Here is a 57,671-nt window from a genome sequence, read left to right on the forward strand (position 1 = left end):
CTGCACCGTCGACCTCGACGGTGCCGAGTGCGTGGACAACAACCCCGGCACCAACAACGTCGGCTCTCAGCCGGTCGAGCAGGGCAAGGCCAAGGAGGAGCTGGCCGAGACCGGCGCCGCCGAGACCTCGTTCCTGCTGATCGGGGCCGCGACCATGATCGCGGGTGGCATCGGCTTCCGGATGCTGCCGCGTCTCGTCGGTGGCGGTCGCACCGCCGCGTAATCGCGCGTAATCGCCTGTAAGCGAGCGATCGCGTCATAGCGTGACAGAAGGGCCCGGGGTGCATCCGCACCCCGGGCCCTTCCGCAGTCGGTCTACGCCGTGCGGTACGCCGCCAGTAGCGCCATCGCCGCGATCAGTACCACCAGAAGCGTGAGCAGCGCCGTGGGGGACAGGCCGCCCAGCGGTCCCTGCTGCTGAAGACGTTCACGGTTCGCCCGGCACACGGGGCAGCGGCCCTCGGAGACCGGGGCCGCGCAGTTCGCGCACACCAGTCGGTCGTAGGTCATGCGCTTTTCCTCCTCCCGCGTGGCGGTTCTCTCCGCACAACGCTCTGGGAAACGCAACCGTTCCCCCTCCCACTGTGCCAGCTCTTCGGGCTTTCGGCTCGCGCCGTCGGATTCCGCCCGTTCCGCCCCGGGGGACATAAAGGATAAAGGACGTAAGACCTGACCGCGACTGCACGGGTCATCCCCGTTCGCGTATGGTCACGCACACCTACTCCCTGCCGACCGTGGTGCACCCGTGATCCGATTCGACAGTGTCTCCAAGTCCTACCCGAAGCAGAACCGCCCCGCCCTCAGGGATGTCTCCCTGGAGATCGAGAAGGGTGAGTTCGTCTTCCTGGTGGGATCCTCCGGCTCCGGAAAGTCCACCTTTCTCCGGCTGATCCTGCGGGAGGAGCGCGCCAGCCACGGGCAGGTGCACGTCCTCGGCAAGGATCTGGCGCGGCTGTCGAACTGGAAGGTGCCGCACATGCGCCGCCAGCTCGGCACCGTCTTCCAGGACTTCCGGCTGCTCCCCAACAAAACCGTCGCCGAGAACGTGGCGTTCGCCCAGGAGGTCATCGGAAAGCCGCGCGGTGAGATCCGCAAGGCGGTGCCGCAGGTCCTCGACCTCGTCGGTCTCGGCGGCAAGGAGGACCGCCGGCCCGGTGAGCTCTCCGGTGGTGAGCAGCAGCGCGTCGCCATCGCCCGGGCGTTCGTCAACCGGCCCGCTCTCCTCATCGCCGACGAGCCCACCGGAAACCTCGACCCGCAGACCTCGGTCGGCATCATGAAGCTGCTCGACCGGATCAACCGGACCGGCACCACCGTCCTCATGGCGACCCACGACCAGAACATCGTCGACCAGATGCGCAAGCGAGTCATCGAGCTCGAACAGGGCCGTCTCGTACGTGACCAGGCGCGCGGCGTCTACGGCTACCAGCACTGAGCAAGTGACCGGTAGCAGCAGCTAGAAGGAAAGGCTGAAAGAGTCGCATGCGCGCTCAGTTCGTACTGTCCGAGATCGGCGTCGGTCTCCGGCGCAATCTCACGATGACCTTCGCCGTCATCGTCTCCGTAGCCCTCTCGCTCGCCCTCTTCGGCGGCGCCCTGCTCATGCGCGAGCAGGTCAGCACGATGAAGGACTACTGGTACGACAAGGTCAACGTCTCCATCTTCCTCTGCAACAAGAGCGATGCGGGCACCTCGCCCAAGTGCGCCAAGGGCGCGGTCACCGCGCAGCAGAAGGAGCAGATCGAGGGCGATCTGAAGAAGATGGACATCGTCGACACCGTCCATCACGAGACCGCCGACGAGGCGTACAAGCACTACCGGGAGCAGTACGGCGACACCCCGATCGCCTCCACCATCACCCCGGACCAGATGCAGGAGTCCTTCCGGGTCAAGCTCCACGATCCGGAGAAGTACAAGGTGGTGGCAACGGCCTTTGCCGGCCGGGACGGTGTGCAGTCCGTCCAGGACCAGCGCAACATCCTGCAGAACCTCTTCGACCTGATGAACGGCATGAACGTCGTCGCGCTGTACGTGATGGCGCTGATGCTCGTCATCGCGTTGATCCTGATCGTCAACACCGTGCGGGTGTCGGCCTTCAGCCGACGGCGTGAGACGGGCATCATGCGGCTGGTCGGCGCGTCCAGCTTCTACATCCAGATGCCGTTCATCATGGAGGCCGCCTTCGCCGGACTGCTCGGTGGCGCCGTCGCCTCCGTGATGCTGCTGGTCGGCCGCTACTTCCTCATCGACCACGGCCTGGCGCTCGCCGACAAGATGCAACTGGTCAACTTCATCGGCTGGGACGCGGTCCTCACCAAGCTGCCGCTGGTTCTCGCCATCGGGTTGCTGATGCCGGCGCTGGCCGCTTTCATCGCGCTCCGCAAGTACCTCAAGGTGTGACATGCGCCCCGGGCGCCGTACGGGCAACAACCGTACGGCGCCCTTCGCTTGTCCTAGAGTGGGCGGCATGCCGGGCCCGTCCTTCTGTCTCAGGCCCCGCCGCTTCGGCCGCGGGGCGGCCCTGACATTGGTCTTCGCGAGCGTCCTCGCCACCGCCGTGGTCACCGACTCCCTTCCCCGCGCGGAGCGGACGGAGCCCGGACCGCGCGTGGCCGCGGCGCCGGCGGACCGGACGACCATCGACCGCGACGAGCTCGCCCGTACGACCGCCGACGCCATCGCGGACGGCAAGTCCGGTACGCAGGCCGCCGAGGAGTTCGTCAGCCGCAGCGGCGACCGCTGGGGCGCGGTGTACGACCCGGGCGAGTACGAGGAGTTCACCCAGGCGCTCGGCGGCGCGTACACCGGCGTCGGCCTCTCCGCCCGCAAGGCCGGCGACGGGCACATCGAGGTGGCCCGGATCCGCGACGGCGGGCCCGCCGCGCGGGCCGGGATCAGGCCCGGCGACCGGCTCCGTACGATCGACGGCCGCCCGGTGGACGGGCTGCCGGTCTCCGAGGCCGTCGCCCTGCTGCGAGGCGACCGGGGCGACCGGGACGGCGGGAGCGCGGCCCCTGGGACCACGGTCGTCCTCGGGATCGAGCGCGGCGGCCGCGCCTGGACCCTGACCCTGCGCAGGGCCACTCTGGTCACCGACCCCGTCACTGTCCGCAGGCTCGACGGCGGCGCCGTGCTGATCAAGGTGACGGCGTTCACCAAGGGCGCGGGGGAGCGGGTGCGCAAGGCGGTACGGGCCGCCCCGGCCGGCGCAGGGGTCCTCCTGGACCTGCGGGGCAACGCGGGCGGGCTGGTCTCGGAGGCCGCCGAGGCCGCCTCCGCCTTCCTCGACGGCGGTCTGGTCGCCACGTACGACGTCGACGGCGAGCAGCGGGCGCTGTACGCGGACGCGGGCGGGGACACCGACCGGCCGGTCGTCGCCCTGGTCGACGGCGGCACGATGAGCGCCGCCGAGCTGCTCACCGGCGCCCTGCAGGACCGTGGCCGGGCCGTCACCGTGGGTGCGCGCACCTTCGGCAAGGGGGCGGTGCAGATGCCGAGCGCGCTACCCGACGGGTCGGTCGCCGAGCTGACCGTCGGCCACTACCGCACCCCCGCGGGCCACAGTGTGGACGGCCGGGGCATCACGCCGGACCTGGTGGTGGGCGACGCGTCGGGCGGACGGGCCGAGCAGCGGGCCCGCACAGTATTGAGTGGCCTCGGAGGGGCCTCGTAGTGCGAAAATGACTGCACTATGGCAAAGGGACTCGTCAACGTGCAGGGCAAGCCTGCGAAGAAGCAGAGCCAGGACAAGGGGCCGGAGCGCAAGCTCATCGCGCAGAACAAGAAGGCGCGGCACGACTACCACATCCTCGACACCTACGAGTGCGGTGTGGTGCTCATGGGTACCGAGGTGAAGTCGCTGCGGATGGGCCGCGCGTCGCTCGTGGACGGCTTCGTCCAGATCGACGGCCACGAGGCCTGGCTGCACAACATCCACGTCCCGGAGTACTCCCAGGGCAGCTGGACCAACCACTCGGCGAAGCGGAAGCGCAAGCTGCTGCTGCACCGCGCCGAGATCGACAAGCTGGAGCAGAAGGCGTCGGAGACGGGTCACACGATCGTGCCCCTCTCGCTGTACTTCCTGGGCAGCCGGGTGAAGTGCGAGATCGCGCTCGCCAAGGGCAAGAAGGAGTACGACAAGCGTCAGACCCTCCGCGAGAAGCAGGACACGCGTGAGGCGAGCCGGGCGATCTCTGCGGCCCGCCGCCGTCAGCGGGAGGCCCAGCGCGGCTGACCCGGCGGCCCGGGCGGGCCGACTCGGCCGGCCGCCGGGAATACGCTGGCGACCGCCCGCGTTGGTCACGTACGATGGGCCACGCACCTCACAGCGGGTGCGCTTTTTGAAAAAACAACATGGGGATGATCGGTTTCGACAGCGGATGTCGAAGCAGGGGAAGCGTGTCGAGGAAGCGGCAATGATCTCGTAAACCACGCGCCGAAACCAATAATCGCCAACACCAAGCGCGATTCCTTCGCCCTCGCTGCCTAAGTAGCGACTTGCGAAGTGTCAGCCCGGGGCTGTTCCCGACCCGGATCCTGGCATCAGCTAGGGGACTAAACCTTGATCCCGGTCACGGGGTGAAGAGGGAAATCAAACAGTGACTGAGCCCGTTCCGGACTTGTCTGGGTGATCCGGAGGGCTGAGAAACTCGTACCAGACTGCACACGGAGAAGCCCTGGTTCCGCACCGTTGGACGCGGGTTCGATTCCCGCCATCTCCACTCATCCCATGTGGGCGAAGGCCCGGCGGCCGTCACGGCTGCCGGGCCTTCGTCATGCCCGGGCGGTCTTCCCGGCCGCTTTCTCCGGCCAGGGCCCCGCGGGGACCAGGACCGAGAGGGCCAGCGCCAGGGCCGCCGCGGCGGCCGGCAGGACGTAGCCGTACGCCGGGCCCCACCGCTCCACCGTCCAGCCGCCTGTCGCCGAGCCCACCGCGATACCGCCGAGGATCGCGGTGACCGCGAGGGTCATGCCCTCGTTCAGCTGGCCGCGCGGGGTGATCCGCTGGACCGTCGCCATCGCCGTCACCATCGTCGGGGCCGTCGCCATCCCCGCCACGAGCAGCCCGCAGGCCACCGCGAGCAGTGAGCCGGTCCCCGCGCCGAGCAGCGGCATCGGCATCAGCAGGGCCATCGCGGCGAGGCAGGTCCGCAGGCCCGCCGTGCGGCGCGCCCGGCCGAAGACCAGGCCCGCCGCGCACGACCCGGCCGCCTGGAGTGCGAGGACCGGGCCGGCCACCGGACCGTCCGCGTAGGCGATCGTCACGACCTCCATCGCGCCGAACACCGCGCCCGTCGCCCCGAACACCGCGAGCAGCGCCGGCATGCCGGGGGCGCGCAGCGGGGAGCCCTTGGTGGTACGCGGAGCGACCGGCGGCTCGGTGGAGCGCTGCGCCGCGAAGAGCACGACGCCGGTGAACAGCAGGATGGCACCGACCAGGGTGCCCGCCTCGGGGAAGAGCGCGGAGCACAGGAAGGCCGCGAGCACCGGGCCGAGCATGAAGCACAGCTCGTCGACGGCCTGCTCGAAGGCGTTCGCCGCGTGCAGGGCCGCCGGGTCGCCCCGGTGCATATGGGCCCAGCGGGCCCGCGACATCCCGCCCGTGTTCGGCGTGGTGGCCGTCGCGGCGTACGCGGCGAACAGCGTCCAGGCCGGGGCGTGGTGGTGCACGCACAGCAGCAGCGCGAGCGAGCCGAGCGCCGCCACCGCCGTCGCCGGCACGGCCACCCGCGCCTGCCCGTGGCGGTCCACGAGCCGCGCGGTCCACGGCGCGACGAGCGCGGTGGCGGCGAGGCCGGTGGCGGTGACCGCCCCGGCCAGCGCGTACGAGCCGTACGCCCCGGAAATCATGATCACCGCACTGACACCGAACATGCCCATCGGCAGCCGGGCGATCAGGTTCCCGGCGGTGAAGGCCCGCGCGCCGGGGGCGGCCAGCAGGCGCCGGTACGGGCCGGGGGCCTTGCCAGGGCGGGACGGGCGGCCGGGCGGCGGGGTGAGGACCAGCAGTCCGCCCGCCGTGGTCATCCGTGGAGAGGTCTTCGTCTGCGGCATGGATCAAGGTTCGGGGCCGGGCCCGGCCCCGGTCCAACACCTGATCCGTCGCCATTCACGCGTTTGTGTTGTTGAATGCGGCGTGGCCCACGACATCGACCCCCGGCTGCTGCGCGCGTTCGCCGCCGTCGCCCAGGAGCTGCACTTCACCCGCGCCGCCGCCCGACTTTACGTCGCGCAGCAGGCGCTCAGCCGGGACATCCGGCGCCTGGAGCGGGAGTTGGGCGTCGAGCTGTTCGTCCGCACCACCCGGCAGGTGGCGCTCACCGGCGACGGCGAGCGGCTGCTGCCGTACGCGCGAGCGGTGCTCGACGCGCACGACGCGCTCGCCGCCGCCTTCGGGCCCGACGCGCGGCCCCTGCTCGTCGACCTCAACACCGAGGGCATGATCTCCGGGCTTGTCCTCGCCCGGGCCCGCGAAATCGCCCCGGACTGCGAGCTGATGGCCCGCTTCGAGAGCGGACTGACCCGGGCGGCCGCCGAGATGCTCGCCGGGCGCCTGGACGTCTCCTTCGGGTACGTGGGCGGCCTGGAGCCCGCGATCCGGGCCGGCCTCGCCCAGCAGCCCGTACGGTACGAGCCGCTGGCTGTGCTCCTGCCGTACGACCATCCGCTCGCCGACCGCCCGACGGTCCCGCTGGACGCCCTCGCCGGGGAGTCCGTCTACGCGGGCGCCGGCAACCCCGGGACGCTGGAGTGGACCGGGCTGGCCGAGCGGCTCTTCGAGGGGCGGGGGATCGGCATCGCGCCGCCCGCGCCCGTCGCCGTCGGGAAGGAGGAGTTCCGCCGGGTCATGGCGAGGACCCGGACCCCCGTCCTGGCCACGGTCGGCTTCCCCGAGCTGCCCGGATGCGTGCTGCGCCCCCTCACCGACCCCGTGCCGCTCTCCCCGGTCTTCCTGGTCTGGCGCAAGGGCCTGCGCCATCCCGGCCTGGACGCCCTGCGCGCCGCCGCCGCCGAGCTCGGCGCCCGCGAGGGCTGGCTGCGCATCCCCCAGGGGGCCTGGCTGCCCGCCGACCACCTCGGGCTCACAGCACCGGGGGGCCGTGGGTGAGAGCAAGGTTGCGCACCGGTCACTTCCTGCCACCGGGCCGAAACGAGGTCTCCCTAGCGTCGGAGCAGAGGCCGGGAGCTCCGGCCCCCCGACACCGCGGAGGTATCTGATGGGCGGCCGATGGATCGAACGGTGGGAACCCGAGGACGAGACCTTCTGGCGCGAGACAGGTGAGCGGATCGCCAAGCGGAATCTGCTCTTCTCCGTCTTCTCCGAGCACATCGGCTTCTCCGTGTGGAGCCTGTGGTCGGTCATGGTCCTGTTCATGGGGCCGGAGTACGGCGTCGACCCGGCCGGGAAGTTCTTCCTGATCGCGACCGCCACCCTGGTCGGCGCCTTCGTCCGGGTCCCGTACACCTTCGCGGTCGCCGCCTTCGGGGGCCGGAACTGGACCGTGGTCGGCGCGCTGCTGCTGCTCCTGCCGACCGGGCTCGCCTACGCGGTGATGGAGCCCGGCACGTCGTACACCACGTTTCTGCTGGTGGCCGCGCTCACCGGCGTCGGCGGCGGCAACTTCGCCTCCTCCATGACCAACATCAACGCCTTCTTCCCGCTGCGGAAGAAGGGCTGGGCGCTCGGCCTCAACGCGGGCGGCGGCAACATCGGCGTACCGGTCGTCCAGCTCATCGGCCTGCTGGTGATCGGCACCGCCGGCGCCGCCCACCCCCGGATCGTCCTCGGCGTCTACATCCCGCTCGTCGTCGTCGCCGCCGTCTGCTCCGCGCTCTTCATGGACAATCTGACGCCCGTCAAGAACGACACCGGGGCCGTCAAGGAGGCCGTGCGGGCCCGGCACACGTGGATCATGTCGTTCCTCTACATCGGCACCTTCGGCTCCTTCATCGGCTACAGCTTCGCCTTCGGACTCGTCCTGCAGACGCAGTTCGGCCGCACCCCGCTGCAGGCCGCCTCGCTCACCTTCATCGGCCCGCTGCTCGGCTCGCTGATCCGGCCCGTCGGCGGCTCGCTCGCCGACACCTACGGCGGCGCCCGGATCACGCTGTGGACCTTCGCCGCGATGGCCGCGGCGACCGGTGTGGTGATCTACGCCTCCGTGATCGAGTCGCTCACCGTCTTCCTCGTCGGCTTCATCGGACTCTTCGTCCTCAGCGGCCTCGGCAACGGCTCCACGTACAAGATGATCCCGGCCATCTTCCTCGCCCAAGGGCACCGCAAGGGCCTGGCGGGCGAGCGGGCCGAGGCGTACGGGCGGCGGCTGTCCGGCGCCTCCATGGGGCTCATCGGCGCCGTCGGCGCCCTCGGCGGGCTCGCCATCAACCTCGCCTTCCGGCAGTCCTTCCAGACCGCCGGCACCGGCACCGCCGCCTTCGTCGCCTTCCTCGCCTTCTACGGGGCGTGCATGGCCGTCACCTACGCGGTATACCTTCGCCGGCCCGGGTCCGTACCGGCGAATGCCGCGGGCGCGGAGGAAAAGCAGCAGCTCGGTTACGCCGAGGTGTGATCCATGGCCGAAACGGGAGCGGTCCGTAACGGCGGAGAAATACCGGTGAACCGCGGATGTCACGCTTCCGCGTCAGGCTCATTCATCATGTACGAGCAAGAACAGGGCCCCCTCGCGGGGTTCACCGTGGGTGTCACGGCGGCGCGGCGCGCGGACGAGCTCGGCGCCCTGCTGCGCCGCCGCGGGGCCGCCGTGCTGCACGGCCCGGCCCTGAGGATCGTGCCCCTCGCCGACGACACCGAACTCCTCGCCGCCACCAAGGACCTCATCGACCACGCCCCGGACATCGTCGTCGCGACCACCGCGATCGGCTTCCGGGGCTGGGTCGAGGCGGCCGACGGCTGGGGCTTCGGCGAGGAGCTCCTCGACCGGCTGCGCGGGGCGGAGGTGCTGGCCCGCGGCCCCAAGGTCAAGGGCGCGGTACGGGCCGCCGGGCTCACCGAGGAGTGGTCGCCGTCGTCCGAGTCCATGGCGGAGGTGCTCGACCGGCTCCTCGGCCAGGGCGTGGCGGGCCGCCGGATCGCGCTCCAGCTGCACGGCGAGCCCCTGCCCGGCTTCGTCGAGTCGCTGCGGGCGGCCGGCGCGGAGGTCGTCGGCGTCCCCGTCTACCGCTGGATGCCGCCCCAGGACCTCACGCCGCTCGACCGGCTCCTGGACGCGGCCCTCACCCGGGCGCTCGACGCTGTCACCTTCACCAGCGCCCCGGCCGCCGCCTCGCTGCTCAACCGCGCCGAGGAGCGGGGCGTGCTGCCCAGGCTGCTCGACGCGCTGCGCCACGACGTCCTCGCGGTCTGCGTGGGACCCGTCACCGCGCTGCCCCTGCAGGCGCGCGGGATCGACACGTTCCAGCCCGAGCGGTTCCGGCTCGGGCCGCTGGTGCAGCTGCTCTGCCAGGAGCTGCCGTCCCGGGCCCGTACGTTCCCGGTGGCCGGCCACCAGATCGAGATCCGCGGCCACGCGGTCCTCGTCGACGGGGTCCTGCGACCGGTCCCGCCGGCCGGGATGGCGCTGCTCAACTCCCTTGCCCGGCGCCCCGGCTGGGTGGTCTCCCGGGCGGACCTGCTGCGGGCGCTGCCCGGCGCGGGCCGCGACGAGCACGCCGTCGAGACGGCGATGGCCCGGCTGCGGACGGCCCTGGGCGCGCCGAAGCTGATCCACACGGTAGTGAAGCGGGGCTACCGGCTGGCCCTGGACCCCGTCGCCGACACCAAGTACGTGGAGGAAGCGGGCGTCTGACGGGGCATGGGTTTCAGCGGCGACAGGGGTGTCTACCGTAGGGGCCATGTCCCTGAGCATCCGTCCCGCCGAGCCCTCCGACGCCCCCGCGCTGGCCGCCGCCCTGCTCCGCAACCGCGCCTACACGCAGCCCCGGGAGCCCCGCCGCGACGCGTCCTACTACACCGCCGAGGCCCAGGCCGAGCGGCTGGCCGCGCCCGGCACGCGTATGTGGTTCGCGGTCGACCGGGAGCGGATCGCCGCCGCCGCCACGCTCTCCGGGATCGCCCGCGGGCCGTTCTGCAGCGCGAACCTCGGCTACTGGGTCGACGAGGAGTACGCCGGAAAAGGCCTCGCCACCCGGCTCGTCGAAGAGGTGTGCCGGGCCGCCCGCGAGGAGCTCGGGCTGCACCGCGTCGAGGCCGGGACCATGCTCGACAACGCCGCATCCCAGCGCGTCCTGGCCAAGACCGGCTTCGAGCGGTACGGAACCGCGCCGCGCTATCTGCACATCGACGGCGAGTGGCGCGATCACCACATCTTCCAGCGGATCCTGCACGACGATCCGCCGGCGCCGTAGCCGTCGCCGCGTGAGGCGGGCACCCTGGTCGGGACCCCACCCCCGAGGCAGGCGGTGACAGGACCATGACACTACGGTTCGACTCCGGGCGGATCTGCCTGGACCTTGCCGCGCACCCGCTCGACACCCCCCACGCCCTCGACCACTGGCTCAGGGCCACCGGCCTCGTCCCCGCCACCACGCCGCTCCCCGCCCTCGACCGGCACTGGCTGGCCCGATTCCGCGAACTGCGCGCCTGCGTCGCCACCTTGGCCCGCGCCCAGCTCGGCGGAGCCACCGGACCCGCCCCCGACCTCGACCGGCTCAACACCCTCGCCGCCGCCGGCACCCCGCCCGCACCCCGCGCCGTACGCGACGAACACGGCCAGCTCGTACGGGCCTTGCACGCCGAACCCGACTGCCCCGCCCTCCTCGCCGCCGTCGCCCGCGACGCGGTCGACCTCCTCACCGACCCCGTCGCCCGCACCCGGCTGCGCCAGTGCGAAGGTGACAACTGCCGCCGCCTCTACCTCGACACCTCCCGCGGACGGCGCCGCCGCTGGTGCTCCAGCGAACTGTGCGGCAACCGCGAACGGGTGGCCCGCCACCGGCGCCGGAGCGCCGCCGCGAAGGTCTGAGGGGGGCCCGGAAAAAAATTCTCGCGCGCCTTTGAGTCGATCCCGCCCGCCCTGCGTAATCAGGGACGACAAGCAGTCAGTCAGGGTCTCGACCGGGAGGTTCAGGGTGCGCAAGGATGCGGCCGTGGCCGATGACCGTCCTCATCGGGCCCGGCATCGCGCTGAGACACCACGCCTCGACCCCTCGGTACCCGACGAGGAGCTGATGCGGGCGCTCTACCGCGAACATGCCGGCCCGCTGCTCGCCTACGTACTCCGCCTCGTCGCCGGCGACCGCCAGCGGGCCGAGGACGTCGTACAGGAGACGCTCATCCGTGCCTGGAAGAACGCCGGCCGGCTCAACCGGGCCGCCGGCTCTGTCCGACCCTGGCTGGTGACGGTCGCGCGGCGCATCGTCATCGACGGCCACCGCAGCCGGCAGGCCCGGCCGCAGGAGGTCGATCCGTCACCGCTCGAGGTCATGCCCGCGGAGGACGAGATCGACAAGGCGTTGTGGTTGATGACGCTCTCGGATGCGCTCGACGATTTGACCCCGGCCCACCGGGAAGTGTTGGTCGAGACGTACTTCAAGGGGCGTACCGTCAATGAGGCGGCCGAGACACTCGGCATACCCAGCGGGACCGTCCGGTCCCGGGTGTTCTACGCACTGCGTTCGATGAAGCTCGCGCTGGAGGAGAGGGGGGTCTCGGCATGACGTCGCACGGATACGAACAGGAGTCGGTGCACGACGCGGCCGGCGCGTACGTGCTCGGCATCCTGGACGACGCCGAGGCGACCGCCTTCGAGGCGCATCTGGCCGGCTGCCGGATCTGCGAGGCCCATCTGGAGGAGTTCTCCGGCATGGAGTCGATGCTGGCCATGCTCGCCGAGCCGCCCGGACCGCCGCCTGCGCCCAGGCCCGTCGCGCCCGTCCCTGAGCCCCGGCTCCTCGACCGGCTCGTCGACGAGGTCGCGATCAAGCGCGCCCAGCGCCGCCGCCGGAGCATGTACATGGTCGCGGCCGCCGCCGCGCTGATCATCGGCGGCCCCGCCGTCGCCGTCGTCGCCACCTCCGGCGGTGGTACGCAGAACCAGGCCGCGCCCCACCCGCACCCCACCAGCCCGGCCGAGGACGCCTTCTTCCACCACATGGAGGAGAAGAAGTCGGCGACGGACACGAACACCAAGGTCAGCGCCACGGTCGGGATGGAGAAGAAGGCCTGGGGCACCCACACCGTCCTGGAACTCAAGAACGTCAAGGGCCCCCTCAAGTGCAACCTCATCGCCGTCTCCAAGACCGGCGAGGAAGAGGTCGTCACCTCCTGGGCCGTGCCGAAATGGGGCTACGGGATCGCCGACAGCACCAACGAATCCGCCCGCAATCCCCTCTACGTCCACGGCGGCGCGGCCATGGACCGTAACGACATCGATCACTTCGAAGTACGTACGTTCGACGGAACGCGCCTGGTGGAGGTGGACGCCTGACCCCCACCGCCTGACACGACGGCCCCCCTTCGCGTACGCTCGACGGCTGCCCAGTGCACGTCAGAAGGGGGCCCCGTGGCCGCGCAGGAAGCCGTTGACTCGGTCCGGGACCGCGAGATCGGTGTCGAACAGGAACATCTGGACCGGGTCTACCGCCGTCTCGAGGAGAAGATCCACGAGGCGGAGTTCCTCATGAACGACGCCGCCCAGCGCGGCCAGGTCGGCACGCCCGGCGCCCTCGCCGAGCGCGACGCCCAGGTCTTCCGGGCCGGAATCCACCTCAACCGGCTCAACAACGAATTCGAGGACTTCCTCTTCGGCCGTATCGACCTGCTCCACGGCAAGGACGGCAAGAAGGGCCCCGACGGCGCCTACACCTCCGTCGAGCCCGCCGAGGACGCCGTACGCGCCGACAGCACCGCCGAGATCGGCGAGACCCTCCACATCGGCCGCATCGGCGTCCTCGACTCCGACTACGCCCCCCTCGTCATCGACTGGCGCGCCCCCGCCGCCGCGCCGTTCTACCGCTCCACCCCCGTCGACCCCGGCCGGGTCGTCCGCCGCCGCGTCATCCGCTCCAAGGGCCGCAAGGTCCTCGGCGTCGAGGACGACCTGATGCGCCCCGAGCTCAAGGCCACCCTCGACGGCCAAGACCTTCCCGTGATCGGCGACGGCGCCCTGATGGCCGCCCTCGGCCAGGCGCGAAGCCACACCATGCGCGACATCGTCGCCTCCATCCAGGCCGAGCAGGACCTCGTCATCCGGGCCCCCGCCGCCTCCGTCACCTACGTCGAGGGCGGACCCGGCACCGGCAAGACCGCGGTCGCCCTGCACCGCGCCGCCTACCTCCTCTACCAGGACCGCAGGCGGTACGCGGGCGGCATCCTCATCGTCTCCCCGACCCCCCTCCTGGTCTCCTACACCGAGGGTGTCCTGCCCTCCCTCGGCGAGGAGGGGCAGGTCGCGATCCGCGCCGTCGGCTCCCTCGTCGACGGCGTGGAGGCCACCACGTACGACGACCCCGCCGTCGCGCGCGTGAAGGGCTCCTCCCGGATGCTCAAGGTCCTGCGCAAGGCCACCCGGGGCGCCCTGGAGAACGGCGACAGCCCCCAGCGGCTGCGGGTCGTCGCCTTCGGGCGCCGCCTGGAGCTGGAGGCCGACGAGCTCCAGCGCATCCGCCACACCGTCCTCGGCGGCACCGCACCCGTCAATCTGCTGCGCCCCCGCGCCCGCCGGCTGCTCCTGGACGCCCTGTACACCAAGTCCGGCGCGGCCACCCGCCACAGCGACCCGGAGCTCGCCGCCGAACTGCGCTCCTCCTTCGACGAGGACGTCTCCACCGAGGACTCCTTCCTCGCCTTCCTGGACGCGTGGTGGCCCGAGCTCACCCCCCGGCAGGTGCTCGCCGCCATGGGCGACGAGAAGCGGCTCGGGCGCTGGGCGCGCCGCGTCCTCAACCCCGGCGAGGTGCGAAGACTCGCCCGCTCGCTGCGCCGCACGGCGTACTCGGTCCACGACGTGGCGCTGCTCGACGAGCTCCAGACCCTGCTCGGCACCCCCGCCAGGCCCCGCAAGAAGCGCGAACTGGACCCGCTGGACCAGCTCACCGGCCTGGAGGAGCTGATGCCCGTACGCGAGGAGACCCAGCGCGAGCGGGCCGAGCGGCTGGCACAGGAGCGCACCGAGTACGCCCATGTCATCGTCGACGAGGCCCAGGACCTCACCCCCATGCAGTGGCGCATGGTCGGCCGCCGCGGCCGGCACGCCACCTGGACCGTGGTCGGCGACCCGGCCCAGTCGTCGTGGTCGACCCCGGACGAGGCCGCGGAGGCCCGTGACGAGGCGCTGGGCACCCGTCCGCGCCGCCGTTTCGAGCTGACCGTCAACTACCGCAACCCGGCCGAGATCGCCGAGCTGGCCGCGAAGGTGCTGACCCTGGCCATGCCCGGCAAGGAGTCGCCGCGCGCGGTCCGCTCCACGGGGGTGGAGCCACGGTTCGTCACCGCGGGAGCCCAGGCGACGGCCGGGACCGTACGGGAGGAGGCCGAGCGGCTCCTCGCGCGCGTGGACGGCACCGTCGGCGTCGTCGTGGCAATGAACCGCCGGGAGGAGGCCGCCCGCTGGCTGGCCGGCCTCGGCGAGCGGGTGGTGGCGCTGGGCTCCCTGGAGGCGAAGGGCCTGGAGTACGACGCCACGGTCGTCGTCTCGCCCGCGGAGATCGCGGACGAGTCCCCGGCGGGCCTGCGGGTGCTGTACGTGGCGCTGACCCGGGCCACCCAGCAGCTGACGGTGGTCTCGGGCCCGCGCGACGAGCCCGACGCGGACGGCGTCCCGGATCTCCTCAGGGACTGAGCGGTGCCCACCGATCCGCGGTTCGGGGGCTGATTTCAGGTCAACGGGCCGTGGCGGAATCACTTGCCAGGGTGGTTTGTTAGCCTGTGTGTGGCACCGGCTCGATCCAAGCCCCCGGGCCCAACCTTCGTCGCTACGAGCGACCACTTGCCGCGAGGCGAGCATGGCGGGTCGGTGCCACTTGGTACGTATCTACAGAAGAGGTCCGCGTCACCCCACCGGTGACGCGGACCTCTTCTGTTTCCCCTTCAGTTCTCGTATGGTGGAAAAAAGTTTCCGAAAACAAAATGACCGCATTACCTGATACCCGCAGGTAGGTGCGACCATCGGAGGGCGCCGCCGGGCAACCAGCCGGGGCGGCGCAGCAATGAAGCTAGGGAAAGCAGAGGAACTCGGTCATGGCAACGGCGCCCAGCGTCTCGTACTCGATGACGGTCCGGCTGGAGGTGCCCGCGAGCGGAACCGCGGTCTCCCAGCTCACGACGGCCGTGGAGTCCTCCGGAGGCTCCGTGTCCGGCCTCGACGTGACCGCATCCGGCCACGAGAAGCTGCGCATCGACGTCACCATCGCGGCGACCTCGACGACCCACGCGGACGAGATCGTCGAGAAGCTCAGCGGCATCGAGGGCGTCGTCCTCGGCAAGGTCTCCGACCGTACGTTCCTGATGCACCTCGGCGGCAAGATCGAGATGGCGTCCAAGCACCCCATCCGCAACCGCGACGACCTCTCCATGATCTACACCCCCGGTGTCGCGCGCGTGTGCATGGCGATCGCCGAGAACCCCGAGGACGCCCGCCGCCTCACCATCAAGCGCAACTCCGTCGCAGTCGTGACCGACGGGTCCGCCGTCCTCGGCCTCGGCAACATCGGCCCCAAGGCCGCCCTGCCCGTCATGGAGGGCAAGGCGGCCCTCTTCAAGCGCTTCGCCGGCATCGACGCCTGGCCGCTCTGCCTGGACACCCAGGACACCGACGCCATCGTCGAGATCGTCAAGGCCATCGCCCCCGGCTTCGCCGGCATCAACCTCGAGGACATCTCCGCGCCCCGCTGCTTCGAGATCGAGGCCCGGCTGCGTGAGGCCCTGGACATCCCCGTCTTCCACGACGACCAGCACGGCACCGCCATCGTCGTCCTCGCCGCGCTCACCAACGCCCTGCGCGTGGTCGGCAAGGCCGTCGGAGACGTACGGGTCGTCATGTCCGGTGCGGGCGCCGCCGGTACGGCCATCCTCAAGCTCCTCATCGCCGCCGGCGTCAAGCACGCCGTCGTCGCCGACATCCACGGCGTCGTGCACGCCGGCCGCGAGGACCTGGTGGACGCCGCGCCCGGCACGCCGCTGCGCTGGATCGCCGACAACACCAACCCCGAGGGCGTCACCGGCACCCTCAAGGAGGCCGTCGCCGGCGCCGACGTCTTCATCGGCGTCTCCGCCCCGAACCTCCTGGGCGCCGAGGACGTCGCCGCCATGGCCGACGGCGCGATCGTGTTCGCGCTCGCGAATCCCGACCCCGAGGTGGACCCCGCGATCGCCCGCCAGACGGCGGCGGTCGTGGCCACCGGCCGCTCCGACTTCCCCAACCAGATCAACAACGTGCTGGTCTTCCCGGGCGTCTTCCGCGGCCTGCTGGACGCGCAGTCCCGGACGGTCAACACCGAGATGATGCTCGCCGCCGCGGCGGCCCTCGCGGACGTCGTCACCGAGGACGAGCTGAACCCGAACTACATCATCCCGTCCGTCTTCAACGAGAAGGTCGCGGGCGCCGTCGCGGGCGCGGTCCGTACGGCGGCGAAGGCGGCGGGCGCCTCGGTGACGGCGTCCACCTCCGTCTGACATCCGGCGCGTCGCGCTCCTCCGGTCCGTAAACCCGCCCTTAGGGTGGCGGTCCGGCTCCGAAGAGTTCCGGCGGAGTCGACGGAACGTCACCACGGCAAGGCTGTGGCGCTTTTCGTGTGACTCCGAAGGGTGCCGGATTGGCTTTCCCGCCGCTGGTGGGGGCAGGATGCGTATTTGGGCGCGAGGGTCTGTCAGTAGACCCGGGTCCGGGGACTGTCCGAGGGCCCTGGCAGCATCGGCTTCGCTGTGCCCAATGTGCGGCACCGCCGCGTGGCACGCCTAACAGCAAGAAGAACACGGGAGTAACAACATGAACCGCAGTGAGCTGGTGGCCGCCCTGGCCGACCGCGCCGAGGTGACCCGCAAGGACGCCGACGCCGTGCTGGCCGCTCTCGCCGAGACCGTCGGCGAGGTCGTCGCCAAGGGCGACGAGAAGGTCACCATCCCCGGCTTCCTGACCTTCGAGCGCACCCACCGTGCCGCTCGCACCGCTCGTAACCCGCAGACCGGCGACCCGATCAACATCCCGGCCGGCTACAGCGTGAAGGTCTCCGCGGGCTCGAAGCTCAAGGAAGCCGCCAAGGGCAAGTAAGCAGGCCTGTAGGGCTTACGAGGGCGGCCACCCTGTCAGGGGGTGGCCGCCCTTCTGTTTGCCCGTGTGCGGGCGCTACAGACATGCGAACGGCCCCTCGCGCGGGCGAGGGGCCGTTCGTACGGCCGTACGGCGCTGGCGGGTCGTCAGACGACGGTGCCGCCGGGGAGTTCGACCTTCGCGCCCAGCTCCACCAGCTTGTCCATGCTGTGCTGGCCCGGGGGATGACCCCCGGACCCCCAGCCGGAGGGCGTCCGTGGCGGGCCCGGACGGGGCGGAGCCGGCCTCCACCGTCGTGGGGGCCGGCTCCGTAGGTACGGTGGGTCGTCAGACGACGGTGCCGCCGGGGAGTTCGACCTTCGCGCCCAGCTCCACCAGCTTGTCCATGCTGTGCTGGCCCGGGGGATGACCCCCGGACCCCCAGCCGAAGGGCGGTCCGCGGCGGGCCCGTACGGCGCGGAGCCGGCCTCCACCGTCGTGGGGGCCGGCTCCGTCGGTGCGGCGGGTCGTCAGACGACGGTGCCGCCGGGGAGTTCGACCTTCGCCCCCAGCTCCACCAGCTTGTCCATGAAGTTCTCGTAGCCGCGGTTGATCAGGTCGATGCCGTGGACCCGGGACGTGCCCTGGGCCGCCAGGGCCGCGATCAGGTACGAGAAGCCGCCGCGGAGGTCGGGGATGACCAGATCGGCGCCCTGGAGCTTCGTGGGGCCCGACACGACCGCGGAGTGGAGGAAGTTGCGCTGGCCGAAGCGGCAGTCCGAACCGCCCAGGCACTCGCGGTACAGCTGGATGTGAGCACCCATCTGGTTCAGCGCCGACGTGAAGCCGAGCCGCGACTCGTACACCGTCTCGTGCACGATGGACAGACCCGTCGCCTGCGTCAGCGCCACCACCAGCGGCTGCTGCCAGTCCGTCTGGAAGCCGGGGTGGACGTCCGTCTCCAGGGCGATCGACTTCAGCTGCCCGCCCGGGTGCCAGAAGCGGATGCCCTCGTCGTCGATCTCGAAGGCGCCGCCGACCTTCCGGTACGTGTTCAGGAAGGTCATCATCGAGCGCTGCTGCGCGCCGCGCACATAGATGTTGCCCTCGGTCGCCAGCGCCGCCGACGCCCAGGACGCCGCCTCCAGACGGTCCGGGAGCGCCCGGTGGGTGTAGCCGCCGAGCTTGTCGACACCGGTGATCCGGATCGTCCGGTCGGTGTCCATGGAGATGATCGCGCCCATCTTCTGCAGCACGCAGATGAGGTCCTCGATCTCCGGCTCCACGGCCGCGTTGGACAGCTCGGTGACGCCCTCGGCCAGCACGGCCGTGAGCAGCACCTGCTCGGTCGAGCCGACCGAGGGGTACGGCAGACGGATCTTGGTGCCGCGCAGCCGCTGCGGAGCCTCCAGGTACTGCCCGTCCTCGCGCTTCTCGATCGTCGCGCCGAACTGCCGCAGCACGTCGAAGTGGAAGTCGATCGGCCGACCGCCGATGTCGCAGCCGCCCAGGCCCGGGATGAAGGCGTGACCGAGGCGGTGCAGCAGCGGGCCGCAGAACAGGATCGGGATGCGCGACGACCCCGCGTGGGCATCGATGTCGGCGACGTTGGCCGACTCGACGTGCGTCGGGTCGAGGATCAGCTCGCCCGGCTCCTCGCCGGGGCGGACCGTCACACCGTGGAGCTGGAGCAGTCCGCGGACCACACGGACGTCACGGATGTCGGGCACATTGCGCAGTCGGCTCGGCTCGCTGCCGAGCAGGGCGGCGACCATCGCCTTGGGCACGAGGTTCTTCGCGCCGCGGACGCGGATCTCGCCCTCCAGCGGGGTTCCGCCGTGGACAAGCAGGACATCGTCTGTGCCGGTCATGAATCTCGCGTTCCGGAGGGGCCCCCTCTGTCGTACGAGGGGGAGGTCGGGCAGGGCCAGGGAAAAGGGTACGGGCCTTCTACCCCCGTTCTGTAAGTCCAAGGGGGCCTGTCAGATGTAATGAATTCGGCACAACACCCTCCGTTCCCGCGATCTTGCGGAGCGTCACGGTCCGGTTGCCTGGAGGGGCGCCGCCGGAGAGTGCGGGAGGCGTACGGGGCGCACATCGCCGGCCGTCCGCCGCGGACTGTCCCGCACACCCCCCGCGAAGGCCGAAGATGGGGGATCATGTCTCGCATGACCGAGGTGTCCTCGCTCACAGGACGGCTGCTCGTCGCCACGCCCACGCTGGCGGATCCGAACTTCGACCGCGCGGTGGTGCTGCTCCTCGACCACGACGACGAGGGCTCCCTCGGCGTGGTCCTCAACCGGCCCACCCCGGTCACCGTCGGGGACATCCTCGAACAGTGGTCGCCGCTGGCCGGCGATCCGGGCGTGGTCTTCCAGGGTGGCCCCGTCTCCCTCGACGCCGCCCTCGGCCTCGCCGTGATCCCGGGCGACGAGGGCCCCCTCGGCTGGCGCCGGGTGTACGGCGCGATCGGCCTGGTGGACCTGGAGACCCCGCCGGAACTGCTCGCCGCCGCCCTCGGCTCCCTGCGGATCTTCGCCGGCTACGCGGGCTGGGGCCCCGGCCAGCTGGAGGAGGAGCTCACGGGCGGAGCCTGGTACGTCGTCGAGTCGGAGCCCGGCGACGTCTCCTCCCCCCACCCCGAATCCCTCTGGCGCGCGGTCCTGCGCCGCCAGCGCAGCGAGCTCGCCATGGTCGCCACCTACCCGGACGACCCGTCGCTCAACTGATCCCGCGGCCCTTCAGTACCCTTGGGATCCATGAGCACTCTTGAGCCCGAGCGCGGGGCAGGTACGGGGACCCTCGTAGAGCCGACGCCGCAGGTGTCCCATGGCGACGGCGACCACGAGCGCTACGCCCATTACGTCCAGAAGGACAAGATCATGGCGAGTGCCCTCGACGGCACTCCCGTGGTGGCACTGTGCGGGAAGGTCTGGGTCCCGGGGCGTGACCCCAAGAAGTACCCGGTCTGCCCGATGTGCAAGGAGATCTACGAGTCCATGGGCGCCGGTGGTGGCGACAAGGACAAGGGCGGCAAGGACAAGTAACAGCGGTCCTTCCGTCGGGGCGGCCCCCGGAGCGTGCAGGTGCGCGCTCCGGGGGCCGTTTGCCGTTCACAGGCGTGCCGCCATCCTGACGCGTTGCATCCTGTGCGTTCGCTGGTCACAGAGTGGTTGAGACCACTTGTCCGCTTGTTTGGGCGGCCCTAACCTCACGCGTGTTGTGCAGCACGAAACGTTCGTTGCGCATGCTGCAACGCCGATGGGGGGAGCCCCGAAATGAAGCTGTCCGCCCGAATCGCCGCCCCGGTCACGGCACTTGTGCTGGCCGGCCTCACCGCCACCGCCTGCGCCCCGGCAACCTCCGGCGGCTCCGCCACCCAGGACGAGAAGAGCGGCACCCTGCGCGTCTGGCTCTTCCAGGAGGTCAACAACAAGCCCAAGGAGCAGGTCGTCGACGCGGCCGTGGCGGCGTTCGAGAAGCGGCACAAGGGGGCGAAGGCCGAGGTCGAGTACATCCCCGTCGACACCCGCGCCCAGCGCATCAAGGCAGCCTTCAACGACCCCAAGAGCGCCCCCGACCTGATCGAGTACGGCAACACCGACACGGCCGGCTACGTGAAGGACGGCGGACTCGCCGACGTCAGCGCCGACTTCGGGTCATGGGCGGACGCCAGGGACACCGACCCGACCGCCCGCGCCTCGGTCACCGTGGACGGAAAGGTCTATGGCGCCCCGCTGTTCGTCGGCGTACGGGCCCTCTACTACCGCACCGACGTCCTCAAGGAGGTTGGTCTCACCGCGCCCAAGTCGCAGGCCGAGCTGATCGACACGGCGAAGAAGATCCGCAAGGCGAAGCCGGAGCTGTACGGGCTGGCGGTCGGCGGCACGTACACCTACGGCGCGATGCCGTTCATCTGGGCGCACGGCGGCGAACTCGCCACCGGGAGCGGCGGTACGTACAAGGCGGCGGTCAACAGCGAGGCGGCCCGCAAGGGCGTCTCCGCCTACACCTCGCTCTTCGGTGACGACAACTGTCCGGCCGCCAAGTGCGCCTCGATGGGCGGCAACGCGACCGTCACGGCCTTCGCCCAGGGCAAGGCCGCCATGGCGATAGGCGGCGACTTCAGCCATGCGGCGGTGGAGGCGGGTGTGGTGAAGGGGAAGTACGCGGTGGTGCCGCTGCCGGGCGTCGCGGCGGGGTCGATCGCGCCGGCCTTCGCGGGCGGCAACAACCTCGGCGTGCTGAAGAGCACCGGTCACCGCACCCTCGCGGTGGATCTGATGAAGTCCCTGGCGGGCAAGGAGACCCAGGCCAAGCTCTTCGACGCGATGGGCTTCCTGCCGACGTACACGGACGTACGGGCCGACGTGGCGAAGAAAGAGCCTTTCGTGAAGCCCTTCGTCGACTCGCTCGGCGCGGGGGCCAAGTTCGTCCCGGCGTCGCCCGCCTGGGGCCAGATCGACGCCTCGGCCGTGCTGCCGACGATGCTCCAGGAGATTGTCAGCGGCCGTAAGGACGTGGCGGCGGCGACGGACGACGCGGCGAGGAAGATGGACGCGGCGTTCGCGGCCGCGGGCTGAGCGCGATGACGGACGGTACGAAGACCGACCGGAAGACCGACCGTACGAAGGCCGGCAGGATGACGACCCGGGCCGCCCATCTGCCTCGTAAAGGCACCGAGGCGCGCGTGGGCGCCGTCCCGGCCGGCGTGCGGCGGGGACACCCCGGATGGACGCCGTGGCTCTATCTCCTGCCCGCGCTCGTGGTGCTCGGCGGGCTGCTCGTCTACCCCATCTACCAGCTCGGCCTGATCTCCTTCCTGGAGTACACCCAGGCCCAGGTCAGCGGCGGGGAACCGACCTCCTTCCAGGGGCTCGGCAACTACTCCGCCCTCTTCTCCGACAGCCAGTTCTGGCAGGTCCTGCTCGCCACCGTGCTGTTCGCCGCCGCCTGCGTCCTCGCCACGCTCGCCGTGGGCTGCGCGCTGGCCGTGCTGCTCACCCGGATCCGCGCGGTGCCCCGGCTCGCGCTGATGCTGGCGGCGCTCGGCGCCTGGGCGACCCCCGCCGTCACCGGCTCCACGGTCTGGGTCTTCCTCTTCGACCCGGACTACGGGCCGGTCAACCGACTGCTCGGCCTGGGCGACTTCTCCTGGACGTACGGGCGCTACAGCGCCTTCGCGCTCGTCCTCTTCGAAGTGGTGTGGTGTTCCTTCCCGTTCGTGATGGTGACCGTGTACGCGGGCATCAAGGCCATCCCGTCCGAGGTTCTGGAGGCGGCGGCGCTGGACGGCGCCTCCCAGTGGCGGACCTGGCGCTCCGTCATGGCGCCGATGCTCCGGCCCATCCTGGTCGTCGTCACGATCCAGTCGATCATCTGGGACTTCAAGGTCTTCACCCAGATCTATGTGATGACGAACGGCGGCGGCATCGCCGGCCAGAACCTCGTCCTCAACGTCTACGCCTACCAGAAGGCCTTCGCCTCCTCCCAGTACAGCCTGGGCTCCGCGATCGGCGTCGTCATGCTGCTGATCCTGCTGGCCGTGACGCTGGTCTACCTCCGCCTGCTGCGCCGCCAGGGAGAAGAACTGTGAGCCCGCTCCGTGTCCCCGTCCGTATCCGCAAGCCGGGGCGGCTCCTCGCCGAGGCGGCCGCGCTGCTGGTCGCCGCCGTGGTCGCCTTCCCGCTGTACTGGATGGTCCTCTCGGCGTTCAAACCCGCCGGTGAGATCCAGTCGACGGAGGCCAGGCCGTGGACGGGGTCCCCGTCCCTGGACTCCTTCCGCCGGGTCTTCGAGCAGCAGGACTTCGGGCGGTACTTCCTCAACTCGGCTCTCGTCGCGGGCGCGGTCGTGGTCGCGTCCGCGCTGATCGCCTTCCTCGCCGCGACGGCCGTGACCCGCTTCCGTTTCCGGTTCCGCACGACTCTGCTGATCATGTTTCTCGTCGCCCAGATGGTGCCGATCGAGGCGCTGACCATCCCGCTGTTCTTCCTCATGCGGGACTTCGGGCAGCTGAACACGCTGGGCGCGCTGATCCTGCCGCACATCGCCTTCTCCCTGCCGTTCGCGATCTGGATGCTGCGCGGCTTCGTGAAGGCGGTCCCCGAGGCCCTGGAGGAGGCCGCCGCCCTCGACGGCGCGAGCCGGTCCAGGTTCCTGTGGCAGATCCTCTTTCCGCTGGTCTTCCCGGGGCTCGTGGCGACGAGTGTCTTCTCTTTCATCTCGACCTGGAACGACTTCCTGTTCGCGAAGTCGTTCATCATCAGCGACACCTCCCAGTCGACTCTGCCCATGGCGCTGCTGGTGTTCTTCAAGCCGGACGAGAACGACTGGGGAGGCATCATGGCCGCCTCGACCGTCATGACGATTCCGGTGCTCGTCTTCTTCGTACTCGTACAGCGCCGTCTGGTCTCGGGCCTCGGCGGCGCGGTCAAGGACTGACGCGATGACCGATACGGATCTGCTTCCCCTGCCCCTGGCGGTCGAGCACCGGGGGAGCGCCCCCGGGTACGTCTCGCTCGACGACCGCGCCACGCTGGACGCGGGGCCCGGCACGGAGTCCACCGCCCGCTGGCTGCGGTCCGCGCTCGGCGCCGCGACCGGACTGCCACTGGCCGACGGCCCCGGCCCGCACGCGATCCGGCTGCGGATCAGGGAGCGGACGCAGGCGGGGACGGAGCGGGGGTACGGGCCCGAGGACTACCGCCTCTCCACCGAAGACCCGGACGCGGCCGTCGTCATCGAAGGCGGCGGTCCCGCCGGGGTGTTCTGGGGCGCCCAGACCCTGCGGCAGCTCCTCGGCCCCGACGCGTACCGCAAGGCGCCCGTCGCACCGGGCCCTCGCTGGGACCTGCCCCAAGTCACCGTCACCGACGGTCCCCGCTTCCGCTGGCGCGGCCTCATGCTCGACGTCTCACGGCACTTCCTCCCCAAGGACGACGTGCTGCGCTACCTCGACCTGCTCGCCGTGCACAAGCTCAACGTCTTCCACTTCCACCTCACCGACGACCAGGGCTGGCGCATCGAGATCAGACGCCACCCCCGCCTCACCGAGGTCGGCGCCTGGCGTGCCCGTACGAAATGGGGGCACCGTGCCTCACCGCTGTGGACGGACGTCCCGCACGGCGGCCACTACACCCAGGACGACATCCGCGAGATCGTCGCGTACGCCGCCGAGCGGCATATCACCGTCGTCCCCGAGATCGACATCCCCGGACACTCGCAGGCCGCCATCGCCGCGTACCCGGAACTGGGCAACACCGACGTCATCGACACCACCACCCTCTCCGTCTGGGACACCTGGGGCATCAACCCGAACGTACTCGCCCCCACTGACAACACCCTCCGCTTCTACGAGGGCGTCTTCGAGGAGGTCCTGGAGCTCTTCCCCTCGACGTTCATCCATGTGGGCGGCGACGAGTGCCCCAAGGACCAGTGGAAGGCCTCGCCCACCGCCCAGGCCCGGATCGCGGAGCTCGGCGTCGGCGACGAGTACGGGCTCCAGTCGTGGTTCGTCCGCCACTTCGACCGCTGGCTCGCCGCCCGTGGCCGCCGCCTCATCGGCTGGGACGAGATCCTGGAGGGCGGACTCGCGCCGGGCGCCGCTGTGTCCTCCTGGCGCGGTTACGCGGGCGGCATCGCCGCCGCCGAGGCCGGGCACGACGTCGTCATGTGCCCGGAGCAACAGGTCTACCTGGACCACCGTCAGGCGCCGGGCGACGACGAGCCGGTGCCGATCGGTTACGTCCGCACCCTGAAGGACGTCTACCGCTTCGACCCCGTACCGCCACGGCTGTCGGCCGAGGCCGCCGCCCACGTCCTGGGGACCCAGGCCAACGTCTGGACGGAGGTCATGGAGAACCGCTCCCGCGTCGACTACCAGGTCTTCCCCCGTCTCGCCGCGCTCGCCGAGGTCGCCTGGTCCGAGCTGCCCGCCCCGCACGCGCGCGACTTCACGGATTTCGAGCGGCGAATGACCGCCCACTACAGGCGGCTTGACGCCCTCGGCGTCGACTACCGGCCGCCCGGCGGCCCGTTGCCGTGGCAGCGGCGCCCGGGGGTGATCGGACGCCCGATCGAAGGTGCGCCCCCAAACGTGTGAGCCCGGCCCCCGGAGGGTGCTGCTGACCCGGCCGCCTGGGACGGTGGACGCCCGTCAGGTCCGGTCCCCGCGGCCGTTGGGCCCTGCCGGTCATAAGTCGTACAAGGTTCGCCGAAGAGTGGCAATACGCATCTGCCGCCGATGCCGTGGCAAAACGGGTCATCTGCCAGGTCAGCGGACGTCCGGTGCGGAAGTGCGCTTCGCGGACCCTCGCGTCGCACGGCTCCGAAGATGTGCCAGAGTTGCCACGTCCGGGCTGTGAGCACGTACGGTACGGCCACACAGGACACCGGGAAGGGGCAGCTGGGTTGACCACGCACGCACCGCAGGCGGCGCAGTCCGTGATGCTGCCTGCCTCGCTCGACGAGGCCGTGGCGGCGCTCAGCGCCATGCCCGCCGCCGTGCCCGTCGCGGGCGGCACCGATCTGATGGCCGCCGTCAACAAGGGTCAGCTGCGTCCGGCCGGACTCGTCGGCCTGGGCCGGATCAACGAGACCCGGGGCTGGCAGTACCAGGACGGCAACGCCCTCCTCGGCGCCGGACTCACCCACGCCCGGATGGGCCGCCCCGACTTCGCCGCCCTGATCCCCGCGCTCGCCGCCTCCGCGCGGGCCGCCGGCCCGCCGCAGATCCGTAACGCCGGCACCCTCGGCGGCAACATCGTCACCGCCTCCCCGACCGGCGACACCCTGCCCGTGCTCGCCGCCCTTGAGGCGGAGCTGCTGATCTCCGGCCCCACCGGCACCCGCGAGATCCCGGTCTCGCACCTGCTGGCCGGCCGCGAGATCCTCGGGCCCGGCGAACTCATCGGCTTCGTGCGCGTGCCGCTGCTGCACGCCCCGCAGGTCTTCCTGAAGGCGACCGGCCGCACCGGCCCCGGCCGCGCCACCGCCTCGGTCGCCGTCGTCCTCGACCCGGCCCGCCGCGGGGTGCGCTGCGCGGTCGGCGCCATAGCGCCGATGCCGCTGCGCCCGCTGGAGGCGGAGCGCTGGATCGCCTCACTGATCGACTGGGACGGCGAGCGGGGGCTCGCGGCGGAGGCGCTGACGGCGTTCGGCGAGTACGTCGCCGCCGCCTGCATCCCGGACCCGGTGGCCGCCGACGGTCAGGAGCCGCCGGCGCTGCCGCCCGCCGTCCTGCACCTGCGGCGCACGGTCGCCGCGCTGGCCCGACGAGCACTGGGGAGGGCGCTGTCGTGAGCACCGACGACCACATCGACCACACCGAGCACAACGACCACCATGCCGGGCACGCCGGCCATGGTGAGGCCCCGGACCCTGGGCAGCAGTACGGCGCCTGGACCCCCACCCCGCAGAGCGGGGAGTACGAGAGCGACGCCACCGCCTTCGTCCAGCTCCCGCCGGACTTCGGCCTGGACGCGGCCCCGCTGGCCGCCCCCGGACACGGCTACGTGCCCCCGCACTTCAACCCGCCGATGATCACCCCGCTGACCCCGGCCGCCGCGACGGATCCCGCCGCCACCGGCAGCTGGGCCGTGCGGCAGCCCGGCGACCCGTCCGGCGAGCAGGTCGTGTGGCCCGAGCCGGGCGCGGCGGCCGGGGCGGCCCAGGAAGCCGCCCAGGAGCCCGCCTCGCAGGCGATCGAGCCCGACCCGCACGCGACGGCCCAGTGGAGCTTCACGGAGGCGCTGGACGCCCCCACGGCCCCCGCACCGCCCGCGGCTCCCTCGGAGCTCACCGGTCAGTGGACGATTCCGGTGGCCCAGGGGGATCTTCCGGACGAGTCGGGCGAGTTCACGACATCGGCGCTTCTGTCCCAGTGGGGCGGAGGCACCCCGCCCGCCACCCTGCCCGGCGGCGCCCCCGCGCCCTGGGCGGCCGAGCTCGCCGAGGCGGAGGCTGCCGAGGCCGCGGAGGCGGAGGCTGCCGCGCTCGCCGCCGCCCAGGAGGCCGAGTCCGAAGCCGCGCCCGTCGAGCCCGGCGCACCGGCCGCGCCCGAGGTGCACGGCCCGCCGACGCTCCCGGGCGGCGCCCCCGCGCCCTGGGCGACGGAGACGGCCGAACAGGCCCCGCAGGAGCCCACGTCGGCGGAGACGGTCGAGCCCGCGCTGCCCGAGGAGCCCGTGGCCCTCGCCGCTGAAGCTGCGGAAGCCGCCGACGCCCCGGAGGCTCTGGAAGCCCTGGGGGCCGCGCAGGTTCAGGCGCCGCAGGAGACCCCCTCGGCTCCCGAGACCCCCGCGGCACCGGAGGCTCACGAGGAGCCGGCCGCCCCACCGCCCGCGCCCGCCACGCCCACCCACAGCAGCGACAGCGACGAGCACCCCCACACCTCCTACGTCCTGCGCGTCAACGGCACCGACCGGCCCGTCACCGACTCCTGGATCGGCGAATCCCTGCTCTACGTCCTGCGCGAGCGCCTCGGCCTCGCCGGCGCCAAGGACGGCTGCTCCCAGGGCGAATGCGGCGCCTGCAACGTCCAGGTCGACGGCCGGCTCGTCGCCTCCTGCCTGGTCCCCGCGGCCACGGCGGCCGGCAGCGAGGTCCGTACCGTCGAAGGCCTCGCCGTCGACGGCGAACCCTCCGACGTCCAGCGCGCCCTCGCCAAGTGCGGCGCCGTCCAGTGCGGCTTCTGCATCCCCGGCATGGCGATGACCGTCCACGACCTCCTGGAGGGCAACCACGCCCCCAGCGAGCTGGAGACCCGCCAGGCCCTCTGCGGCAATCTCTGCCGCTGCTCGGGCTACCGGGGCGTCCTCGACGCCGTACGGGAAGTGGTCGCCGGGCGCGAGGCGTCCGCCGCGGCCGCTTCGGCCCAGACCCCGGACCAGCCCCGCATCCCGCATCAGGTTCCCCACCCGCACGACGGAGGCATGGCGTGAGCAACGACGCGGCCACCGCCACCATGGCGGTCGACGGACCCCAGCAGGAGCCGTCGGCCCACGGCCTCGGCGCGTCCCTGCCGGCGGCCGACGCGCGTGCCAAGACCGAGGGCACGTTTCCGTACGCCTCCGACCTGTGGGCCGAAGGCCTGCTCTGGGCCGCGATCCTGCGCTCGCCGCACCCGCACGCCCGGATCGTCTCGGTCGACACCACGGCCGCCACCGAAATGCCCGGGGTACGGGCCGTGGTGATGCACGCCGACGTCCCCGGGGACCCGGCCTACGGCCGTACCGTCGCCGACCGGCCCGTCTTCGCCACCGATCTCGTACGCCACCACGGCGAGGCCATCGCCGCCGTCGCCGCCGACCACCCCGACACCGCCCGGCTCGCCGCGGCCGCGATCGCCGTCGAGTACGAAGTACTCGACCCGGTCACCGACCCGGAGAAGGCGTTCGCCGCCGAGCCGCTGCACCCCGACGGCAACCTGATCCGCCACATCCCGCTGCGCTACGGCGACCCCGACGCCACCGGTGACGTCGTCGTCGAGGGCCTGTACCGCATCGGCCGCCAGGACCCCGCCCCCATCGGCGCCGAGGCCGGCCTCGCCGTGCCCCGCCCCGACGGCGGGGTGGAGATCTACACCGCCTCCACCGACCCGCACACCGACCGCGACCTCGCCGCCGCCTGCTTCGGCCTCGCCCCCGAACAGGTCAAGGTCGTCGTCACCGGCGTCCCCGGCGCCACCGGCGACCGCGACGACCCCGGCTTCCAGATCCCGCTCGGCCTGCTCGCCCTGCGCACCGGCTGCCCGGTCAAACTGGCCGCCACCCGCGAGGAGTCCTTCCTCGGCCACGCCCACCGCCACCCCACCCTGCTGCGCTACCGCCACCACGCGGACGCCGAAGGCCGGCTGGTGAAGGTGGAGGCGCAGATCCTCCTCGACGCGGGCGCCTACGCCGACGCCTCCTCGGAGTCCCTCGCCGCCGCGGTCGCCTTCGCCTGCGGCCCGTACGTCGTCCCGCACGCCTTCGTCGAAGGCTGGGCGGTCCGGACGAACAACCCGCCCTCCGGGCATGTGCGCGGCGAAGGCGCGATGCAGGTCTGCGCCGCCTACGAGACCCAGATGGACAAGCTGGCGGCCAAGCTCGGCCTGGAGCCGACCGACATCCGCATGCGCAACGTCCTCGCCACCGGTGACCTCCTCCCCACCGGTCAGACCGTGACCTGCCCCGCACCGGTCGCCGAACTACTCACGGCCGTACGGGACTTCCCCCTCCCCTCGCTCCCCAAGGACGCCCCGGAGGACGACTGGCTGCTGCCCGGCGGCCCCGAGGGCGCGGGCGAGCCGGGCGCCGTACGCCGAGGCGTCGGCTACGCCCTCGGCATGGTCCACATGCTCGGCGCCGAAGGCACCGACGAGGTCTCCACGGCCACGGTCAAGGTCCAGGACGGCGTCGCGACCGTCATCTGCGCGGCCGTCGACACGGGCCAGGGCTTCGCCACACTGGCCCGCCAGATCGTGCAGGAGACGCTCGGCATCGACGAGGTGCACGTGGCCTCCGTCGACACCGACCAGCCCCCGGCCGGCCCCGCGACGCACGGCCGCCACACCTGGGTCTCCGGCGGCGCCGTCGAACGGGCCGCCAAGATGGTCCGTACGCAGCTGCTGCAGCCGCTGGCCCACAAGTTCGGCATGTCCACCGAACTGCTCCAGATCACCGACGGCAAGATCACCTCGTACGACGGGGTGCTGTCCACGACGGTCACGGAGGCCATGGACGGCAAGGAACTCTGGGCCACCGCCCAGTGCCGCCCCCACCCCACCGAACCCCTGGACGACGCGGGCCAGGGCGACGCCTTCGTCGGCCTCGCCTTCTGCGCCATCCGCGCGGTCGTGGACGTCGACATCGAACTCGGCTCGGTCCGGGTCGTCGAGATGGCCGTCGCCCAGGACGTGGGCCGCATCCTCAACCCGGCCCAGCTCGCCACCCGTATCGAGGCGGGCGTCACCCAGGGCGTCGGCGCGGCCCTCACGGAGAACCTCCGCACCGCCCGCGGCATGATCCGTCACCCGGACTTCACCGGCTACGCACTCCCGACATCCCTGGACGCCCCGGACATTCGCATCGTCAAACTCCTTGAGGAACGGGACGTCGTGGCCCCCTTCGGCGCGAAGGCGGCGAGCGCGGTCCCGGTCGTCACATCCCCGGCCGCGGTCGCCTCGGCGGTCCGCGCGGCCACAGGCAGGCCGGTCAACCGCCTCCCGATCCGGCCGCAGGCGGCCGTGGCGGCGCCGAACGCCACGTAACTGGTCACCGTGTGATCCGCGTTGCTTCTGCAATCCGGAGATGCGCGGTGTCACCGCTGCTGACTACAGTGATCTCCGAAGCTTTGTGTGAAACGGGGAGGCGTCGGGGGTCATGGCGGGCAGTAGCGGTTCAGAAGCGATGTCGGGCAGCGAGCGTTCGCTGCGCGCGGTCAATCCGGCGCTGGCGTCGGCGCTGTACGACCCGGAGTCCATGAAGGACTTCAAGGGCCGGATCGACCGCCTGCTGCAGGGGCTGAGGGAATCACCGGCCAGCCCCGACAAGGTGGGCACCGACCGCGTCGAGCGCACCCAGTTCGGCGGCGGCGGGGGCGCCTGGGCCGAGGCGTCCGGGCTCTTCACCGCGTACGGCAACGTCATCACGCAGCTGGAGAAGCTGTCGCAGCTGCTGGCGGACTGCATGGAGGGCATGGGCATCGCGGTTGTCGCGTCCAAGGACGGCTTCGAGAACCTGGACGACGACATTCGTCGCCGGATGATGGCCATCAACGCGCGTACGGAGAAGCACTACGACCCCAAGCGCGACCCGGTCGCCCGGGAGAAGGCCGAAAAGGAAGCCGAGAAGCAGGGCCAGCCGGCCACACCGCCCCAGGGCGGCGACACGGCGGGCGGCAACGGCGGACTGGACGAGTAGGGCTGCGAGGGACGCGAAACGCGTTCCATGTATTCCGACTTCCTGTTCCAAACTTCCTACTTCGCGTACGACTTCGCGCACTACGGGGATTGACGAGGCAGACAGATGGCTGAAAAACATGACGGCGGCGGTGGGGGCTCGACCTCGTTCGAGTCGATGTCGCATCAGCAGATGCTGGAGTGGCTCGACCAGGCCAGCAGCTTCTACGTCAAGGCGGCGTCCGACAAGCTGACCCTGGCGGCGGGCGAGATCAAGGAGATCGCCCAGCAGCTCCAGTTCCGCCCGGAACGGGTGGAGTGGAAGGGCGAGGCCTTCCAGGAGTTCAAGGACTGGGGCTCGAGCCTGGCGAGCGCCACGTGGCGCCTCGCGTACTACAGCGAGGACGCGGCGAAGTGGATGAGCGACGCGTCGGACGCGATCGCCCTGGCCCAGAGCGCTATCCCGCGGTACACCTCGCACAAGCAGGCCCAGGAGAACTTGGACGCGGCGAAGTCGGCCAAGAACGACCCTGACGCGAGGACCGTGAAGGACAACGCGGAGGCCTCCCTGGCGAAGAAGGAGGAGGAGAACCGGCTGGCGGCGGCGGCCGAGATGCGGAAGCTGTCGCAGACGTACTCGCAGTCCAGCACGGAGATGGGGAAGCTGGAGGTACCGACGTTCCAGCCGCCGCCGACGGCGTTTGTGCCGCACTCCGAGGAGGAGCGTGGCGGATACGGCCAGGACATGTCCCGCTCCGCGGCCTACGGGGGCGGCGGCGTAGGCGATTCCGGGGCGACTGGAACGACTCGTCCTCCTGTGACTCGTCCTAACGACGATTTCACTCCGATTCCGCCGGGCGACGAGAGGAACGGGACTCGGCCCGGCAACACGGCCCGGCCGGAGCCGCCTGTCGACCTCAACATCGACAGCGTGCAGACGCTTCCGCCTCCCACCGCGACTCCGCCGCAGACAACGCCGCCGGTTGTACAGCCGCCCCTCGGTAAGCCCGAGATCGGCCCGATGCCTACCCCGATCGTTCCGGGTGTGCCGCCGCGTACCAACGGCCTGCCCCCGACCGGCCCGAACGGTGGTCAGCGCGTCCCAACGACCCCACCGCCGGGCAGGCACATGCCCGGTCCCCACCAGACCGGCCCGCTCGGGAAGCTGCCGACGACTCGTGAAGGCATCACGGGCGGAAAGCCGGTCCTGCCCACCACGCAGGGACGGCCGGCAACGGGCCTTCCTCGCACCCCGGTGATCGGGCAGGAACACATGACGGGGCGTGGGCCCACAGGTCAGGCCGGCGGTACGGGTCCGCACCCGGTCGGCGGGCAGAACGGCATCATCGGCGGACGGCGCCTGGCCGGCGAGACCGGAGGCATCGTCGGTGGCCGGGCGCAGCAGCCCGGCGCGACGAGCGCGCGTCCGTTCACGCCGGGCGGCACGGGGCTCGTACGGGGAGCGGCAGCGGGCGACGCGGCTCGTACCGCTGGTCAGGCCATGGGCCGCGGCGGCGCCCCGCACACCCAGGGGACCGGCTCGCAGCGCGAGGAGAACCGCGGCGAGCGGCCGGACTACCTGGTCGAGGACGAAGAGACCTGGCAGCAGGGCAACCGTCGTGTCGCGCCGCCGGTCATCGACTGATTGAGAGGAAGTAGATGCGTACCAGCAGTACTCGTTCGGTTCGTGGTCGGGCCGTTGTCTCGACCGCTCTGGGGATGCTGCTGGTGGGCATCGCATCCGTGCCGGCGCACGCCGAGACGATCCGCTCCAAGCAGTGGCACCTCGACGCCATGGGTGCGGAGAAGATCTGGAAGCTGAGCACGGGTGAGGGAGTGACGGTCGCCGTCATCGACAGCGGCGTCGACAAGAACAACCCCGACCTGGCCGGGCGGGTGCTCAAGGGGAAGAACCTCGAGCCCAATGAGCCGGGCGACGAGCAGACCGATTACTCCAGTCATGGAACGGGGATGGCCGGGCTCATCGCAGGCACAGGGAAGAGCGGCGGGGGAGACGGCGCGTTCGGCCTTGCCCCGGGAGCGAAGATCCTTCCAATCCGCATGCCGCGGTCGGGTAAGACCGGTAGCCAGAAGGACGGCGACCTTCGCTTCAACAAGAAGGCCTCCGTCGCCATCCGTTTCGCCGCCGACGCAGGCGCCAAGGTCATCAACATCTCCATGGGAGCCAAGGAAGGCTCGCCACAGCTCACCGATGCTGTGCAGTACGCCTTGGACAAGAACTCTTTGGTTTTTGCCGCTGTGGGTAACTCGGGTCATCTCGGCAACGGGCGCGAATACCCCGCCGCCACCCCCGGTGTCGTAGGCGTGGGTGCGATCGACAAGAACCTGAAAAAGATCAAAATGTCCCAGACGGGACCCCAGGTCGACGTCGTCGCCCCCGGCGACAAGATGGTCCACGCCTGCGGCGGCAAGACCGGCCTGTGCGAAACCGGCGGCACCAGCGACGCCACCGCCCTCGCCTCCGCCACCGCCGCGCTCATCTGGTCCAAGCACCCCGACTGGACCAACAACCAGGTCCTCAAGGTCATGCTCAACACCGTCAGTGGGTCCACCACCGGTGAGAAGCGCAGTGACTTCATCGGGTACGGCGCCCTGCGCCCCCTCCGGGCGCTGAAGTCGCCCGGAGACCCCGGCCCTGCCGACGTCTACCCGCTGCCGGACCTCGCCGCGGCCGAGGCCAAGTCGCCTTCCCCGCAGGCCTCGTCCCCGGCATCCACAGGAACCGGCACCGACAAGGCTTCCTCCACGCCCGTCGCCGATTCACAGGAAAGCGGCGGCAAGACCGGCCTCTGGATCGGGCTCGGTGTCGCCGCGGTCGTGCTTATCGGAGCCGCCGTGGCCGTGCCGCTCGTGCGGGGGCGGCGAAGCGCCTGAGCCAGGCACCGGCCCCAGCGCCGCCCCTCACACCACCGGGAGCGCCGTCAGCCCGCCGCCCTTCGTCATCACGAAGACGCGGTTGCCGTCGGCGTTGAAGCCCGTGACGTCGCCCTTGGGGCGGTAGGTCAGCATCGACCTGCCGCCCTCCAGCGACACCATGATGACCTCCGGTAGGACGTCCAGGATCCACGCGTGCGTGCCCTGGAGCAGCACCGGGCTCTTGGGGTCGCCGATGGCCGATCCGGACTGCCACAGCAGGGCGCCGTCCGTGCGCCGTACGCGCTGGACGAAGACGCCGCACATCGCGTAGACGGCTCCGTCCACCACGTTCGGGACCGACCAGGCCTCCGGCCTGTCCCAGGCGTCCTTGCTGGGCTTGGTGGTCCAGATCTCCTTGCCGTCGGCGAGCTGCCGTGAGGTGAGGTTCTTGCCGCCGAAGAAGACCCGGTCGCCGTTGATGACCGGTGCGAAGAGGACCTTCGCCCCCGACTCGAACGTCCAGGCCTTGCGGCCGTCGCGGGTGTCGACGGCGAGGATCGTGCCGCTCTCGGCGCACAGGACCAGTCGGCCGAGTGAGGCGGCGCCCCGGGGGCGGATGTCCGTGTCCAGGCGGACCGGGCTGGAGACGGTCCAGCGGATCTTGGCGTCCTCGCGGGAGATCGAACGCAGCTTGCCGGCCTTGGTGACGACATAGACGGCCTCGTCGTCGGCGGCCAGGACGGACCTGGCCTCGGCGTCCGGAGCGGTCCACTTGGGTTCGCCGGTGGAGGCCACGAAGGTCAGCAGCGCGCCGTTCTTCCCGACGGCTGCGACCAGCTGGTCGTCGAGGGAGAGGTAGCGGCCGGTGGCGTCCACGCCGGTGGCCTTCCAGCGTTCCTTGCCGTCCACGACGCTCAGCGCGGCGAGCCCGCCGCCGCGCCTGCCGACGACGATGACGTCGCGGATCGGCTTCGGTGGTGGCGAATCGTCGGCGACCCCGTCGACCTGCCACAGCGGAATGAGCTCGGGGGCGTCGATGCCGAGAGCGACCTCGCCCTTGTTCGGGTCGAGGATGCGGGCCTCGGGGGTCGTGACCGCCGGGGGGATGTCGAACGGCCCCAGCTTCGCCGTGCCGCCCGGGCCCGTGTCGCCGCCGCGCATCAGCCACCACGCCGTCCCGCCGCCACCGGCGGCCAGCACACCGCCGCCCGCCGCCAGGGCCCCGATCAGGCGGCGGCGGGAGACACCGCCACTCTTCGGGACGACCGTGATCTGCCGTACGGTCGACTCGCGGGTCTTGATGTCGGAGGCCAAGGGCCCCTGCCGCCAGGCGCGTTCGGCGCCCTTCGGCGGGACGAACGCCTCGGCGATGAGGGCCGGGGTCGGGCGGGCGGCGGCGTCCTTGGCCAGGCACGGCCCGATCAGCGGGTGCAGGTGGGGCGGGACGTGGCTCAGATCGGGGGTGCCGTGGACGACCTCGTACTGCACGGCCGCCACATGCGCCCCGTCGAAGGCGCGGCGCCCACCGGCCGCGTAGACGAGGACCGCGCCGAGCGAGAACACGTCCGACGGAGGTCCGACGCGCTGGCCGAGGACCTGCTCGGGGGCGCCGTAGCCGGGGGTCACCGGGATCTGGCCGGTGGTGGTGAGCGTCAAGCCGTGCTCGGGCCGGGCGATGCCGAAGTCGATGACCCGCGGCCCCGCCGACGTCAGCACGATGTTGGCGGGCTTCAGATCGCGGTGGATCAGCCCGGCGACGTGGATGTCCTGGAGCGTACGGGCCAGGGCGGAGGCGAGGACGCGAAGGCTCGCCTCGTCCATCGGACCGTACGCCCGTATCGCCTCGTCCAGGGTCGGGCCGGCCAGGAACTCGCAGGCGATCCAGAGCCGTCCGCCCTCGGTCTGCGCGCCCAGCACCCGCGCCACGCCCTTGCTGGTGACGGCCTGGGCCATCTGCGCCTCGCGGACGAACCGCTGGGCGAGATGCCGGTCGTGGGCCAGCTCGGGACGGAGCACCTTCACGGCGGCCGGGCGGCCGGCGCCGTCCTGGGCGAAGTAGACCTTGCCCATGCCGCCTTCGCCCAGGACGCCGAGGAGGCGGTACGGGCCGAGCCGGAGCGGGTCGCCGGTGCCGAGGGGATCCATACGGGTCGATGCCTTCTGAAGGGTGCGTGGGACGGATGAGTGGGACGGGGGCTACTGGAGGGGGAACGCGGCGAGCAGGCGGTTGCCGTACGAGATCACCTGTCCGGCCTTCTCGTGGGCGCAGAAGCGGGTGCCCGCGGTCTCGTAGACCTTGGCGGTCGTGTGCGTGCCGACGTCGACCGCGCGCAGGCCCGAGGGGTCGCGCGCGTAGACGTAGTTCGTGCCGACGACCGGGCGTTCCACGAGGTCGGTCCGGGCGCCCTGCGTGCCCTTCTCCTGCCAGCGGACCTTGCCGGTCGCGGCGTCGACGGCGACGATGCCGATGCCCTTCTGCACCGCGTACACCGCACCGTTCTTGACGGCGGGCGGGCCGACGACCCGGCCCGGGACCTTCCAGGCCTCGCCGCCGTCGCTCAGGCGCAGCGCGCGCAGGGTGCCCGAGCCCAGGTACACGTGCCGCTCGTCGGTGGTCAGCCGCTCGCGGACCTGCTCCGGCTTGATCCCGGCGAACGGCTTGTCCCAGATCGGGGCGCCTGTACGGGTGTTACGGGCCACGACCCGGACCTCGCCCTTGTTGGTCTCCTGGAGCAGGACGAGCCGGTCGCCGACGACCCGGCCCGCGAGGAAGTGCAGCCGGTCGGACTTGTCAGGGCGGCGCGGCAGGGACTGCTTCCAGCGGACCTTTCCCGTGCGGCTGTCGATGGCGGTGAGCCACCACGACTGGGCGTGGTCGAAGTAGGACATCTCCTTGTCGCGTTCCTTGCCCGGGGCGGTGGCGTAGATGACGCCGCCGCTCGCGCAGATCAGCTGGATCTCGTAGACGACGCCGTTGTACTCGCCGATCAGCGGCACCCGCCGCTTCGGCTGCCCGGTGGACAGGTCGATCGACTCGATCAGCAGCGGCCAGGGCTTGCCCTTGTTGCCGACGGACTCCTTGATCTCACCGACCCGGTAGAGCTCCGTACCGTCGGAGGTCACCTGCCAGTTCGGCTCCACCTCGCCGGTGGTCCAGCGCGCCACGCCGGTGGCGGCGTGGACGCCGGCGAAGCCGTTGCCGATGGCGAGGACGACCTGGTCACCGAGGGGGAACGGCACCGACGCGAGGGCCGGGGTGAGGTCGATGCCGGTCGGCTGGCCCACCGCGATCTGCCAGGTGTACTCGGGCTTCGGCTCCGCCGGCTCGGTGGGGGAGGAGGAGGGGGAAGCGGTGGGGCCGGCGGCTGGCTCCTTGCCGCGTACCCGCCCCGCCCACGTCCAGGTTCCGAAGCCCACCGCCGCGACGCCGAGGGCCGATCCGCCGCCGACCGCAAGGAGACGGCGGCGGGAGACGGCGGGGGTGTCCGGGGCCGTCGGGGCCAGGGCGGAGTCCGCCGGGGCCGGGAGGCGGTAGGGCTGGTACTGCCAGACCTCGGTCGCCCTGCGGGCGATCTCCGCGAGCAGCGGGTCGGGCAGATGGTCGGCGAAGTCACCGTGCCCGTCGTGGAGTTCGGCCGCGAGCTGGGCCGTGGTGGGACGCTGGGCGGGGTCCTTGGCGAGGCAGCGGGCCAGGACGGGCACCAGGGACGGCGGGACGTCCGACAGCTCCGGCTCGCTGTAGCGGACGCGGTAGAGCAGGTCGGCCGCCTGCCCGCCGCCGAACGGGCCGTGGCCGGTCGCCGCGAAGACCAGCACACCGGCCAGGGCGAAGACGTCACCGGCGGGGGTGTGCTCCTGGCCGGTGGCCTGCTCAGGGGACATGAAGGCGGGCGTGCCCGCCGCCGCGCCCGTACGGGTCAGATGGGTGTCCCCGGCCGCCCGGGCGATACCGAAGTCGATGACCTTGGGGCCGTACGCCGTCACCATCACGTTCGACGGCTTGAGGTCCCGGTGGACCACGTCCGAGGAGTGGAGCTGCGCCAGCGCGCCGGCGAGCGCGGCGCCCAGGGCCCGTACCGACGCCTCGGGCAGCGGGCCGCACAGCCCGACCGCGTCGTCGAGCGGCGGGCCGAGGACGTACTCCGTCGCCAGCCAGGGGGTTTCGGCCTGCGGGTCCGCGTCGAAGACCGCGGCGCCGTGCTGCCCGCCGATGATCCGGGCCGCGTCGGTCTCCAGCCGGAAGCGGGTACGGAAGGCGGGGTCGGTGGCGATCCGCGCGTGCATGGTCTTCAGTGCGACGGTACGGCTGGTGGCGCCGCGGGCGAGGTAGACCGTGCCCATGCCGCCGCTGCCCAGCCGGGCGATCAGGCGGTACGTGCCGAAGCCGGCCGGGTCGTCGTGGGTGAGGGGGGACAGCATGGCCTTCAGTTCCAGGTCTGTGGGACGTGGGGGGTGAACGGGGGCTGGGGGAGGCGGAGTTCGGCGGCGAGGACCTCGGCCGACTGGCGGGCGAGGGCGGCGACGATCCGGCCGGGGAGCCAGCCCGGTGTCATCAGGGATCCCGCCGAGCTGAGCACGGTGGCGTGCGGGGCGGGGGGTGCCAGCTCGGTCAGGGCGTCGGCCGCGGTGGGCCGGCCGGCCGGGTCCCGGCTCAGGCATGCGGAGATCAACGGGCGTAGACCGGCGGGGAGTTCGTCCCCTTCGGGGACGGTGTGCCCGGTGGCGGCGTACGCGAGGACCGCGCCCAGCGCGTAGATGTCGCCGGGTGGGCGCGGGCGGCCGCCCGAGACCTGTTCGGGGGCGATTCCGCCCGGCTCCAGGCCCGGGAGCCCGGCGCGCTGTTCACCGTCGGGCGCTGCGGCCCGTACGGCACCGAAGCAGGTCAGTCGCGGCCCGTCGCCGGTGATCAGAACGGCGGCGGGGGAGAGGCCCGCGTGCGTCAGGCCCTGGGCGTGGGCGGTCTGCAGCGTCTCGGCGAGGGCGGCGCCCAGCGCGCGTACGGTCCGCTCGGGCAGCGGGGAGCCGTGCACGGCGAGGGCGACCGGCAGGGGCAGCGCGGGCAGGTACGGGACGGCGTACCAGGGCACCTCCCCGGGCGCGGCCACCTCCGCGACGGGCGCGACCCAGGGCCCCATGAGACGCCGGCCCGCCTCCGCCTCCACGGCGAAACGGCCGGGGTCGGCGCCTGGGAGCGGGGAGTTGACCAGGACCGTACGGTCGCCGTCGGCGCTGCGGGCGATGAAACGACGGCAGGTGACGTGGCCGCCGGGCGGGTCGAGCCGGGTGATGAGGTGGTACGGGCCGATCTGCCGTGCGGCGGGGACAGGGGCAGTGGCAGGGGCGCCGCCCGGGCGCGGCCGTTCCATGTACACATCCCCCTCAGCTGTCACCAGAGCAAGCAGGAGCCTACTCATATCCCAGAGTGGCCCTGGTCAGTGGGCGGCGGATCCGTCGCCGGGCGGACGCGCGCCGAGTGCGCCTACTGATCGGCGGCTGAGCTGCCCGAAGCTGTCGGGGCGCGGGCGGCGCGGCCGGGCGTCGGGCCCAGGGGGCGCGGTGGCTGTACGCCAAGCTGGGTCTCAAGGGCCAGCTCTTGTGGGGGCCTGTCGAGAGGCCTGGCTGAGCGTTCCCGGAATTCCGGCGAACGCCCGACCCAGCTGTCCCCAGGGTCCTGCTCGGAGGCCGTGGCGGGAATCGAACCCGCGTAACTCGCTTTGCAGGCGAGCCCCTGAACCACTCGGGCACACGGCCGTGTTGGCGACATCAACGACCGTACGGGCCGCCGCCCCGGCCCCTCAAGAGCGGCGCCCGCCCCGCAACACGACTGCCATGCCGCGTTCACAGCGGTGCGGCGGAGGCGGCGGTCGTACAACCGTCGTACGACCAAAGGCGCACCCCGGCCCCGCCTTGCGACAGGGTTCAAAACCGGTATCGCCCCTTACTCTGGGCTCATGAGCGCCCTTGAACCACCGGACACCGACATACCGGCCCGCCAGACCGCCCACCCCGCCGCCCCCGCACAAGGCGGCGGCAGCGTGCTCGACCGGGCCCATCGGGCGCTCTCCGTCGGCATCGTCTCCGTCGTCCTGCTGATCGCCTTCGAGGCCACCGCCGTCGGTACGGCCATGCCCGTCGCCGCACGCGAGCTGGACGGCGTCCCCCTCTACGCCTTCGCGTTCTCCGCGTACTTCACCACCAGCCTCTTCGCGATGGTCCTGTCCGGGCAGTGGTCCGACCGGAGCGGGCCGCTCGCCCCGCTCACCGCCGGCATGTCCGCCTTCGCCGCCGGGCTGCTGCTGTCCGGCACGGCGGGCACGATGTGGCTGTTCATCGCGGGCCGGGCCGTGCAGGGCCTCGGCGGGGGTCTGGTGATCGTCGCGCTGTACGTCGTCGTCAGCCGTGCTTACGCCGAGGCGCTGCGGCCCGCGATCATGGCCGCGTTCGCCGCGAGCTGGGTCATCCCCTCGGTCGTCGGCCCGCTCGCCGCCGGCACCCTCACCGAACACCTCGGCTGGCGCTGGGTGTTCGTCGGCATCCCGGCCCTCGTCGTCCTGCCGCTCGCCCTCGCGCTGCCCGCGATCCGGCGCACCGCCTCGGGGCCGGCGGACCCGCACGCGCCGGTGGCCGCGTTCGACCGGCAGCGGATCCGGCTGGCGTTCGGGATCTCGCTGGGCGCCGGGCTGCTCCAGTACGCGGGGCAGGAGCTGCGCTGGCTCTCCCTCTTCCCGGCCGTGGCCGGCGTGGCGCTGCTCGTGCCGTCCGTGCTGGGGCTGCTGCCGCGCGGCACCTACCGGGCGGCGCGCGGACTGCCGTCCGTGGTCCTGCTGCGCGGCATCGCGGCCGGGTCGTTCATCGCGGCCGAGTCCTTCGTGCCGCTGATGCTGGTCACCGAGCGCGGCCTCAGCCCGACCCTCGCCGGGATGTCGCTGGCCGTCGGCGGTGCCAGCTGGGCCCTCGGCTCGTACATCCAGGCCCGGCCGTGGGCCGAGCCGCACCGGCAGAGGCTGATGGTGCTCGGCATGGTCCTGGTCGCCGCGGCCATCGCGGCCGCGCCGAGCGTACTGATCCCCGCGGTGCCGGCCTGGACGGTCGCGGTCGCCTGGACGTTCGGCTCCCTCGGCATGGGCCTGGTCATCGCCTCCACCAGCGTCCTGCTGCTGACGCTCTCCGCCCCCGACGAGGCCGGCGCGAACTCCGCGGCCCTGCAGATCTCCGACGGCCTCTCCAACGTCATCCTCCTCGCCACCGGCGGCGCGGCCTTCGCGGCCCTCGGCGGCGGCGCGATGTCCCACGCCGCCCCCACTGCCTCCTCGGCCTCCCACCCGGCGGCCTTCGCGGCGGTGTTCCTGCCGATGGCCGCGGTGGCGCTCGCCGGGGCGTGGGTGGCGACCCGCCTGAGCGCGCCGGAAACGCGCTGACACCGGGCGGTACCATGCGGTACCGTCGAGACATGGCTGGTCTCAATGTCAGGTTCACCGAGGAAGAGCTGGATGCCCTGCGCGAGCGGGCCGAGGCGGAGGGACGCAGCATGCAGTCCTTCGCCCATGACGCGGTCCTCAGGGCCATAAACGAACACTCGCGGCTGTTCAACGAGGCGGCCGATCACGTGCTGAAGGTGAGCGAGGAGCTGAACCGGAGGCTCGCCTGATCCAGTACCTCACGTTGCCCGAGCTGCTCAGGCTGGCCGAGCGACTCGGTGCCGCGGAAGTGCGCGACTACGGCTTGCTCGACTCCGCGCTCGCGCGGCCCCAGTCGAGCGTGTTCGGGCAGGACGCCTACCCGGATGTCTGGCAGAAGGCCGCGGCGCTGATGGAGTCCCTCGCCCGCAACCACGCCCTCGTCGACGGCAACAAGCGTCTGGCCTGGTACGCGACCTGGGTCTTCCTCCATATGAACGGCCATCCGCTCGACGCGGGGTTCGACGTCGACGCGGCTGAGCAGTTCGTGCTGGACGTCTGCCAGGGCGCGCTCGACGTGCCCAAGATCGCCGCACAGTTGCCGGTGTTCAGTCGCTGAGGCGAGCACACGGGGCGCCACGAGTGTGACGCCCGTCGCACTCCGCGAGGTCACCGCGTCGCGCGGCCGGGACGGGGACCGGGCCGCCGGTAAGGTGGCCCGGTTGTCGTACGGACATCCCGTGTACCCGAGCCCGTGAACCGGAGACCGTGACTACTACCGCCTCCCATCACCTCTCACCCGCCTTCCCCGGCCGGGCCCCTTGGGGCACCGCCAACAAGCTGCGTGCCTGGCAGCAGGGCGCCATGGAGAAGTACATCCAGGAGCAGCCGCGCGACTTCCTCGCGGTGGCGACCCCCGGCGCCGGAAAGACCACCTTCGCGCTGACCCTCGCCTCCTGGCTGCTGCACCACCACGTCGTGCAGCAGGTCACCGTCGTCGCGCCCACCGAGCACCTCAAGAAGCAGTGGGCCGCCGCGGCCGCGCGGATCGGGATCAAGCTCGACCCCGACTACAGCGCCGGACCCCTCAGCAAGGAGTACCAAGGCGTCGCCGTCACGTACGCGGGTGTCGGCGTACGGCCCATGCTGCACCGCAACCGCTGCGAGCAGCGCAAGACGCTCGTCATCCTCGACGAGATCCACCACGCCGGTGACTCCAAGTCCTGGGGCGAGGCCTGCCTGGAGGCGTTCGACCCAGCCACCCGGCGGCTCGCGCTGACCGGTACGCCCTTCCGGTCCGACACCAACCCCATCCCCTTCGTCACGTACGAAGAGGGCAACGACGGCATCCGCCGCTCCTCCGCCGACTACACCTACGGCTACGGCAACGCCCTCGGCGACGGCGTCGTCCGGCCCGTCATCTTCCTCTCCTACAGCGGCAACATGCGCTGGCGCACCAAGGCCGGTGACGAGGTCGCCGCCCGGCTCGGCGAGCCGATGACCAAGGACGCCATCTCCCAGGCCTGGCGCACCGCCCTCGACCCGCGCGGCGACTGGATGCCCAACGTGCTGCGCGCCGCCGACCAGCGGCTGACCGAGGTCAGGAAGGGCATCCCGGACGCCGGCGGGCTGGTCATCGCCAGTGACCAGGACTCGGCCCGCGCCTACGCCAAACTGATCAGGGAGATCACCGGCACCAAGGCCACCGTCGTCCTCTCCGACGACGTCGGCGCCTCCAAGCGGATCGACGAGTTCAGCGAGAACGACGACCGCTGGATGGTCGCGGTCCGCATGGTGTCCGAGGGCGTCGACGTGCCCCGCCTCGCCGTCGGCGTGTACGCCACCACCATCTCCACCCCGCTCTTCTTCGCCCAGGCCGTCGGCCGTTTCGTACGATCCCGCAGGCGCGGCGAGACCGCCTCCGTGTTCCTTCCGACGATTCCCAATCTCCTCGGATTCGCCAACGAGATGGAGGTCGAGCGCGACCACGTCCTCGACCGCCCCAAGAAGGACGGCGAGGAGGACCCGTACGCCGAGTCCGAGAAGGAGATGGCGGAGGCCGAGAAGCAGCAGGACGAGGACACCGGCGAGCAGGACATGCTGCCCTTCGAGGCGCTGGAGTCCGACGCCGTCTTCGACCGGGTCCTTTACGACGGCGCAGAGTTCGGCATGCAGGCCCACCCGGGCAGCGAGGAGGAGCAGGACTACCTCGGCATCCCCGGCCTCCTCGAACCCGACCAGGTGCAGCTGCTCCTGCAGAAGCGCCAGGCCAGGCAGATCGCGCACAGCCGCAAGAGGCCCGACTCCGAGGCCGACCTGCTGGAGCTTCCCGCCGAGCGGCGGCCGGTCGTCTCCCACAAGGAGCTCCTGGAGCTGCGCAAGCAGCTCAACACGATGGTCGGCGCCTACGTCCACCAGAGCGGCAAGCCGCACGGCGTCATCCACACCGAGCTGCGCCGTGTCTGCGGCGGTCCGCCGAGCGCGGAGGCGACCGCGGGCCAGATCCGGGAGCGGATCAAAAAGGTCCAGGAGTGGGCGACCCGGATGCGGTAGCCGGACCCCGCGGGGTCCAGCGGGGGGCGTGGGGAGGGGTGTATAGGGGGCGTACGAGCGGGCCACGGACATAGTTCGTCTTGACCTCCAAAGCCGCACGTCGGAGCGGAGGACACCCCTAACGGGGATCAAGGCCTCATGGACGCCCGGATTCTGGACGAGGGCTTCCGCTGAGCGGAGCCGGTCGCTACTGTCCCCCGCAACATGCACGCCCCGTGGCAGCGCCGCCGCGGAGCGCAGCCGGTGTGCCATGGCCTGCCGGCGGCCTCTCCGTGCGTCGCCGCTTGGGACCGGTGTCGCAACCCCGTGAGAGTGTCCGCCGTCACTCACTCCGAAGGAGGGGGCGTCGTGACCGCGGAGACTTCCCAGACGCTCGACCGGGGCCTCAGGGTCCTGAAACTGCTTGCCGACACCGACCACGGGCTGACCGTCACCGAGTTGTCCAACAAACTCGGCGTCAACCGGACCGTCGTCTACCGTCTGCTCGCCACACTCGAACAGCACGCCCTCGTCCGCCGCGACCTGGGCGGCCGTGCCCGGGTGGGACTCGGCGTGCTCAGGCTCGGCCGCCAGGTCCACCCGCTCGTACGGGAGGCGGCGCTGCCCGCGCTGCGCTCGCTCGCCGAGGACATAGGCGCCACGGCCCACCTGACCCTGGTGGACGGCGCCGAGGCGCTGGCCGTCGCGGTCGTGGAGCCGACCTGGACCGACTACCACGTCGCCTACCGCGCCGGGTTCCGCCACCCGCTGGACCGGGGCGCGGCCGGCCGGGCGATCCTCTCCGCCCGCCAGGCCGGCGGCCTGGGCGACCCCGGCTTCACCCTCACCCACGGCGAACTGGAGGCGGGCGCGAGCGGGGCGGCCGCGCCGCTGATCGGCGTCACCGGCATCGAGGGCAGCGTCGGAGTGGTCATGCTCGCGGACGCCATCCCCGAACGGGTCGGCCCCCGCGTCCTGGACGCGGCCCGAGAGGTGGCGGACGCGCTGCGCTAGCGAGCCGCCTCGCCGACCCTTGGCGGGTCTGGGGGAGTGGCTGTTGGCCGGTGCGGGGCGCGTCCTCGTACGCTCCGCGGCCCTGGCGGATGCGGTGTGCGATCCCTCGTACGCCCGCGGGCGCTCGGCCGGTCCGGGGCGAGCCGTCGTCTGCTCCGCAGGTCCTGGCGGATGCCGGGTGCGCCCTCGCACGCTCCCCAGCCCCTGGCGGATGCGGGGGCGCGCCGTCGTACGCCCCACAGTCCCTTAGCGGGTCCCGGGGTTAGCCGTCGTACGCCTGCGGGCCCAGGCGGATGCCGGGTGCGCCCTCGCACGCTCCGCAGCCCCTGGCGGATGCGGGGGCGCGCCGTCGTACGCCCCGCCGACCCCTGGCCGGTCCCGGGTGAGCCGTCGTACGCCCGCGGGCGCTCGGCCGGTCCCGGGCGAGCCCGTCGTGCGCCCCGCCGGTGGCCGGCCGATACATTGGCCGGGTGCTCTCCCGTCTCGGCCACCTCACCCGTACCCGCGCGCTGCTGCTCTGCGCGCTGCCCCTCGTCGCGCTGATGCTCGTCGTCGGGGTGGCGCCGCTGCCGTACTCCGTGGCGCAGCCCGGTCCCACCGCGGACGTGCTCGGCACGGACGAGGGGAAGCCGGTGATCACGATCTCCGGGGCACAGACGCGGCCGACGAGCGGGCAGCTGCGGATGACGACCATCGTGGCGACCGGACCGTCCGCCGACATCGGACTCGGGCAGGTCGTGGACGGATGGTTCCGTACGGACCGGGCCGTGCTGCCCCGCAACTCCGTCTACCCCGCCGGGAAGTCCGACGCCGAGGTCGCGAGGCACAACCTGGAGCAGATGACCGAGTCGCAGGACGTGGCCGTGCGGGCCGCCCTCGGCTACCTCGGCAAGGACCCGAAGCAGGTAAAGGTCACCCTGCACCTCGCCGACGTCGGCGGCCCGAGCGCCGGGCTGCTGTTCTCGCTCGGCATCGTCGACAAGCTCCAGGGCGCCGGCGCCGGCAAGGACCTCACCGGCGGGAAGACCATCGCCGGTACGGGCACGATCGAGGCGGACGGAACGGTCGGCGCGGTCGGCGGGGTCTCCCTGAAGACCCAGGCGGCCGGACGGGACGGGGCCACCGTCTTCCTCGTACCGAAGGCGGAGTGCGGGGACGCCCAGTCCGAACTGCCCAAGGGCATGCGGCTCATCCCGGTCTCCACCCTCAAGGACGCGGTCTCCTCCCTCCGCGCCCTCGGCGAGGGCGGCCCGGTCCCCAGCTGCTGAGGCCTTGCTGACGAGGTCAGACGGCCGTCGGGTGGACCGTCCGAGGCTGAGGGGCGGCCAGGCGCAGCCCCAGCTCGACCAGTGCCCAGCCCACCTGGGCCCGTACGGCATGGGCGGCCCGCGCCGCGCGCGCCTCGCTGGACCGGTGGGGGAGCAGCGCGGCGGCCGCCGCCTCATGGCGCAGCTCGGTGGAGCGCAGTTCGTGCATCCGCAGGTGGATGTCCGCGTGCATGGCGGGTGTCCCTTCGGTCGTCTGGGTCGTGTCGGTCGTCTCGGTCGGTCAGGCGTTGCGCTGGGGGAACGCGTGCAGATGGACGCGGACGCGCTCGGCGTCGCCGGGCTCGGCGAACGCGTAGCTCCGGATCAGGGCGTGCAGCTTCTGGTCCAGTTCGCGTAGCTGCTCCGGGGTGACGTGCAGGGTGAAGTCGCTCAGGTCGGACGCGGCGACCCACTCGTCGGACCAGTCGGCCCGGGTGCCGATCCAGGTCGAGAGCTCCTGGCTGTGGATGGTCGCGATCTCGTGCAGATAGACGTCGGCCGCGCCGCGGGTCTCCGGGTCGGCGTCCCGGAGTGCCGACTCGTCGAAGGTGGTGCCCTGCTGGGCCGCCTGCCACCAGCGCTCCCGGCCCTTGCCGCGCTCCGGGGCGTCCTCGACGAACCCGTGCGCGGCGAGCTGCCGCAGGTGGTAGCTGGTGGCTCCGCTGGACTCGCCCAGACGGTCGGCGAGCTGCGAGGCGGTGGCGGGGCCGTGCCGCCGCAGGGCCTGGAGCAGGCGGATACGGAGCGGATGGGCGAGGCCGCGCAGGGACCGCGGGTCGAGCGCGCGCTCCACGCGCTTGGGTGCGTCCGGCGCCGGTGACTGGGGATCGGACTCGGCGGACTCGGGAGAGGTCTCGGGCTCGGGCATGCTTCGACTCTAGGCGTGCAAAGGAGTCCTTGCAAGTACTTCTTTGCAAGGACTCCTTTGCACGCCGCCCCGGGGGTCCGCTACGGCTCCTCGTCCCGCGCCGCCTGTTCCACCAGCGGGATGATCCTGAGCGGTACGGGGTTCTCCATCACGATCGCCGTCGACGCGCGCACGATCCCGTCGAAGCCGACCACCCGGTCGATCACCCGCTGGAGGTCGGCGTTCGAGCGGGCGACCAGGCGGCAGAGCATGTCGCCGTGGCCGGTGGTCGTGTGCAGCTCCAGGACCTCCGGCACGGTCGCCAGGTGGGCGCGGATGTCCCCGCCCTGGCCCTGCTTGATCTCCAGGGTGGCGAACGCGGTCACGGGGTATCCCAGCGCGGCCGGGTCGACGTCCGGGCCGAAGCCGCGGATCACGCCGTTCGATTGGAGGCGGTCCAGCCGCGCCTGGACCGTGCCCCTGGCCACGCCGAGGCGGCGGGAGGCCTCCAGGACCCCGATCCGCGGCTCCCGTGCCAGCAGCACGATGAGACGGCCGTCCAGATGATCGATCCCCATGACGGACTCCTGATGGTCACCATGTACAGATAGCCCGGCCATACTGGCCGCTGCCTATGCAGATTGCCCAGACTAATCACAAACTATTGCGCAGCTTGTGGATCGGAGAGAGTCTGCCGCCATGACTGAGACCATCGATCACACCCCCTCCACGGCGCGGCAGGCCGACCCCTTCCCCGTGAAGGGAATGGACGCGGTCGTCTTCGCCGTCGGCAACGCCAAGCAGGCCGCCCACTACTACTCCACGGCCTTCGGCATGAAGCTCGTCGCCTACTCCGGACCGGAGAACGGCAGCCGCGAGACGGCCAGTTACGTCCTCACCAACGGCGCCGCCCGCTTCGTGTTCACCTCCGTCATCAAGGCCTCCACCGACTGGGGTCGCTTCCTCGCCGAGCACGTCGCCGAGCACGGCGACGGCGTCGTGGACCTGGCCATCGAGGTGCCGGACGCCCGGGCCGCGTACGCCTACGCCGTCGAGCACGGCGCCCGCGGCCTCACCGAGCCGTACGAGGTCAAGGACGAGCACGGCACCGTCGTCCTCGCCGCCATCGCGACGTACGGCAAGACCCGCCACACCCTCGTCGAGCGCTCCGGCTACGACGGCCCGTACCTCCCCGGCTTCGTCGCCGCGAAGCCGATGGTCGAGCCGCCGGCCAAGCGCACCTTCCAGGCGATCGACCACTGCGTCGGCAACGTCGAGCTCGGCAAGATGAACGAGTGGGTCGGCTTCTACAACAAGGTCATGGGCTTCACGAACATGAAGGAGTTCGTGGGCGACGACATCGCCACCGAGTACTCGGCGCTGATGTCGAAGGTCGTGGCCGACGGCACGCTCAAGGTCAAGTTCCCGATCAACGAGCCGGCGATCGCGAAGAAGAAGTCGCAGATCGACGAGTACCTCGAGTTCTACGGCGGCGCGGGCGTCCAGCACATCGCCCTGGCCACCAACGACATCGTGGCGACCGTCCGGGCGATGCGCGCGGCGGGTGTCCAGTTCCTCGACACCCCGGACTCGTACTACGACACGCTGGGCGAGTGGGTCGGCGACACCCGCGTGCCGATCGAGACGCTGCGTGAGCTGAAGATCCTCGCGGACCGCGACGAGGACGGCTACCTGCTGCAGATCTTCACCAAGCCGGTCCAGGACCGCCCGACCGTCTTCTTCGAGATGATCGAGCGCCACGGCTCGATGGGCTTCGGCAAGGGCAACTTCAAGGCCCTCTTCGAGGCGATCGAGCGCGAGCAGGAGAAGCGCGGCAACCTCTAGCCCGCAGAACCCGTGGGTCCGGCACCGCAACGGGGGGCCGGGCCCGCGGTCGCGGCCGGGCCGCGCGTGCCGCGTTCGACTGCCGCCCGTCGGCCGCAGGCAGCGTGGGCGGGGCCCGTCCGGCGGGCACACGGCGGCGCGGACGGGTGGTCGCGTCGGCTGCCGCCCACGGCCGCTCGGCGGCCGCAGGCAGCGTGGGCCGAGCCCGTCCGCCGGGCACACGGCCGCGCGGCAAGCGCCAACGCGCCGCCCGCCGTGCCGCCCGCCCCCGCCCCGTCAGTCCGTCCGCGTGGACGCCGACGATGCCGAGGACGTCGACGACGAAGCCGCCCCGGCGGACGAGGCCGACGCAGACGACGACCCCGTTCCCGACGTCCACCCCGCCCCCGATGTCGACGCCCTCGGCGTCGAGCCGGAGGCCGACGACGGCGACGACGCCGTCCTGGGGCCGGCCGTCCGGCCGGAGGGCGGCTCGACCGAGCCGCGGCGCTGGCCGGGCGGCTTGCCCGTCTCCCGGGCCGGCTGTCGCTCGGTCGCCGGTGGCTTCGGGTACATCTGGCGCGGGCCGCCCTCCGGCGGGTCGCCCAGCGAGGACAGGGACTCCTTCGCCCGCGGCGCCAGCAGCGGCGAGAAGTGCGGATTGATCCGCAGCGCCTCACCGATGTGGCGGCGCGCCGCCCCGTACTCGCCGAGCGCACGCTCGACCTCCCCGCGGTGGTACGTGAACAGCGCGCTGCGCACCCCGCTCTCCGTCGCCCGCTTCGCGAACTCCAGCGCCTGCCGCGGCTCGCCCGCCTTCAGCAGCGCCCATCCGAGCGCGTCGGCCACCTCCACCGAACGGTGCTTGGCCCACAGGGTCCGCAGCCGCACCACGGCCGCCTCCGGATCGCCGTGGTCCGCCTCGAACCGGCCGAGGACCAGCGTGTCGTCGGCCCCGCCCGGGTTCCCCCGCCGCTGCCGGTCGTGCAGCACCGCGTACCGTTCCTGCGCGTCAGTGTCGAGCCCCAGCGACTCGTACAACTCCCCGGACTCCAGGGCGTACGACGCCAGCGGGAGCGCCCGCAGCGCGGCCTCGTAGTCGCGGAACGCCTCGTCCGTACGCCCCAGCGCCCCCAGTGCCCGGGCCCGGCCCGCCAGCGACGGGCCGTGGCCCGGCAGCAGCCGCAGCGCCGCGTCGTAGTTGTCGACCGCCTCGGCCAAATCGCCGCGCTCCCAGGCCAGTTCCCCCAGCCGGTGCAGGCATGCCGCCTTCTCGGCCGGGGTCGCCGCGCGCGCCACGGCCTCCGCAGCGGTGGCCGCCGCGTCCTCGCGCCAGCCCCGGTCCCGGTACGACTGCGCCGTCCGGGCCAGCACCGGTGACCCGGTGCGCAGCTTCCCCAGCTGCTCCACGGCCTCCCGCGCCGCCTTGTAGTTGCCCAGGCCGTTGTACGCCTCGAACAGCACCGGATACGCCGTCCACCGCTTCGGCTTCAACCGACGCGCCTGCTCCCCCCACCGCCACGCCGTCATGTAGTCGCCGCGCGCGTTGGCCAGCGCCCCGAGCCCCACCTGCGCGTCCACGTTCCCCTCCTCGGCCGGGAGCGCCGCCAGGGACCGGCGCAGCGCCCACTCCGCCCGCCGGAAACTCGCCGGTTCCCCGACGCGGGTGCCGCGCTCGGTGTACGCCGCGCCAAGCACCGCCCAGGACTCCTCGTCCTTGGGGTGCTTACTCAGCCACTTCTCCCGGTCGTCGATGAGCGCGGCCAGATCCGGCAGCGTCGCCTGCGCCCCGGAGGCCACCGCCGTCATCGCCCGCGCGGCCGGCCCCGGCGCCGGCGCGGGCACGTCCTGCACCATTCCGGGCACGAACATCAGAGCCGACCCCACCAGCACCGCGCCCGCCACCGAAACCAGGACCGTCCTTGTGACCGTTTCCGTCTTCATGGCGCTCTTCATGGCGCTCACTGTGCGTCGGTACGAAGACCACACGAAGGCCACACTCCGCCCGGTGAAGCGGATCGGCCGACGGGTTCACACCGATGGCCCCCGGTGCCAGGCTGGGATCATGGACGATCTCCTGGCACAGCTCCACGATCGGCTCCGTGCGGGCCTCCCGGCCGAAGCCCTCATCACCGACCCGGACGTCACCGCTTCGTACGCCCACGACATGGCGAGCTTCTGCGCGGCGGGCACCCCCGCCGTCGTGGTCCTCCCGCGCACCGTCGAGCAGGTCCAGCACGTCATGCGCACCGCCACCGCGCTGCGCGTCCCGGTCGTCCCGCAGGGCGCCCGCACCGGCCTGTCCGGCGCCGCCAACGCCTCCGACGGCTGCATCGTGCTCTCGCTCACCAAGATGGACCGGATCCTGGAGATCAGCCCGGTCGACCGGATCGCCGTGGTCGAACCGGGCGTCGTCAACGCCGTCCTCTCGCGCGCCGTCGGCGAACACGGCCTCTACTACCCGCCGGACCCCTCCAGCTGGGAGACCTGCACGATCGGCGGGAACATCGGGACCGCCTCCGGCGGCCTGTGCTGCGTCAAGTACGGCGTCACCGCCGAGTACGTCCTCGGGCTCGACGTCGTCCTCGCCGACGGCCGGCTGATGTCCACCGGCCGCCGCACCGCCAAGGGCGTCGCCGGCTACGACCTCACCCGGCTCTTCGTCGGTTCCGAAGGCAGCCTCGGCATCGTTGTCAAAGCGGTGCTGGCGCTGCGCCCCAAGCCGCCCCGACAGCTCGTGCTCGCCGCCGAGTTCCCCTCCGCGGCCACCGCCTGCGACGCCATTTGCGCGATCATGGAACGCGGTCACACGCCCTCACTCCTCGAACTGATGGACCGCACCACCATCCGCGCGGTCAACCAACTCGCCCACATGGGCCTGCCCGACACCACCGAGGCGCTGCTGCTCGCCGCCTTCGACACCCCGGACCCGACCGCCGACCTGCTCGCCGTCGGCGAGCTCTGCACCGCCCACGGAGCCACCCAGGTCGTCCCCGCCGAGGACGCGGCGGAGTCCGAACTGCTCCTCCAGGCGCGTCGGTTGTCGCTCACCGCGCTGGAGACCCTGAAACCCGCCACCATGATCGACGACGTCTGCGTCCCCCGCTCCCAGCTCGCCGACATGATCGAGGGCACGTCCGCCGTCGCCGAGAAGTACGACCTCACCATCGGCCTGTGCGCCCACGCCGGCGACGGCAACACCCATCCCGTCGTCTGCTTCGACCACCACGACCCCGACGAGTCACGGCGCGCCCGCGAATCCTTCGACGAGATCATGGCCCTCGGTCTGGAACTCGGCGGGACCATCACCGGCGAACACGGCGTCGGTGTCCTGAAGAAGGAGTGGCTCGCCCGCGAACTCGGGCCCGTAGGGCTCGAACTCCAACGCGGCATCAAGCAGACCTTCGACCCGCTCGGGATCCTCAACCCCGGCAAACTCTTCTGACTCACCGCCCGCGGCCGTCAGACCTCGCCCTCCTGCGACTCGTCCGACGGCCACGGGTCGCTCAGCCACAGGTCGTCGGCGGCCGCCGGGGCGAGCAGCCGGGCCAGGCCGTCGTCGATCCCCAGCTGCTCCGACTCCGTACCCGGCTCGACGGTGACCAGCGTCCGCTCCAGCCACGCCGCGAGCTGAGCGGCCGGCGCCTCCAGCAGGGCGTCCCCATCGGGTGATGACAGCGCCATCAGGATGACGCTCTGCCCGTCCACTTTGGTGGGCCAGATCCGCACGTCTCCGTGACCGCACGGCCGGAACACCCCTTCGACGAGCAGCTCGCGGGCGAAGGTCCAGTTCACGGGGTGCTCGGAGCCGACGTGGAAGGTGATGTGGACCGCGTACGGATCGTCCACGCGGTAGGTCAGCCGGGCCGGTACGGGGATGCTGCGCTCGGGCGAGAGCACCAGCTTCAGTTCCAGTTCGCGCTCCACCACGGTGTCCTGCTGCATGAGCCTGCCACTTCCTCTCGGGTACGGGGCCCAGGAGCGGGCCGTACTGGAGAGAGCGGCTTGCCCGCCGGTCATGACGCGACTTCCGCGAAAAACTTCTCACTACTTTCCGTGACCGGTCCGTCGCCTGATCGTGGCCTTCGGGCGTCGCTCGTACGCGGGGCTTTCTGTCAAGCTCCTTGTTCCCGGGCTCACGTTCTTCGTTACTGTCCTCCTTGGCCCGGCGGAGACGCATCGTGTGAGTGAACGGAGATGGGGCAGTGGCTACGCCTCCAGGTGACGGCGGGAACGCACCCCGGGAAGGGTATTACCCGGATCCTTCCATTCCCGGATATGTCCGGTACTGGAACGGTGCCGCCTGGGTGCCGGGCACCAGCAGGCCCGCACCCAAGGACGGCGAGGGCATGCCCACGCCGCCCCCGGCGGCCGTGTCCGCCCCGGTGCCGGCCCCGGCGCCCGCGCCCGCCCCGGCTCCCTCGGTCGAGGAGACCGGGCCGATGTTCTTCGACGAGCTGGAGGAGGAACCGGCCGCGGAGACCCGGCCCGAGCCCGCCTCCGCCTGGCAGGCGGACACGGCCCGCCAGACCGGCTTCGGCGGCGACCGCGACCGTCGGGTCTCCTGGGGCGCCCCCGAACCGCAGGAGCCCGCCCCCACCTCGGCCGACCCCCGCCGCCCGGCCTCCGCATCCGCTCCCGCCGCCCGGGAGTCCGAGCGGTCCGTTGACCCGACGGGCGGGCAGCTGCCGGGCGTGCGGCAGGTGGAGTCGCGCACGCCCGAGCCGCAGCCGGACGGCGGCACGATGACCATCCGCGCGATGAGCCCCCAGCCCCAGCCGGCCCCCCGGACCCAGCAGCCCGAGCCGCAGCCTTTGCCCCGGCCGCGCCCGCAGCCGCAGGTCCCGGCCCAGGCCCACCCGCAGCCCCAGCCGGCGCCGCAGCCCGCCGAGCCGCAGACGCCGGTCACCCAGGGCCCTGGCGGCGGCGCGGCCTCCTGGGCGCAGCAGGTCCACCAGCTGGCCCAGCCCGACCCCCAGCCCCAGCCTCAGGTGCGGGTGCAGCAGCCCCAGACGCCCGTCATGCCCTGGAAGCCGCCGGTCGAGGACCCCTTCCTCAAGGCCGCCCAGGCGCAGGCCGCCGCCCGCCCCGCCGCCCTCGGCAAGCGGCTCGCGGCGCGGCTCATCGACACCGTCGTCCTCGGCGCGGCGGTCGGCGCCGTCTCCGTCCCCTTCGTCCTCCAGGCGCTCGACCACATCAACGGCAAGATCGAGGCGGCCAAGCAGTCGGGTGTGACCGTGCAGGTCTGGCTCGTCGACTCCACCACCTCCGTCCACTTCGGCATCGCCCTGGCCGCCCTGCTCGTCCTCGGGGTGCTGTACGAAGCGGTGCCCACCGCCAAATGGGGCCGTACGCTCGGCAAGAAGCTCTGCGGTATCGAGGTGCGCGACATCGAGGCGCACGAGCCGCCCACCTTCGGCGCCGCGCTGCGCCGCTGGCTGGTCTACAGCGTGCTCGGCCTGCTGGTGCTGGGCGTCCTGAACGTCCTGTGGTGTCTCTTCGACCGGCCCTGGCGCCAGTGCTGGCACGACAAGGCGGCCCGCACCTTCGTGGCCGGCTAGCCCCCGGGGGAGGGGTCCCCCGAACGGCATACGCGCCGTTGCGGGCCCCTGCCCGCCGGGGTGCACTGCCCCCATGAGCAACGATCAGCCGCCGTCAGGCCAGCCGCCCGAGGACGATCCGTTCCGCAAGAGGCCCCAGGAGCCTCCGCCGCCGTCCGGGGGCTCCGAACCACCGCCCCCGACGGGCCCGCCCGGGGGTACGCCGCCCCCCGAGGGCCCGCCGCCCGGCTCCCCGTACGGCTCACCGCCCCCGGGTGAACCCCCGCCCGGCTCCCCCTACGGCGGCTCCCCGTACGACAACGCCCCCCCGCCCCCACCGCCGTACGGCTCCTACGGAGGCGGCGGCTACGGCGGCACCGATCCGCTCTCCGGGATGCCGCCGCTCGCCGACACGGGCAAGCGGATCGTGGCCAGGTTCATCGACTGGCTGATCATCACCATTCCGCTGGCGCTCATCGGCATCCCGTTCGACATCTACGGGCGGGTCACGGAGGAGACCGACGACTTCGGCGACGCCATCGCGACGTACAACGGCGGCACCCAGCTCGTCTTCCAGCTGATCTCGATCGTGGCGTACATCGCCTACGACACCGTGCTGACCGCCAAGAACGGACAGACCCTCGGCAAGCGGCTGATGAAGCTGCGGACCGCGATGCTCAACGACGGCTCCACGCCGCCGATGAACGCCTCGCTCGTCCGCGCGCTCGTGCTGTGGCTGCCCGCGCTGATCTGCTGCGCCTGCCTGTGGCCGCTGCTGATCCTCGTCCTGATCGTGGTCGACAAGCCCTACAAGCAGGGCCTGCACGACAAGGCCGCCAAGACGGTGGTGGTGTCAACGACGCAGTGAGTGCTCACTGATGCGGCTGTCGGTGCCCGCGGCCGACCGGGGCCGCGGAGAGGGTATCCGGCTCCCTTGAGGCCGGGACGCGGAGGCGGCGGAGTGGTCCTTCTCGGAGGACCGGTCCGCCGCTTTCCTCCTGCCCGGCAGGGGGACGGTCATCGCGACCAGCAGCCCGAGCAGGAGCGCCGCGACACCGATGACCGCGACGCCGACGCCCGTCGTCGTACCGAAGAGCAGAAGCATGGCGACGGTCGAGAAGACGACGGTGGCCGAACCGTAGGCGAGCTGTGCGGCAGTCGGACGCGGCATGACGGATTCCGTCCTCGAAGCAACGTATACGGGGTGTCTCGCACCTGGGTCGCACTGACAAACGACTCTACGACGGTGGATGCCCGAGAGGAACCGGTAGTAAGCGTGACCTAACCCACGGTACCGGTGCATGAGGGGCGCGCAGGAGCACCGTCCCCCTCGACGCGCCCGTGTGATGCGCCCGTTCGGCGTTCGTATGACGTTTCCCGACTGTCCGTATATCGGAAACGCCGTTCTGCATAGTGTAGTTGGCCTGTTCAAGTCAAGGTCTGTCTTTTCCCGTGAAACTCCGGTCGAATGTCGTCACTTGTGACGCGCGTTTCCGACCTGCGGACATCACCCCACCCCCGGTCCGCGGATGCGGGCGCCGGGGAGGACAACATCAAGTGAGCAACAGACGACGGGCGATGAGAGCGTCCGCGGTCTTCGTGGCCCTCGCGACCACCGCCGCCACGGCCTCGGCCCTGACCACGGCTCAGGCCGACAACCACGTCTCCGCCCCCACCGCGATCGAGCGCCATGACCCGGCGCCGGGGGCACACCACCACGACAAGACGGCGGTCGACCACGACCTCGAGGGTCCGTTCAGCAAGCAGCGCGAGCAGCAGCGCAAGGCGGCCCTGGAGAAGGTGCTCAGCGGCGAGTCCAAGGTGGAGCGCCGCGGCGGCTCCCAGGTCGTGAAGCTCGACGCCAAGAAGTACGTCGAGCTCGGCCGCGAGAAGACCGACAAGATCTTCACGATCCTGGTCGAGTTCGGCGACAAGGTGGACAACACCACCATGGTCGACCGCAAGGACGACGAAACGGACGAGCCCAAGCCGAAGTTCGGCGGCACGCCCGGCCCGCTGCACAACAAGATAGCCAAGCCCGACCGCGCGGTGGACAACTCCACGGCCTGGCAGGCGGACTACAACCGGCAGCACTTCCAGGACCTCTACTTCGGCACCGGCAAGGACAAGAAGGGCAAGCCGAAGCAGTCCCTGAAGACCTACTACGAGCGCACCTCCTCCGGCCGCTACTCGGTCGACGGCGCCGTCTCCGACTGGGTCAAGGTCGACTACAACGAGGCCCGGTACGGCTCCAACTACTGCGGCAACAGCAACTGTTCCAACGTCTGGGACGCGGTCCGCGACGGCGTCACCGCCTGGGTCGCCGACCAGAAGGCCAAGGGCCGCACCGACGCCCAGATCAAGGCCGACATGGCCAAGTACGACCTCTGGGACCGCTACGACTTCGACGGCGACGGCAACTTCAACGAAGCCGACGGCTACATCGACCACTTCCAGATCGTGCACGCCGGCGAGGACGAGTCCGCGGGCGGCGGCGCCCAGGGCGGCGACGCGCTGTGGGCCCACCGCTGGTACGCGTACGGCACCGACGCCGGCAAGACCGGCCCGGCGCACAACAAGGCCGGCGGCACCCAGATCGGCTCCACCGGCATCTGGGTCGGCGACTACACCATGCAGCCCGAGAACGGCGGCCTCGGTGTCTTCGCCCACGAGTACGGCCACGACCTGGGCCTGCCCGACCTGTACGACACCTCGGGCAAGAAGGGCGCCGAGAACTCGGTCGGCTTCTGGTCCCTGATGTCGGCCGGCTCCTGGCTCGGCACCGGCAAGGACGCCATCGGCGACCTGCCCGGCGACATGACCTCCTGGGACAAGCTCCAGCTCGGCTGGCTGAACTACACCAAGGTCTCCAACGACCAGCGTGCCAAGAAGTCCACGCACAAGCTGGGTGTCTCGGAGTACAACACCAAGAACCCGCAGGCACTCGTCGTCGAGCTGCCGAAGAAGAAGGTCACCACCGACGTCGTGCAGCCCGCCGAGGGCGCCACCCAGTGGTGGAGCGACATGGGTGACGACCTCAAGAACACCCTCACCCGCTCCGTCGACCTCACCGGCAAGTCCAAGGCCGAGCTCTCGCTGAGCGGTTGGTACGACATCGAGCTGGACTACGACTACCTCTACACAGAGGTGTCGACGGACGGCGGCGCCAAGTGGACCGCGCTGGACGGCACCGCCGACGGCAAGGCCCTGCCGCGTGACGCCAGCGGCGCCCCCGCGCTGACCGACG

50 protein-coding genes, 1 tRNA gene and 1 other RNA gene (1 of these 52 running past the window's edge) are annotated in these 57,671 nt (G+C 71.7%); 39 read left to right on the forward strand and 13 right to left on the reverse strand.

The genetic code is table 11. The features are described 5' to 3' along the window. A partial coding sequence (locus IEZ01_RS10175; RefSeq protein WP_189201204.1) for an LPXTG cell wall anchor domain-containing protein occupies positions 1–223 on the forward strand: 223 nt, incomplete at its 5' end. Positions 224–315: 92 nt separating this feature from the next. On the opposite strand, the gene IEZ01_RS10180 is transcribed toward IEZ01_RS10175, so the two are convergent. Continuing rightward, positions 316–510, reverse strand: coding sequence for a hypothetical protein (locus IEZ01_RS10180; protein WP_189201225.1), 195 nt, complete (start codon positions 508–510; stop codon positions 316–318). Positions 511–745: 235 nt separating this feature from the next. On the opposite strand from IEZ01_RS10180, the gene ftsE reads away from it, so the two are divergent. The 5 genes from ftsE to ssrA all read left to right on the forward strand — a co-directional run bounded on the left by ftsE (position 746) and on the right by ssrA (position 4,724). Then, positions 746–1,435 (forward strand): cell division ATP-binding protein FtsE, encoded by a 690-nt coding sequence (gene ftsE, locus IEZ01_RS10185; protein WP_019886767.1) that lies wholly within the window; start codon positions 746–748, stop codon positions 1,433–1,435. Between the two features lie 47 nt (positions 1,436–1,482). Continuing rightward, the gene (ftsX, locus tag IEZ01_RS10190) at positions 1,483–2,400 is read left to right on the forward strand and encodes a permease-like cell division protein FtsX (protein ID WP_019886766.1); all 918 of its coding nucleotides are present in this window, start codon (positions 1,483–1,485) and stop codon (positions 2,398–2,400) included. A gap of 67 nt (positions 2,401–2,467) precedes the next feature. Continuing rightward, positions 2,468–3,673, forward strand: a complete 1,206-nt coding sequence (locus tag IEZ01_RS10195) for a S41 family peptidase (protein ID WP_189201234.1) — start codon at positions 2,468–2,470, stop codon at positions 3,671–3,673. 18 nt (positions 3,674–3,691) lie between these two features. Next, positions 3,692–4,234, forward strand: a complete 543-nt coding sequence (smpB, locus tag IEZ01_RS10200) for an SsrA-binding protein SmpB (protein ID WP_019886762.1) — start codon at positions 3,692–3,694, stop codon at positions 4,232–4,234. 121 nt (positions 4,235–4,355) lie between these two features. Then, positions 4,356–4,724, forward strand: a transfer-messenger RNA (tmRNA) gene (gene ssrA / locus IEZ01_RS10205). Positions 4,725–4,773: 49 nt separating this feature from the next. On the opposite strand, the gene IEZ01_RS10210 is transcribed toward ssrA, so the two are convergent. Then, a complete protein-coding gene (locus IEZ01_RS10210; protein ID WP_189201441.1) occupies positions 4,774–6,027 on the reverse strand; it encodes an MFS transporter in 1,254 nt (417 codons plus the stop codon). Between the two features lie 109 nt (positions 6,028–6,136). Between IEZ01_RS10210 and IEZ01_RS10215 the strand changes: the two genes are divergently transcribed. The 10 genes from IEZ01_RS10215 to IEZ01_RS10260 all read left to right on the forward strand — a co-directional run bounded on the left by IEZ01_RS10215 (position 6,137) and on the right by IEZ01_RS10260 (position 17,225). Further along, positions 6,137–7,108, forward strand: coding sequence for a LysR family transcriptional regulator (locus IEZ01_RS10215; protein WP_189201236.1), 972 nt, complete (start codon positions 6,137–6,139; stop codon positions 7,106–7,108). A 109-nt stretch (positions 7,109–7,217) separates the two neighbouring features. Beyond that, on the forward strand, positions 7,218–8,570 hold the full coding sequence (locus IEZ01_RS10220; RefSeq protein ID WP_019886757.1) for a nitrate/nitrite transporter: 1,353 nt from the start codon (positions 7,218–7,220) through the stop codon (positions 8,568–8,570). Between the two features lie 87 nt (positions 8,571–8,657). Then, positions 8,658–9,806, forward strand: a complete 1,149-nt coding sequence (locus tag IEZ01_RS10225) for a uroporphyrinogen-III synthase (protein WP_019886756.1) — start codon at positions 8,658–8,660, stop codon at positions 9,804–9,806. Positions 9,807–9,852: 46 nt separating this feature from the next. Continuing rightward, positions 9,853–10,365, forward strand: a complete 513-nt coding sequence (locus IEZ01_RS10230; protein ID WP_019886755.1) for a GNAT family N-acetyltransferase — start codon at positions 9,853–9,855, stop codon at positions 10,363–10,365. Between the two features lie 65 nt (positions 10,366–10,430). Continuing rightward, positions 10,431–10,982, forward strand: coding sequence for a CGNR zinc finger domain-containing protein (locus IEZ01_RS10235; protein WP_189201238.1), 552 nt, complete (start codon positions 10,431–10,433; stop codon positions 10,980–10,982). A gap of 106 nt (positions 10,983–11,088) precedes the next feature. Beyond that, positions 11,089–11,676: a sigma-70 family RNA polymerase sigma factor gene (locus IEZ01_RS10240; protein ID WP_078513300.1), complete on the forward strand. Its 588-nt coding sequence runs from the start codon at positions 11,089–11,091 to the stop codon at positions 11,674–11,676. After that, on the forward strand, positions 11,673–12,446 hold the full coding sequence (locus IEZ01_RS10245; RefSeq protein ID WP_019886752.1) for a zf-HC2 domain-containing protein: 774 nt from the start codon (positions 11,673–11,675) through the stop codon (positions 12,444–12,446). Before IEZ01_RS10240 ends, IEZ01_RS10245 begins: the two co-directional genes overlap by 4 nt. A gap of 75 nt (positions 12,447–12,521) precedes the next feature. After that, complete coding sequence (locus IEZ01_RS10250; RefSeq protein WP_019886751.1) at positions 12,522–14,798, forward strand: HelD family protein; 2,277 nt, start codon at positions 12,522–12,524, stop codon at positions 14,796–14,798. A gap of 398 nt (positions 14,799–15,196) precedes the next feature. Further along, positions 15,197–16,630, forward strand: a complete 1,434-nt coding sequence (locus IEZ01_RS10255) for an NAD-dependent malic enzyme (RefSeq protein WP_019886750.1) — start codon at positions 15,197–15,199, stop codon at positions 16,628–16,630. 313 nt (positions 16,631–16,943) lie between these two features. Continuing rightward, the gene (locus IEZ01_RS10260) at positions 16,944–17,225 is read left to right on the forward strand and encodes an HU family DNA-binding protein (RefSeq protein ID WP_017237029.1); all 282 of its coding nucleotides are present in this window, start codon (positions 16,944–16,946) and stop codon (positions 17,223–17,225) included. Positions 17,226–17,734: 509 nt separating this feature from the next. Here IEZ01_RS10260 and murA read toward each other — a convergent pair. Beyond that, positions 17,735–19,075, reverse strand: coding sequence for a UDP-N-acetylglucosamine 1-carboxyvinyltransferase (gene murA / locus IEZ01_RS10265; RefSeq protein WP_019886748.1), 1,341 nt, complete (start codon positions 19,073–19,075; stop codon positions 17,735–17,737). Positions 19,076–19,372: 297 nt separating this feature from the next. On the opposite strand from murA, the gene IEZ01_RS10270 reads away from it, so the two are divergent. The 12 genes from IEZ01_RS10270 to mycP all read left to right on the forward strand — a co-directional run bounded on the left by IEZ01_RS10270 (position 19,373) and on the right by mycP (position 33,981). After that, the gene (locus IEZ01_RS10270; protein WP_189201241.1) at positions 19,373–19,933 is read left to right on the forward strand and encodes a YqgE/AlgH family protein; all 561 of its coding nucleotides are present in this window, start codon (positions 19,373–19,375) and stop codon (positions 19,931–19,933) included. 30 nt (positions 19,934–19,963) lie between these two features. Beyond that, positions 19,964–20,251, forward strand: a complete 288-nt coding sequence (locus tag IEZ01_RS10275; RefSeq protein ID WP_024761666.1) for a DUF3039 domain-containing protein — start codon at positions 19,964–19,966, stop codon at positions 20,249–20,251. A 231-nt stretch (positions 20,252–20,482) separates the two neighbouring features. After that, positions 20,483–21,787, forward strand: coding sequence for an extracellular solute-binding protein (locus tag IEZ01_RS10280; protein ID WP_189201243.1), 1,305 nt, complete (start codon positions 20,483–20,485; stop codon positions 21,785–21,787). A gap of 59 nt (positions 21,788–21,846) precedes the next feature. Further along, complete coding sequence (locus IEZ01_RS10285) at positions 21,847–22,800, forward strand: carbohydrate ABC transporter permease (protein WP_373287593.1); 954 nt, start codon at positions 21,847–21,849, stop codon at positions 22,798–22,800. Beyond that, a complete protein-coding gene (locus IEZ01_RS10290; RefSeq protein ID WP_189201245.1) occupies positions 22,797–23,648 on the forward strand; it encodes a carbohydrate ABC transporter permease in 852 nt (283 codons plus the stop codon). Before IEZ01_RS10285 ends, IEZ01_RS10290 begins: the two co-directional genes overlap by 4 nt. A gap of 4 nt (positions 23,649–23,652) precedes the next feature. Beyond that, positions 23,653–25,308 carry a beta-N-acetylhexosaminidase gene (locus IEZ01_RS10295; RefSeq protein WP_189201247.1) on the forward strand — a complete coding sequence of 552 codons (1,656 nt, stop codon included), beginning with the start codon at positions 23,653–23,655 and terminating at the stop codon, positions 25,306–25,308. A 308-nt stretch (positions 25,309–25,616) separates the two neighbouring features. Then, the gene (locus tag IEZ01_RS10300; RefSeq protein WP_019886739.1) at positions 25,617–26,507 is read left to right on the forward strand and encodes an FAD binding domain-containing protein; all 891 of its coding nucleotides are present in this window, start codon (positions 25,617–25,619) and stop codon (positions 26,505–26,507) included. Then, complete coding sequence (locus IEZ01_RS10305; protein WP_189201249.1) at positions 26,504–28,147, forward strand: (2Fe-2S)-binding protein; 1,644 nt, start codon at positions 26,504–26,506, stop codon at positions 28,145–28,147. The genes IEZ01_RS10300 and IEZ01_RS10305 overlap by 4 nt, the downstream gene beginning before the upstream one ends. Continuing rightward, positions 28,144–30,456 carry a xanthine dehydrogenase family protein molybdopterin-binding subunit gene (locus IEZ01_RS10310; RefSeq protein WP_189201251.1) on the forward strand — a complete coding sequence of 771 codons (2,313 nt, stop codon included), beginning with the start codon at positions 28,144–28,146 and terminating at the stop codon, positions 30,454–30,456. Before IEZ01_RS10305 ends, IEZ01_RS10310 begins: the two co-directional genes overlap by 4 nt. A gap of 139 nt (positions 30,457–30,595) precedes the next feature. Then, positions 30,596–31,108, forward strand: coding sequence for a DUF2563 family protein (locus tag IEZ01_RS10315; protein ID WP_019886736.1), 513 nt, complete (start codon positions 30,596–30,598; stop codon positions 31,106–31,108). Positions 31,109–31,213: 105 nt separating this feature from the next. Then, on the forward strand, positions 31,214–32,731 hold the full coding sequence (locus tag IEZ01_RS10320; RefSeq protein ID WP_189201253.1) for a DUF4398 domain-containing protein: 1,518 nt from the start codon (positions 31,214–31,216) through the stop codon (positions 32,729–32,731). 14 nt (positions 32,732–32,745) lie between these two features. Then, entirely contained in the window at positions 32,746–33,981 is a 1,236-nt protein-coding gene (gene mycP, locus IEZ01_RS10325; RefSeq protein WP_229832839.1) for a type VII secretion-associated serine protease mycosin, read from the forward strand. A gap of 27 nt (positions 33,982–34,008) precedes the next feature. On the opposite strand, the gene IEZ01_RS10330 is transcribed toward mycP, so the two are convergent. From IEZ01_RS10330 to IEZ01_RS10345, 4 genes are all read right to left on the reverse strand, one after another. Then, a complete protein-coding gene (locus IEZ01_RS10330; protein WP_189201255.1) occupies positions 34,009–36,108 on the reverse strand; it encodes a serine/threonine-protein kinase in 2,100 nt (699 codons plus the stop codon). 51 nt (positions 36,109–36,159) lie between these two features. Further along, complete coding sequence (locus tag IEZ01_RS10335) at positions 36,160–38,382, reverse strand: serine/threonine-protein kinase (protein WP_189201257.1); 2,223 nt, start codon at positions 38,380–38,382, stop codon at positions 36,160–36,162. Positions 38,383–38,387: 5 nt separating this feature from the next. Next, positions 38,388–39,329, reverse strand: coding sequence for a protein kinase family protein (locus IEZ01_RS10340; protein WP_189201259.1), 942 nt, complete (start codon positions 39,327–39,329; stop codon positions 38,388–38,390). Positions 39,330–39,642: 313 nt separating this feature from the next. Further along, positions 39,643–39,714, reverse strand: a tRNA-Cys gene (locus IEZ01_RS10345). A 200-nt stretch (positions 39,715–39,914) separates the two neighbouring features. Here IEZ01_RS10345 and IEZ01_RS10350 point away from each other — a divergent pair. From IEZ01_RS10350 to IEZ01_RS10375, 6 genes are all read left to right on the forward strand, one after another. Then, complete coding sequence (locus tag IEZ01_RS10350) at positions 39,915–41,381, forward strand: MFS transporter (protein ID WP_189201261.1); 1,467 nt, start codon at positions 39,915–39,917, stop codon at positions 41,379–41,381. Between the two features lie 32 nt (positions 41,382–41,413). Continuing rightward, complete coding sequence (locus tag IEZ01_RS10355) at positions 41,414–41,611, forward strand: plasmid mobilization protein (RefSeq protein ID WP_028797586.1); 198 nt, start codon at positions 41,414–41,416, stop codon at positions 41,609–41,611. Then, positions 41,611–41,979, forward strand: a complete 369-nt coding sequence (locus IEZ01_RS10360) for a type II toxin-antitoxin system death-on-curing family toxin (protein WP_019886729.1) — start codon at positions 41,611–41,613, stop codon at positions 41,977–41,979. The genes IEZ01_RS10355 and IEZ01_RS10360 overlap by 1 nt, the downstream gene beginning before the upstream one ends. A gap of 149 nt (positions 41,980–42,128) precedes the next feature. Then, positions 42,129–43,913 carry a DEAD/DEAH box helicase gene (locus IEZ01_RS10365; RefSeq protein WP_078513299.1) on the forward strand — a complete coding sequence of 595 codons (1,785 nt, stop codon included), beginning with the start codon at positions 42,129–42,131 and terminating at the stop codon, positions 43,911–43,913. Between the two features lie 348 nt (positions 43,914–44,261). Further along, positions 44,262–44,906 (forward strand): IclR family transcriptional regulator, encoded by a 645-nt coding sequence (locus IEZ01_RS10370; RefSeq protein ID WP_019886726.1) that lies wholly within the window; start codon positions 44,262–44,264, stop codon positions 44,904–44,906. Between the two features lie 470 nt (positions 44,907–45,376). Next, positions 45,377–46,174 (forward strand): YlbL family protein, encoded by a 798-nt coding sequence (locus tag IEZ01_RS10375; protein ID WP_019886725.1) that lies wholly within the window; start codon positions 45,377–45,379, stop codon positions 46,172–46,174. Positions 46,175–46,190: 16 nt separating this feature from the next. On the opposite strand, the gene IEZ01_RS10380 is transcribed toward IEZ01_RS10375, so the two are convergent. The 3 genes from IEZ01_RS10380 to IEZ01_RS10390 form a co-directional block, all read right to left on the reverse strand. Further along, a complete protein-coding gene (locus IEZ01_RS10380) occupies positions 46,191–46,406 on the reverse strand; it encodes a hypothetical protein (protein ID WP_019886724.1) in 216 nt (71 codons plus the stop codon). 48 nt (positions 46,407–46,454) lie between these two features. Beyond that, positions 46,455–47,081, reverse strand: a complete 627-nt coding sequence (locus IEZ01_RS10385) for a winged helix-turn-helix domain-containing protein (protein WP_189201263.1) — start codon at positions 47,079–47,081, stop codon at positions 46,455–46,457. Between the two features lie 80 nt (positions 47,082–47,161). Next, positions 47,162–47,638, reverse strand: a complete 477-nt coding sequence (locus IEZ01_RS10390; protein WP_019886720.1) for an Lrp/AsnC family transcriptional regulator — start codon at positions 47,636–47,638, stop codon at positions 47,162–47,164. A 121-nt stretch (positions 47,639–47,759) separates the two neighbouring features. Between IEZ01_RS10390 and hppD the strand changes: the two genes are divergently transcribed. Next, on the forward strand, positions 47,760–48,905 hold the full coding sequence (gene hppD, locus IEZ01_RS10395) for a 4-hydroxyphenylpyruvate dioxygenase (protein WP_019886719.1): 1,146 nt from the start codon (positions 47,760–47,762) through the stop codon (positions 48,903–48,905). 276 nt (positions 48,906–49,181) lie between these two features. On the opposite strand, the gene IEZ01_RS10400 is transcribed toward hppD, so the two are convergent. After that, complete coding sequence (locus IEZ01_RS10400; protein ID WP_189201265.1) at positions 49,182–50,840, reverse strand: tetratricopeptide repeat protein; 1,659 nt, start codon at positions 50,838–50,840, stop codon at positions 49,182–49,184. Positions 50,841–50,949: 109 nt separating this feature from the next. On the opposite strand from IEZ01_RS10400, the gene IEZ01_RS10405 reads away from it, so the two are divergent. Beyond that, complete coding sequence (locus IEZ01_RS10405; RefSeq protein ID WP_189201266.1) at positions 50,950–52,329, forward strand: FAD-binding oxidoreductase; 1,380 nt, start codon at positions 50,950–50,952, stop codon at positions 52,327–52,329. Between the two features lie 17 nt (positions 52,330–52,346). Here IEZ01_RS10405 and IEZ01_RS10410 read toward each other — a convergent pair whose 3' ends face one another. Next, positions 52,347–52,829: an SsgA family sporulation/cell division regulator gene (locus tag IEZ01_RS10410; RefSeq protein WP_019886715.1), complete on the reverse strand. Its 483-nt coding sequence runs from the start codon at positions 52,827–52,829 to the stop codon at positions 52,347–52,349. A 242-nt stretch (positions 52,830–53,071) separates the two neighbouring features. Here IEZ01_RS10410 and IEZ01_RS10415 point away from each other — a divergent pair, with 242 nt between their 5' ends. Then, positions 53,072–54,445, forward strand: a complete 1,374-nt coding sequence (locus IEZ01_RS10415) for an RDD family protein (protein WP_373287588.1) — start codon at positions 53,072–53,074, stop codon at positions 54,443–54,445. Between the two features lie 73 nt (positions 54,446–54,518). Continuing rightward, complete coding sequence (locus tag IEZ01_RS10420) at positions 54,519–55,292, forward strand: RDD family protein (protein ID WP_019886713.1); 774 nt, start codon at positions 54,519–54,521, stop codon at positions 55,290–55,292. Here IEZ01_RS10420 and IEZ01_RS10425 read toward each other — a convergent pair. Further along, a complete protein-coding gene (locus IEZ01_RS10425) occupies positions 55,278–55,595 on the reverse strand; it encodes a hypothetical protein (protein ID WP_019886712.1) in 318 nt (105 codons plus the stop codon). The two genes, IEZ01_RS10420 and IEZ01_RS10425, sit on opposite strands and share 15 nt — an antisense overlap. A 386-nt stretch (positions 55,596–55,981) precedes the next feature. Between IEZ01_RS10425 and IEZ01_RS10430 the strand changes: the two genes are divergently transcribed. Then, a protein-coding gene (locus tag IEZ01_RS10430) for an immune inhibitor A domain-containing protein (RefSeq protein WP_189201270.1) crosses the window boundary here: on the forward strand, positions 55,982–57,671 show its 5' portion. Its footprint extends 752 nt past the window's final position; the window shows 1,690 of its 2,442 coding nt (coding positions 1–1,690); its start codon is at positions 55,982–55,984; its stop codon lies off the right edge, out of view.

Source organism: Streptomyces purpureus, assembly GCF_014648195.1.
GTDB classification, from domain to species: Bacteria; Actinomycetota; Actinomycetes; order Streptomycetales; family Streptomycetaceae; genus Streptomyces; species Streptomyces purpureus.

Excerpts from the sequence above, each read along its gene's own strand:
- IEZ01_RS10180 (WP_189201225.1), bottom strand. The coding sequence starts at position 510 with ATGACCTACGACCGACTGGTGTGCGCGAACTGCGCGGCCCCGGTCTCC.
- ftsX (WP_019886766.1), top strand. The coding sequence starts at position 1,483 with ATGCGCGCTCAGTTCGTACTGTCCGAGATCGGCGTCGGTCTCCGGCGC.
- IEZ01_RS10195 (WP_189201234.1), top strand. The coding sequence starts at position 2,468 with ATGCCGGGCCCGTCCTTCTGTCTCAGGCCCCGCCGCTTCGGCCGCGGG.
- smpB (WP_019886762.1), top strand. The coding sequence starts at position 3,692 with ATGGCAAAGGGACTCGTCAACGTGCAGGGCAAGCCTGCGAAGAAGCAG.
- IEZ01_RS10210 (WP_189201441.1), bottom strand. The coding sequence starts at position 6,027 with ATGACCACGGCGGGCGGACTGCTGGTCCTCACCCCGCCGCCCGGCCGC.
- IEZ01_RS10220 (WP_019886757.1), top strand. The coding sequence starts at position 7,218 with ATGGGCGGCCGATGGATCGAACGGTGGGAACCCGAGGACGAGACCTTC.
- IEZ01_RS10225 (WP_019886756.1), top strand. The coding sequence starts at position 8,658 with ATGTACGAGCAAGAACAGGGCCCCCTCGCGGGGTTCACCGTGGGTGTC.
- IEZ01_RS10230 (WP_019886755.1), top strand. The coding sequence starts at position 9,853 with ATGTCCCTGAGCATCCGTCCCGCCGAGCCCTCCGACGCCCCCGCGCTG.
- IEZ01_RS10235 (WP_189201238.1), top strand. The coding sequence starts at position 10,431 with ATGACACTACGGTTCGACTCCGGGCGGATCTGCCTGGACCTTGCCGCG.
- IEZ01_RS10245 (WP_019886752.1), top strand. The coding sequence starts at position 11,673 with ATGACGTCGCACGGATACGAACAGGAGTCGGTGCACGACGCGGCCGGC.
- IEZ01_RS10255 (WP_019886750.1), top strand. The coding sequence starts at position 15,197 with ATGGCAACGGCGCCCAGCGTCTCGTACTCGATGACGGTCCGGCTGGAG.
- IEZ01_RS10260 (WP_017237029.1), top strand. The coding sequence starts at position 16,944 with ATGAACCGCAGTGAGCTGGTGGCCGCCCTGGCCGACCGCGCCGAGGTG.
- murA (WP_019886748.1), bottom strand. The coding sequence starts at position 19,075 with ATGACCGGCACAGACGATGTCCTGCTTGTCCACGGCGGAACCCCGCTG.
- IEZ01_RS10270 (WP_189201241.1), top strand. The coding sequence starts at position 19,373 with ATGACCGAGGTGTCCTCGCTCACAGGACGGCTGCTCGTCGCCACGCCC.
- IEZ01_RS10275 (WP_024761666.1), top strand. The coding sequence starts at position 19,964 with ATGAGCACTCTTGAGCCCGAGCGCGGGGCAGGTACGGGGACCCTCGTA.
- IEZ01_RS10280 (WP_189201243.1), top strand. The coding sequence starts at position 20,483 with ATGAAGCTGTCCGCCCGAATCGCCGCCCCGGTCACGGCACTTGTGCTG.
- IEZ01_RS10285 (WP_373287593.1), top strand. The coding sequence starts at position 21,847 with ATGACGACCCGGGCCGCCCATCTGCCTCGTAAAGGCACCGAGGCGCGC.
- IEZ01_RS10295 (WP_189201247.1), top strand. The coding sequence starts at position 23,653 with ATGACCGATACGGATCTGCTTCCCCTGCCCCTGGCGGTCGAGCACCGG.
- IEZ01_RS10315 (WP_019886736.1), top strand. The coding sequence starts at position 30,596 with ATGTCGGGCAGCGAGCGTTCGCTGCGCGCGGTCAATCCGGCGCTGGCG.
- IEZ01_RS10320 (WP_189201253.1), top strand. The coding sequence starts at position 31,214 with ATGGCTGAAAAACATGACGGCGGCGGTGGGGGCTCGACCTCGTTCGAG.
- mycP (WP_229832839.1), top strand. The coding sequence starts at position 32,746 with ATGCGTACCAGCAGTACTCGTTCGGTTCGTGGTCGGGCCGTTGTCTCG.
- IEZ01_RS10330 (WP_189201255.1), bottom strand. The coding sequence starts at position 36,108 with ATGGATCCCCTCGGCACCGGCGACCCGCTCCGGCTCGGCCCGTACCGC.
- IEZ01_RS10335 (WP_189201257.1), bottom strand. The coding sequence starts at position 38,382 with ATGCTGTCCCCCCTCACCCACGACGACCCGGCCGGCTTCGGCACGTAC.
- IEZ01_RS10340 (WP_189201259.1), bottom strand. The coding sequence starts at position 39,329 with ATGGAACGGCCGCGCCCGGGCGGCGCCCCTGCCACTGCCCCTGTCCCC.
- IEZ01_RS10350 (WP_189201261.1), top strand. The coding sequence starts at position 39,915 with ATGAGCGCCCTTGAACCACCGGACACCGACATACCGGCCCGCCAGACC.
- IEZ01_RS10355 (WP_028797586.1), top strand. The coding sequence starts at position 41,414 with ATGGCTGGTCTCAATGTCAGGTTCACCGAGGAAGAGCTGGATGCCCTG.
- IEZ01_RS10380 (WP_019886724.1), bottom strand. The coding sequence starts at position 46,406 with ATGCACGCGGACATCCACCTGCGGATGCACGAACTGCGCTCCACCGAG.
- IEZ01_RS10385 (WP_189201263.1), bottom strand. The coding sequence starts at position 47,081 with ATGCCCGAGCCCGAGACCTCTCCCGAGTCCGCCGAGTCCGATCCCCAG.
- IEZ01_RS10390 (WP_019886720.1), bottom strand. The coding sequence starts at position 47,638 with ATGGGGATCGATCATCTGGACGGCCGTCTCATCGTGCTGCTGGCACGG.
- hppD (WP_019886719.1), top strand. The coding sequence starts at position 47,760 with ATGACTGAGACCATCGATCACACCCCCTCCACGGCGCGGCAGGCCGAC.
- IEZ01_RS10400 (WP_189201265.1), bottom strand. The coding sequence starts at position 50,840 with ATGAAGAGCGCCATGAAGACGGAAACGGTCACAAGGACGGTCCTGGTT.
- IEZ01_RS10405 (WP_189201266.1), top strand. The coding sequence starts at position 50,950 with ATGGACGATCTCCTGGCACAGCTCCACGATCGGCTCCGTGCGGGCCTC.
- IEZ01_RS10410 (WP_019886715.1), bottom strand. The coding sequence starts at position 52,829 with ATGCAGCAGGACACCGTGGTGGAGCGCGAACTGGAACTGAAGCTGGTG.
- IEZ01_RS10420 (WP_019886713.1), top strand. The coding sequence starts at position 54,519 with ATGAGCAACGATCAGCCGCCGTCAGGCCAGCCGCCCGAGGACGATCCG.
- IEZ01_RS10425 (WP_019886712.1), bottom strand. The coding sequence starts at position 55,595 with ATGCCGCGTCCGACTGCCGCACAGCTCGCCTACGGTTCGGCCACCGTC.